51 protein-coding genes and 1 pseudogene are annotated in these 48,308 nt (G+C 40.1%); 8 read left to right on the top strand and 44 right to left on the bottom strand.

The window, feature by feature from the left end; genetic code table 11:
- Positions 1 to 26 precede the first annotated feature (26 nt).
- From P364_RS0131295 to P364_RS0131275, 6 genes are all read right to left on the bottom strand, one after another.
- Positions 27 to 278: a hypothetical protein gene (locus tag P364_RS0131295; RefSeq protein ID WP_024633944.1), complete on the bottom strand. Its 252-nt coding sequence runs from the start codon at positions 276 to 278 to the stop codon at positions 27 to 29.
- Positions 279 to 311: 33 nt separating this feature from the next.
- The gene (locus P364_RS37095; protein ID WP_081718240.1) at positions 312 to 527 is read right to left on the bottom strand and encodes a helix-turn-helix domain-containing protein; all 216 of its coding nucleotides are present in this window, start codon (positions 525 to 527) and stop codon (positions 312 to 314) included.
- Positions 479 to 817, bottom strand: coding sequence for a sigma factor-like helix-turn-helix DNA-binding protein (locus tag P364_RS0131290; protein WP_024633943.1), 339 nt, complete (start codon positions 815 to 817; stop codon positions 479 to 481). The genes P364_RS37095 and P364_RS0131290 overlap by 49 nt, the downstream gene beginning before the upstream one ends.
- Before the next feature lie 599 nt (positions 818 to 1,416).
- The gene (locus tag P364_RS0131285) at positions 1,417 to 1,611 is read right to left on the bottom strand and encodes a hypothetical protein (RefSeq protein WP_024633942.1); all 195 of its coding nucleotides are present in this window, start codon (positions 1,609 to 1,611) and stop codon (positions 1,417 to 1,419) included.
- Positions 1,612 to 1,633: 22 nt separating this feature from the next.
- Positions 1,634 to 3,052 carry a DNA cytosine methyltransferase gene (locus P364_RS0131280; RefSeq protein ID WP_081718248.1) on the bottom strand — a complete coding sequence of 473 codons (1,419 nt, stop codon included), beginning with the start codon at positions 3,050 to 3,052 and terminating at the stop codon, positions 1,634 to 1,636.
- A gap of 125 nt (positions 3,053 to 3,177) precedes the next feature.
- Complete coding sequence (locus tag P364_RS0131275; protein ID WP_024633940.1) at positions 3,178 to 4,248, bottom strand: hypothetical protein; 1,071 nt, start codon at positions 4,246 to 4,248, stop codon at positions 3,178 to 3,180.
- Between the two features lie 737 nt (positions 4,249 to 4,985).
- Between P364_RS0131275 and P364_RS38360 the strand changes: the two are divergent.
- Positions 4,986 to 5,140, top strand: a pseudogene (locus P364_RS38360) (sugar O-acetyltransferase); the annotation flags it as partial.
- 181 nt (positions 5,141 to 5,321) lie between these two features.
- On the opposite strand, the gene P364_RS0131265 reads toward P364_RS38360, so the two are convergent.
- A complete protein-coding gene (locus P364_RS0131265) occupies positions 5,322 to 6,635 on the bottom strand; it encodes an erythromycin esterase family protein (protein ID WP_024633938.1) in 1,314 nt (437 codons plus the stop codon).
- A gap of 448 nt (positions 6,636 to 7,083) precedes the next feature.
- On the opposite strand from P364_RS0131265, the gene P364_RS0131260 reads away from it, so the two are divergent.
- Entirely contained in the window at positions 7,084 to 7,410 is a 327-nt protein-coding gene (locus P364_RS0131260; protein WP_152532774.1) for a hypothetical protein, read from the top strand.
- 189 nt (positions 7,411 to 7,599) lie between these two features.
- Complete coding sequence (locus P364_RS35775) at positions 7,600 to 8,121, top strand: globin domain-containing protein (RefSeq protein ID WP_052016837.1); 522 nt, start codon at positions 7,600 to 7,602, stop codon at positions 8,119 to 8,121.
- Between the two features lie 85 nt (positions 8,122 to 8,206).
- Here P364_RS35775 and P364_RS0131250 read toward each other — a convergent pair whose 3' ends face one another.
- The 6 genes from P364_RS0131250 to P364_RS0131225 form a co-directional block, all read right to left on the bottom strand.
- Positions 8,207 to 8,500, bottom strand: a complete 294-nt coding sequence (locus P364_RS0131250) for a hypothetical protein (protein WP_024633936.1) — start codon at positions 8,498 to 8,500, stop codon at positions 8,207 to 8,209.
- Between the two features lie 60 nt (positions 8,501 to 8,560).
- Positions 8,561 to 8,896, bottom strand: a complete 336-nt coding sequence (locus P364_RS0131245) for a hypothetical protein (RefSeq protein ID WP_024633935.1) — start codon at positions 8,894 to 8,896, stop codon at positions 8,561 to 8,563.
- Positions 8,897 to 8,923: 27 nt separating this feature from the next.
- Positions 8,924 to 9,754: a DNA adenine methylase gene (locus P364_RS0131240; protein WP_024633934.1), complete on the bottom strand. Its 831-nt coding sequence runs from the start codon at positions 9,752 to 9,754 to the stop codon at positions 8,924 to 8,926.
- A 236-nt stretch (positions 9,755 to 9,990) separates the two neighbouring features.
- The gene (locus P364_RS0131235; RefSeq protein WP_024633933.1) at positions 9,991 to 10,878 is read right to left on the bottom strand and encodes a DUF6884 domain-containing protein; all 888 of its coding nucleotides are present in this window, start codon (positions 10,876 to 10,878) and stop codon (positions 9,991 to 9,993) included.
- Positions 10,879 to 11,138: 260 nt separating this feature from the next.
- The gene (locus P364_RS0131230; RefSeq protein WP_024633932.1) at positions 11,139 to 12,245 is read right to left on the bottom strand and encodes an AlbA family DNA-binding domain-containing protein; all 1,107 of its coding nucleotides are present in this window, start codon (positions 12,243 to 12,245) and stop codon (positions 11,139 to 11,141) included.
- Between the two features lie 80 nt (positions 12,246 to 12,325).
- A complete protein-coding gene (locus P364_RS0131225; RefSeq protein WP_024633931.1) occupies positions 12,326 to 12,544 on the bottom strand; it encodes a hypothetical protein in 219 nt (72 codons plus the stop codon).
- A 131-nt stretch (positions 12,545 to 12,675) separates the two neighbouring features.
- On the opposite strand from P364_RS0131225, the gene P364_RS0131220 reads away from it, so the two are divergent.
- Positions 12,676 to 13,791, top strand: a complete 1,116-nt coding sequence (locus tag P364_RS0131220) for a hypothetical protein (protein ID WP_024633930.1) — start codon at positions 12,676 to 12,678, stop codon at positions 13,789 to 13,791.
- Between the two features lie 135 nt (positions 13,792 to 13,926).
- Here P364_RS0131220 and P364_RS0131215 read toward each other — a convergent pair whose 3' ends face one another.
- From P364_RS0131215 to P364_RS0131050, 30 genes are all read right to left on the bottom strand, one after another.
- Positions 13,927 to 14,604 (bottom strand): hypothetical protein, encoded by a 678-nt coding sequence (locus tag P364_RS0131215; protein ID WP_024633929.1) that lies wholly within the window; start codon positions 14,602 to 14,604, stop codon positions 13,927 to 13,929.
- A 129-nt stretch (positions 14,605 to 14,733) separates the two neighbouring features.
- Positions 14,734 to 14,865: a hypothetical protein gene (locus P364_RS38545; RefSeq protein ID WP_256984597.1), complete on the bottom strand. Its 132-nt coding sequence runs from the start codon at positions 14,863 to 14,865 to the stop codon at positions 14,734 to 14,736.
- A gap of 310 nt (positions 14,866 to 15,175) precedes the next feature.
- Positions 15,176 to 15,994, bottom strand: a complete 819-nt coding sequence (locus P364_RS0131200) for a type II toxin-antitoxin system SpoIISA family toxin (protein ID WP_024633928.1) — start codon at positions 15,992 to 15,994, stop codon at positions 15,176 to 15,178.
- Positions 15,995 to 16,034: 40 nt separating this feature from the next.
- Positions 16,035 to 17,036 (bottom strand): HNH endonuclease, encoded by a 1,002-nt coding sequence (locus P364_RS0131195; RefSeq protein WP_024633927.1) that lies wholly within the window; start codon positions 17,034 to 17,036, stop codon positions 16,035 to 16,037.
- 72 nt (positions 17,037 to 17,108) lie between these two features.
- Positions 17,109 to 18,248: a hypothetical protein gene (locus P364_RS0131190; protein WP_024633926.1), complete on the bottom strand. Its 1,140-nt coding sequence runs from the start codon at positions 18,246 to 18,248 to the stop codon at positions 17,109 to 17,111.
- Positions 18,249 to 18,400: 152 nt separating this feature from the next.
- The gene (locus P364_RS0131185) at positions 18,401 to 18,868 is read right to left on the bottom strand and encodes a BC1872 family protein (RefSeq protein ID WP_024633925.1); all 468 of its coding nucleotides are present in this window, start codon (positions 18,866 to 18,868) and stop codon (positions 18,401 to 18,403) included.
- Between the two features lie 161 nt (positions 18,869 to 19,029).
- Positions 19,030 to 19,506, bottom strand: coding sequence for a hypothetical protein (locus tag P364_RS0131175; RefSeq protein WP_024633924.1), 477 nt, complete (start codon positions 19,504 to 19,506; stop codon positions 19,030 to 19,032).
- Complete coding sequence (locus tag P364_RS0131170) at positions 19,493 to 20,032, bottom strand: hypothetical protein (protein WP_024633923.1); 540 nt, start codon at positions 20,030 to 20,032, stop codon at positions 19,493 to 19,495. The genes P364_RS0131175 and P364_RS0131170 overlap by 14 nt, the downstream gene beginning before the upstream one ends.
- A gap of 63 nt (positions 20,033 to 20,095) precedes the next feature.
- Complete coding sequence (locus P364_RS0131165; RefSeq protein ID WP_024633922.1) at positions 20,096 to 21,571, bottom strand: hypothetical protein; 1,476 nt, start codon at positions 21,569 to 21,571, stop codon at positions 20,096 to 20,098.
- A gap of 539 nt (positions 21,572 to 22,110) precedes the next feature.
- The gene (locus P364_RS0131160) at positions 22,111 to 22,296 is read right to left on the bottom strand and encodes a hypothetical protein (protein WP_024633921.1); all 186 of its coding nucleotides are present in this window, start codon (positions 22,294 to 22,296) and stop codon (positions 22,111 to 22,113) included.
- Positions 22,297 to 22,343: 47 nt separating this feature from the next.
- Positions 22,344 to 22,595 carry a hypothetical protein gene (locus tag P364_RS0131155; protein WP_024633920.1) on the bottom strand — a complete coding sequence of 84 codons (252 nt, stop codon included), beginning with the start codon at positions 22,593 to 22,595 and terminating at the stop codon, positions 22,344 to 22,346.
- A gap of 34 nt (positions 22,596 to 22,629) precedes the next feature.
- Entirely contained in the window at positions 22,630 to 23,190 is a 561-nt protein-coding gene (locus P364_RS0131150; protein WP_024633919.1) for a hypothetical protein, read from the bottom strand.
- 5 nt (positions 23,191 to 23,195) lie between these two features.
- Complete coding sequence (locus tag P364_RS0131145) at positions 23,196 to 23,534, bottom strand: hypothetical protein (RefSeq protein WP_024633918.1); 339 nt, start codon at positions 23,532 to 23,534, stop codon at positions 23,196 to 23,198.
- Positions 23,535 to 23,562: 28 nt separating this feature from the next.
- Entirely contained in the window at positions 23,563 to 23,823 is a 261-nt protein-coding gene (locus tag P364_RS0131140) for a hypothetical protein (RefSeq protein ID WP_024633917.1), read from the bottom strand.
- 85 nt (positions 23,824 to 23,908) lie between these two features.
- Entirely contained in the window at positions 23,909 to 24,184 is a 276-nt protein-coding gene (locus P364_RS0131135) for a hypothetical protein (RefSeq protein ID WP_024633916.1), read from the bottom strand.
- A gap of 170 nt (positions 24,185 to 24,354) precedes the next feature.
- Positions 24,355 to 24,732 (bottom strand): DUF4258 domain-containing protein, encoded by a 378-nt coding sequence (locus P364_RS0131125; RefSeq protein WP_024633915.1) that lies wholly within the window; start codon positions 24,730 to 24,732, stop codon positions 24,355 to 24,357.
- Positions 24,733 to 25,052: 320 nt separating this feature from the next.
- Positions 25,053 to 25,418 (bottom strand): hypothetical protein, encoded by a 366-nt coding sequence (locus P364_RS0131120; protein WP_024633914.1) that lies wholly within the window; start codon positions 25,416 to 25,418, stop codon positions 25,053 to 25,055.
- On the bottom strand, positions 25,402 to 25,767 hold the full coding sequence (locus tag P364_RS0131115) for a YolD-like family protein (protein WP_024633913.1): 366 nt from the start codon (positions 25,765 to 25,767) through the stop codon (positions 25,402 to 25,404). The genes P364_RS0131120 and P364_RS0131115 overlap by 17 nt, the downstream gene beginning before the upstream one ends.
- Positions 25,764 to 27,005, bottom strand: coding sequence for a DNA polymerase IV (locus P364_RS0131110; RefSeq protein ID WP_029881442.1), 1,242 nt, complete (start codon positions 27,003 to 27,005; stop codon positions 25,764 to 25,766). The genes P364_RS0131115 and P364_RS0131110 overlap by 4 nt, the downstream gene beginning before the upstream one ends.
- Before the next feature lie 269 nt (positions 27,006 to 27,274).
- Positions 27,275 to 28,015 (bottom strand): hypothetical protein, encoded by a 741-nt coding sequence (locus P364_RS0131105; RefSeq protein ID WP_024633911.1) that lies wholly within the window; start codon positions 28,013 to 28,015, stop codon positions 27,275 to 27,277.
- 44 nt (positions 28,016 to 28,059) lie between these two features.
- The gene (locus P364_RS0131100) at positions 28,060 to 28,674 is read right to left on the bottom strand and encodes an SH3 domain-containing protein (RefSeq protein ID WP_024633910.1); all 615 of its coding nucleotides are present in this window, start codon (positions 28,672 to 28,674) and stop codon (positions 28,060 to 28,062) included.
- A gap of 390 nt (positions 28,675 to 29,064) precedes the next feature.
- Positions 29,065 to 29,478 (bottom strand): hypothetical protein, encoded by a 414-nt coding sequence (locus P364_RS0131095; RefSeq protein ID WP_024633909.1) that lies wholly within the window; start codon positions 29,476 to 29,478, stop codon positions 29,065 to 29,067.
- Entirely contained in the window at positions 29,478 to 31,265 is a 1,788-nt protein-coding gene (locus P364_RS36425) for a glucosaminidase domain-containing protein (protein WP_024633908.1), read from the bottom strand. The genes P364_RS0131095 and P364_RS36425 overlap by 1 nt, the downstream gene beginning before the upstream one ends.
- 18 nt (positions 31,266 to 31,283) lie before the next feature.
- The gene (locus tag P364_RS0131085; protein ID WP_024633907.1) at positions 31,284 to 33,989 is read right to left on the bottom strand and encodes a CD3337/EF1877 family mobilome membrane protein; all 2,706 of its coding nucleotides are present in this window, start codon (positions 33,987 to 33,989) and stop codon (positions 31,284 to 31,286) included.
- Positions 33,958 to 36,621, bottom strand: a complete 2,664-nt coding sequence (locus P364_RS0131080) for an ATP-binding protein (RefSeq protein ID WP_024633906.1) — start codon at positions 36,619 to 36,621, stop codon at positions 33,958 to 33,960. The genes P364_RS0131085 and P364_RS0131080 overlap by 32 nt, the downstream gene beginning before the upstream one ends.
- Positions 36,622 to 36,654: 33 nt before the next feature.
- A complete protein-coding gene (locus P364_RS36420) occupies positions 36,655 to 37,056 on the bottom strand; it encodes a TcpE family conjugal transfer membrane protein (protein WP_024633905.1) in 402 nt (133 codons plus the stop codon).
- Between the two features lie 110 nt (positions 37,057 to 37,166).
- Entirely contained in the window at positions 37,167 to 37,358 is a 192-nt protein-coding gene (locus tag P364_RS0131065; RefSeq protein WP_024633904.1) for a hypothetical protein, read from the bottom strand.
- A gap of 18 nt (positions 37,359 to 37,376) precedes the next feature.
- A complete protein-coding gene (locus P364_RS0131060) occupies positions 37,377 to 38,480 on the bottom strand; it encodes a conjugal transfer protein (protein WP_024633903.1) in 1,104 nt (367 codons plus the stop codon).
- A 22-nt stretch (positions 38,481 to 38,502) separates the two neighbouring features.
- On the bottom strand, positions 38,503 to 38,892 hold the full coding sequence (locus P364_RS0131055) for a hypothetical protein (RefSeq protein WP_024633902.1): 390 nt from the start codon (positions 38,890 to 38,892) through the stop codon (positions 38,503 to 38,505).
- 343 nt (positions 38,893 to 39,235) lie between these two features.
- A complete protein-coding gene (locus tag P364_RS0131050; protein ID WP_024633901.1) occupies positions 39,236 to 40,216 on the bottom strand; it encodes a replication-relaxation family protein in 981 nt (326 codons plus the stop codon).
- A gap of 541 nt (positions 40,217 to 40,757) precedes the next feature.
- Between P364_RS0131050 and P364_RS0131045 the strand changes: the two genes are divergently transcribed.
- The 4 genes from P364_RS0131045 to P364_RS0131030 all read left to right on the top strand — a co-directional run bounded on the left by P364_RS0131045 (position 40,758) and on the right by P364_RS0131030 (position 47,900).
- Positions 40,758 to 42,107 (top strand): hypothetical protein, encoded by a 1,350-nt coding sequence (locus P364_RS0131045; protein WP_024633900.1) that lies wholly within the window; start codon positions 40,758 to 40,760, stop codon positions 42,105 to 42,107.
- 41 nt (positions 42,108 to 42,148) lie between these two features.
- Complete coding sequence (locus tag P364_RS35765; protein ID WP_024633899.1) at positions 42,149 to 42,700, top strand: hypothetical protein; 552 nt, start codon at positions 42,149 to 42,151, stop codon at positions 42,698 to 42,700.
- A 1,618-nt stretch (positions 42,701 to 44,318) separates the two neighbouring features.
- The gene (locus P364_RS0131035) at positions 44,319 to 45,323 is read left to right on the top strand and encodes a hypothetical protein (protein WP_024633898.1); all 1,005 of its coding nucleotides are present in this window, start codon (positions 44,319 to 44,321) and stop codon (positions 45,321 to 45,323) included.
- Positions 45,324 to 45,461: 138 nt separating this feature from the next.
- Positions 45,462 to 47,900 (top strand): type IV secretory system conjugative DNA transfer family protein, encoded by a 2,439-nt coding sequence (locus P364_RS0131030; RefSeq protein WP_024633897.1) that lies wholly within the window; start codon positions 45,462 to 45,464, stop codon positions 47,898 to 47,900.
- Between the two features lie 12 nt (positions 47,901 to 47,912).
- Here the strand turns inward: P364_RS0131030 and P364_RS0131025 are convergent, their stop codons facing one another.
- Positions 47,913 to 48,236 (bottom strand): hypothetical protein, encoded by a 324-nt coding sequence (locus tag P364_RS0131025; RefSeq protein ID WP_024633896.1) that lies wholly within the window; start codon positions 48,234 to 48,236, stop codon positions 47,913 to 47,915.
- Positions 48,237 to 48,308: the final 72 nt, after the last annotated feature.

Raw genomic sequence — 48,308 nt, 5'->3', positions numbered from 1 at the left:
TTTATGTTCTTCTTTTTATTAAAAATTCATTTTTTTTGAGTATCCGAAGAATTTGTTTCAATTTCTCTCACCACCGATAGATCATTTTTAGTTAGCTTATTTAAGGTTTTATCTACCAGTAAAATAGACTTATTAAGTTGTATTAATCTTTTATCTAAATCGTCTAACCTTTGATTAAAATTACCAAGGACACTTCTTAATAAAATAATAGCAATTAAGCTTGGAAACCCAACCGTCCCAATCAAAGCACCTAAATTCTCAAGAGAAATTGTATCCACAAGATCTTCCCTCCTTTCTTGATTAAAAATTAGCTAGCTTTCATTTTTAATAAACTCAAGAAATTCAGTAATAATTTCTGAAGCAGCATCTTCTGGTGGTAGATATATATATCTACTTAATTTTTGTATATCAGGATTAAATAAATTCAAGAGTTCCAAAATTGCTTTGGGATCATTGTTTTTTGCAGCAGTCAACAATTCTAAGAACTGATTTTCTGAGATAATAGGTTCAACATTTTTCTCTTCCATTTATTCACCGCCTGCTGACTAATGTTTAGTTTAAGAGCAACTTCAGATTCTGTGTAACCCTCTAGATAAATCTTACTTAGTACATTCTTCCCTATATCTGGTAGCGAGCTAATAAGTTGTTCTGCCATAATTTTGTTTTCAGAGAAGGATGTAAAATCCCCCTTTATTGCCTCATCTTCAAAAATTGGTAACTCACGATATTTAATTTTTTTTGCTCTATATTGCACTCTCCAACCAATTCGATAAATCTCTTTCCTATATCGCTCGTATACTGTTTGCTGATTTTCCAACTTGAAAACCACTCCTTTCGAAATAAACTTTCTACATATGTAGGGAAAACCAAGAAATATTTTACAACCAAAATAGGAACATTTGTTCTATTTTATTATAGCATTTTTATCGTTTTTTGGCTTCCATTTATAATGAAGCTATTTAAATTCAGACCTGTATTTGAAACTCTGATCCGTTTCTTCAAAATTGAACAGAAATGAAGATAAGTTTCAATAAGAACAAAACCCGAGAATTGGAGCGCTATATTCCATGCAATCGGTTGGTTGAATATACCCTTAAATTTGTTATCATTTAGTTATAAATACCTCGCCATCAGGCGCCAACCTATGATTATGGTGATTGCGTTATGAAGAGCATTTACCGCGTCAACGGTCATGTAGAAAGGCTGTGGACTGCCACGGCGTGCATGAGCTGAATAATGCTATTTATGCGAAACCCACCGTCAGGCGATCAACCTTATGAGGTGGGTTTTCTCTTGCCATGAATTCTTGAGGTAATTATATTGATTTTTAGTTGTCCTTCATGAATATGCGATAGTTTTCACCTCAAAAAAACAACCATCTTAATCAAGATGGTTGTTTCTGTAGAAATTTTAAAGTCAGGTTACAGCAGCAATGGGTGCATAAACAATGGCTACAATTCCAAATGTGATCATAGGATAGGTCCATAAACGATCGGTATTAGGATTCCTTCTTCCGATCAGATAGTAAATTGAAATCATAATTGCAGTCACAAGTATGCCTGGGATAAAGAAACTTAAAAATAGTGACACATCAAACTCCGTTTTACTCAAAATTTCACCTCGTATCTTACTGTTAAAACGCAAATCCTATTTGACCGTGCTGGTCCCTTATCACACCTATATTGTCATTGTTCTTATGCTTCACTCCCGCAAATCTGCGGAAGAACAACGAACTAATTTCATTGGCAAAGGCACGAATTACACGACCACATACACTCTGTCCAATCATCTCGTATATTCGAGACATTGGCGTGTGCTCAGGGAATTTAAACCATGCTGGGATCTGGAAAATACGCCGTAATTCATTGATAGTCAAGAAACGCCATTGATCGCCCTGTTCGTTTAGAACATAGGAGTTACTGGCACTATGACTTCGATATCTTGCCGGTATGCATTGTAGTTCAGTACACTCTTCTGGTTTGACGAAGGTTTTATCCGTATTGCGATCTGCCCACGAGTTATTCTTCGCTTTCTTTCCTAGAAAACTATCCCACCAAGTCTTGACCGATTTCCATTCATGATCTGTTGCAGTATCCAGGTACTCTTTTAATTTGTGTCGTCGGAATACTGGAGCTTTTGGTTCACGGAACAGATCGAAGTCCTCTTTATCCTTAACAAAGAGTGTATAGGAACGCTTCCGATGCGCTATAGAACCAAAGTTATAACTATCAATCGTGATAGGCCCAATCATATAAGGATAATCAGGAGTCAAAAGTTCCTGAAGATTATGAAACACAGTAGATTGATAGAATGCCGGGACGTTCTCAGAAAAAATAACACGGGGATCCGCGGCTTTCAATATTTTATAAGTTCCTAGGACAATGTTATCGAAATAACCTTGTCCGCCGTCTCCTATACTACTGTGTTCGGAACAATCCAAGGAGATGAAAGCTACATCAGCCTTAGCGACCGTGTTGCAATCTCTTAGATCACCATTGAATAAGTAGGAATAAGGAAAGTTCTCTTTGATAACCTCCGCGCAATCTTCTTCAATTTCAACTTCTTGTACCGCCGTGTAGTATTGGCTATCTACAAACATGGATGCTCCTATCCCAGAACCCGAACAAACCGTTAGAAGGCGAATACGTTCGTCTGAAGACTCAAATGTTTCAGTGTCGAATAAGCGGAATCGGAGTGGACTCACAACAATTTCTGCATGTGGGCCATTGCGATAGACACTTATTTCAATTTTCTCCTGAATGCAAAGGATAGACGAAAATTTCGATCCAGATGTGTCTACCAGAGGACGTGGTTTGCCGCTAGTACGGTTCATTCTAGACGAAACACTGACCTCGTACACATCTTGTGTTTCATCGAATGGACTATTCCGGATCGTAATTTGCTTATTCATTTCATCGACTTGAACGAATAGTTCTGATCCAGGTATCAGACCTGCAGCTTCACATACCATGTGTTGAAGCCACAAGCGTGGAGCATTATTCTTTTTACTTACCGTGTAGACCTTTTTTAAAGTCAATTTGCGATTATTCATATTGTGAGTTTCCCCATAGGTGAGGGGGAATCCCCTCAACCTCATGGGGATTCCCTCCTTCCTATTCGTTAATTATGTTAACAACCAAACTGTGAGCCAGAATCTCTATTGGTTAGTTACTGACTTCAACCAGCACTTTTCTTGTAAGCGGGACTAGTTCTGCCCCATTTCTCGCTAATATAGCACATCCACTCATCATGCCACATGGCAAAATCCTTTTTATAGGTACTCCGTAGCAGCTCGTATACAGGGAACACGTCTCGTAAAGGCCGCCGGCTATAATGAAGGAAGGGAATACTCCTCATAATTTTTGATCCAGTCGCCTGAACTTCGCGCAGTTGCTCATCAAACCAGCAGGACTTTAGAAAGGATAATGGCTCTTCTCGGATGATCTCGTCCCAATCCATACCGATTTCTCTGTCTGCAGAGCAATTGAATGGGCATAGATAGCAGCGGGATCTCCGCGTAGGGAAGTCATTATCAATCAGGAACCTTATGCTATCATCTGTCGTTACGTTTTCCTCAACTAGCGGGTAAGCTAATCGCATGTAATCGTATTGAGGCGACTGATACGTTTTAATTCGGCGGATTTCATCAACACTAAATCCAATGTCGATGATGAATCCCACGTGGTCTGGCATTTGCTGCCTTGGGCCTAGACCGTACAACTGTAGCACAAGCTGCCGGGCTTTTTGTTTAACTGGTACAATCTTAAAATCAACTGTACACTGTCTCGGCATCAAACCACCCCGAATCATCTCTCCTGTCTCCGGATCTACCCGGTTGCAGTATACAGGAAGCTGGAAACGTTGATAGTCCGTATAAATGTAACGCATCAACATTTCCTCCAACCCGCGCTCCATCGTATTATGTTGCGTTGTAATGAAGGGGGTTGTGTTTCCAACTTCCTGTTGCCTTTGACGCCACCAGGCTACTTGCTGGTGAATAAATGCCGGCTCAGCCCCCGTATTCGCGAATATGATAAAGTCGTAATGAACCAGCCCTCTAAAGTGCTGTTCAAGTAAATGCGTAGACTGAGTCCCAGCTCCAAAAGATAAGACATGAAATATCGTATCTCTTCCTTCTTCCTGGAATTGTCTAATTAGCTCCTCTTTTGATTTAAATACACCATCCAGGTACTTCCTGTGGTCCGTAAAATCGGTTTGAAATAGGTCAAGTTGCTTTTCTGTAGTCATGATGACTTCACCCCTCTTTCGAGACAAAAAAATGGAGACAAAAAAAGGCATACGGGTCCCGTATACCTATTTGTCTCCATTGTGATTGACTCTATATTTATTGCTTGTTAAGCGTCTCCCTCATTGACTGCAACAACTGTGCTTCAATGAAAATAATTCATTCATTCGTAATAGTATTACTTTATCAGATTTATCATCATTTGAACACGAGAAGCCTATTGATTTCCTGTTCTAAATTATCCAAGAGTGGCAAGGCGTTGCAAACATAAATCATTACATGCATTTGCTGGTTTTCATATGTACTGCCTATGATTGTTACCGTGTCACTCGAATATGCGTATTGCTGTTTATTTCACAGCAAGATATGCTAATTGTATATTTTAGGAAGGCGAGTCTCTCATATGTCCATCACCCATGATCTTCAGCAATCAGTATCTACTTTTCTAACTCCGCTTTTTGAAAAAATGTATTCTCATGATGTAACTCACAGTGGTTCCTCGGATGTGAAGGAATTGCTGGAAGTTGAGGTGCAAGAAACTGATAACAAACCTTACGCGTACTCTTGTCCTGAAGTTACGGATTTACCACACCGACAAACAAATTCATCTGTCTAATATCTATATTCCCCTTGTCCATCACAATAAGGGTTACGGTTTAGGTTTGCTTCATGAGATTCGAACTGTAGCTACCGCTACTCAAGAAGATCGACCGTTTCAAATCCCATTGTTATTAAAAAAAGAGCCTGGATTGGGATTGCAGCAACCATCAGCCGGGTGTAACAGACGGTGAGAATTCAATTATATCGGCAGGAGCGATAGTAACAAAGGATGTGCCTGCCAACACTATTGTTGCTGGTGTACCTGCAAAAGTAATCAAAACAATAGAAGAATAACCAGTGAACCCAGAAGGTTCTCAACTTGATCCAACAACAAACGATAAGGAAAACCAGGCAACCTTTCAAACTGACCGGTTGCCTTGGTCTTTAGATGACAGAAGAAGGACTCTAAACAGGCATTGTTGTCCAGTCAATTTCCACACCTCGAGTGGCCTGCTGCTGTTTTTATATGGAACCGTTATTTTGAAAATAAAGCTTCCGTTGCAACCGGCTGAAGGATAGGCAGTGGCAGAAGAGAGGTGGTCCGATCGATATGAACAAACGCATCATAACGGTCCGCCATGCTGGAAGGCACGTAATTGCCGAATCGCTCATGTTCAGGATCATATACCACACCGATGGCACGGTGGCCAATGACCGTATTTAGCATGGATGATGCATCGGATAGCATTACCATGCCATTCCGGCCGCCTCCCGCCCGGTGCATGTAATCCTCCCAGCTTCCTGGCTGTCCGGGCGGCACGGTCATTTTCTCCACCGGAGCTCCCCAGGCTCTTCCAGCCAGTACCTCGCCCTGATAGGTTCCGAAGCCAACGGCAAACACCCGATGTTCCGGATCCTCACGCAGCAGCTGACCCACATTAACCATGCCATCCTGCATCATATCCGTTGCCCGCGCGTCACCGATATGCGTATTATGCTCCCAGACAATGGCTTTGGCAGAGGACCCGTAATAGGACATGATTCGCTTCAGCGATTCAACCATATGTCTGTCCCGTACATTCCAAGACTGCGGGCCGCCTCGAACCATCGTACGATAGTAGGCCTCCGAGCTGGAAGTGACCAGCATGTTCACCTCCGCATTCAGCTCTTCCTCACTTCCCGGATGCGCCATGCGCCGGCTATGCATCTGCTTAAGCAGCTCAACCACTTCATTCTCACAACTCTCCGAGAGCAACCCTGCCGCAATGCCATAACTTTGATGGTCCTTACTGTATGGATCGAAACAGGCGTATGTCCGGCGGGCCTGTTCCAGCTGGGGAGACTTGGTCTCCTCCAGATAACTGATAATTGCCTCCATCGATTCCCATAACGAGTACATATCTATGCCATAAAATCCAACCTTCGGACGGTCACTGCCGCCGTAATTCGCTGCATTATGCTCCTTCAGCCACTCCGCAAAATCACGAATATCCGTATTCGCCCACATCCAGGTCGGCCAACGGGTAGAATCACCTAGTGCCTCGGCTGCTGAAGAATCGGCTCCCACCATCCCTTTAATATATCGGTTCAACCGATAAGCAGAGGGCCAGTCTCCTTCCACGCCTATAATGTTGAATCCCTTGCTTGCAATCAGTCTCTTCGAAAGATCGGCCCGAACTCGGTAAAAATCAGACGTCCCATGGCTCGCTTCGCCGAGCAGCACAATATCTGCATCTCCGATAGCCTCAACCATGCGGTCCAGATTCTCCATTCCATCCAAAGGGATAAATAAGGCATTCAGCTCTTTCAAATATGCGCTTTGCTCTGATTGATTATCACTGGAATTCATGAAGTTGTTCCCTCCTACAGACAGTATGAGTGAATTATTTCCGATTTGTCCATTTATTAACCCAAAACTGGCCTCCCTTAGGAAATAGGCCAAGGTAAGCCTGTTTGAAAAATTACTATATTTTTTCAAATGATAAGAAGGAGAAGAAAGTAATAGTTAACTTAAAGTGTATGAAGCATCCCGTCCTAAGCGGGCTGTTTTTATATGTACAACATTTATGGTTGAAATTACGTTAATGTAAGTAACGAATACGAAGGAGGGGATTATCATCAAAGTAAAGTCGTTGTATTTTCTACTCATTGCTTTAGTGGCTTTTCTCACATCAGCTTGCGCTAATGGTATTACTGGCTCTAATTCGCAGAATGAACTCGGCGAACCTTATAGTATAGCGCTAGACGAATTAATATCAACAGATGCAGCTCTCAATAATAAAATGGAGTACATTTCATTGGATTTCGGTAAAGGAATTCCATTAAAGGAATCAGATAAGCAAATCATTGAGAAGCATCTTCAAAGTAAATATAACGAGAAGATTTATTATTTCTCCTATGAACAATTACTTGAAGAAGAATTGGTTGATGACCAGGACGAAACCAGACTGAAAGGGATTTTACTAAGAATTGAAAAGCAGGCGCAATCGGATAAAAAGAATAACATCACGATCGAGGTCAGTAAGTATCGTTCGAATGAGGGGGCGCTCTCTGCACAAATGACTTTAACCTATCAGGATGGTCAATGGGAAGTCACTAAGCATACGCCTACAAGAGAAAGCTAAGGGGAGCATTTCTGGATATATATTCCCTCACAAAAAATAAATCGACAGTATCTATGAATAGCCTTCAAGCATTCTTCCTCCTGTCAGTGTTGGAGATTGCGCAGGTAGTTTACCTTAATTTGAGGAATAAGGCGGAATCTTCAAAGCAATACATTGGGAAAACTATAAATAAGGGAGTTGCCAATCTACATGCTCAATGCCGAAACAACAGCAATTATAAAATCGACAGCACCCGTACTTAAGGAACATAGTCATCAAATCGGAAAACGGTTTTATGAGTTGCTTTTCCGCAGTGCACCTGAGTTAATGAGCATCTTTAATCAAACGAATCAGAAGAGGGGCATTCAACAGGAGGCATTGGGTTATGTCGTTTATGCTGCAGGAGAAAATATTGCCAATCTTGAGGCACTTACCCCAGTTATTCGAAGAATCAACGAGAAGCATCGCGCGATCGGTATTCGGGCGGACGAGTATCCAATCGTAGGCGAAACCTTGCTTCAAGCGGTGAAAGATGTGCTTGGTGATAGTGCAACCGAAGAAATTATAGATGCATGGGGGCAAGCATACGGATATATTGCAGACATTTTTATAAGGATGGAAAAGGAACTGTATGAGAAAACGGAGAATCAGGCCGGTGGATGGTCTGATTATCGGCGTTTTATCGTAGGTTTTTATTTGTCCATCGTATGTGCCATAAGAGTATTCTCATGAAAAAAGCACGTACCGATTGAATACCGGCACGCGCTAGTAAGATATATTTCTTATATGCTTTTGGCTGACAGGTTTACACTTTGACTTATACTGCTTTATTAACCTGTCTCATGTGTTTTCTAAGTTGTTCCCCCAAATACTTCTCATCGAAGCCAGTATCGTACCAGTCTTCAGACTCAGCTGGACGGTACCAAATTTCTCCTTGGATACCTATCTCTGTAGAACCATCATGTATGCTCTTATATTCATACTCGACGCCATCTACATCAATATTATTGAAATATCTAGCATGACAATCTTCAACATCAAAACTGGTTTTTCCACCGAATGCTAATGAGATCGCCTTTTCTAATTCTTGTACTTCAAGGATATTTTCCATTGTATATCTCTCCCTAAACTCATTTTATTTACTCCAGTGACTCATAGAATCACAAGCTGCTTATAACACAGGGATATTAACGTAATTAATTGTGGAATCAAGCAGCATGGCCCCGTTCTCCAGGTTTAATGTAACGAGTTTAGCTCGTACATTGTAATGGTTTATTGGATCGACAAGAACGAAAAATTTGCCCATCCAGTTCCAGGAGACATTCATTTTATTTAATCTAACTTCAATTTCTTCTTTAGTTAACTTCCACTCTTTGAAATAAAGATTCACGATGTTGTGTATGACACAGTTCTCGTTTACACACACCTCTGCAGAAGTAAATCCACTTTCCGTTTCTAAATACTCCATTGGTTCCATTTCTTCTCTACAGTAAATACATTTTGGCATATTGTTCCTCCTGTTGTGACTTCTATTTTAAAAAAGTGGGATTTGAGTATTCTGCTCCGGTAAATAGTTCATGAAGACATACTCGGTTTCATTCCGTCGTGTTTGTCCTAACTCAGCTTTTGCTACCGTCCCCACTTTTGAATTAAAGGTTAGACAATGCCAGTCCTTATACAGGTCCAATATTAGCGGATCACCATAATAAGTCACCATGGCCTTTCCCTTAATGTTTTTCAACATATCTGCAAGCTGAACATGTTCTTTAAAAGCTCCCTTATAATAGTGCTCCCGGTTTTTGTAGGGCGGATCGATGAAGAAAAAAGTCCTTTCAGAGTCATACCGTTTGATAATTTCCTTATAGTCCAGACATTCGATCATGACTCTGCTGAATCTTTTCTCAAACTCATGCAACTTACTTACCGCGTTTTGATAATCATTTGCTGTGTTTTTGATCTTTCCAGATCGCCAGCCACTCTTTATACCATTAGCTGGAATGATGCATTGCCGGAGTAAATAAAACCACCGGACTGCTCGCTCGAATGAGTCTGTAGGTAGCTGCTCATACTGCCATCGTTCAAATAAGCTGCGGCTTGTTGGGAGTGAGCTAAGGTTTTCAATTAGTTCTGCTTTATGAGTACGGAGTACCATCAGGAAATTAATCAATTCTTCATCCGTATCGTTAAAGACTTCGACGGTGCTTCTTTTTTTCCCAACAGTCATATGGGCACCCCCACCAAATACATCAGCCCAGCAATGATGTTCTGGAATTAAAGGAATCAAATCACGCGATAAAAAGTGCTTACCTCCAAACCATCGAATAACACTATCAATTCTATTTACATCAACATAAGATTTTGTCATTTCCATCTCTCCCGTTTCCGTATCATGTGTTATCGATCCGGAAATAGGCAGGACTCTCTTTGTCCTCTTACGCTTTCTCGAAGGCCGCGTAAGTGCTACTTATCCCTCTATGGGGAGCTCGCCTGAAGGGGGCTACAATGAACCTCTAAATGAACTAAATCGTTCATTCCTTCATCACACCTGTTAGTAGAGAGGATGGGGTATTTTCATAATCCTATTATTCATATAGTCCACCTTTATTTTATGAGTGCGATTTGGGTACGAAACAAGGCTTCGCTAATTTTGTTCTCAATTAATCGGACATAGCCCTTCTTGATCAAGTAACATGTGAACTTAGCAATGCTCTTTCCATACTTATTTTTATATAATTCGAACTGTTTGTTTTTATGAAGATCAGATAGCGTCTCTTGATACTGAAGAAAATGCTGAAGTTCCCCTCTGGGATCTTCCTCTTTCATTGCATACTCAAAATCTCGATAAGCTCTGGCTTCATCTTTCTTTTTTTGCCGCAGTCCTCCTAGAAGCTTCTTCAGTTCCTCTACATTGGGCTCAACACCATACAACTGAGCTGAACTGCCGTATGTGTTGATAATTTTGCTGGCTTCCGAAGGAGACAATTCACTAATTAAAGAAGAGATATTCCACTTTTCTCGTTGAACTTCTTTAAATCGCCTTTGCTCCAGCTCATCACTTATTAGCATTTCATAGTAAGTAGGCTTTGTTCCTAAAGGAACGCCATCTGCATACAGTCGATAAGGAATATTATTCTCATCTAACAACTGTCTCAGAGGATCTGCCAACGTTCTACCTGCGTGAATCTCTACGAACACACCTTCTCCCATGGAATGAACATGCGCTAAGATTTCCTTTGCGAACACATTGGCATCACTAGCCCTGGGGTGATTTTTCTGCTTAGGGTACGGTTCAATCACTTCTTGGTAAGGGATGATTCGATTTTTATAGAAGCTTAAGAAGAATATATCTTCTGTTGGAAAGCTTCTTGTCTCCATATACTGAATCACCGTATTGATCCACCGACTCATCTTCCCTTGGTAAAAACGGTGGGCAGGCATAGCCGTATCCGGGCGAGCCGAGGATTCAGTAATCAAGGCAATCCTTCTCATGTCTACATCGTCTCCTTTTTTTGACACAAAAAAATGGACACAAAAAAAGGCATACGGGTCCCGTATACCTATCTGTCTCCATTTTTTTGAATCAGTATCTTTTAGCTGTTAAGCGACTCAATCATTGCATGCTCAGTTTGGGGCAGCAAGGAAAACTAATAAAATAATCGTAATATTTTAATTTTAGCAAACAGAAAGCAATTTGAAAAGTTTTTCGAATGATCAGATTTAGATTACATGAAAAGTTATCTATGATATGGTTAGCCTTTAAATCTTAACTGGGCCTCGGCCATCCCAAATGCATTCCATAGTCCATCAAATACAGGCTTGAGGGCAAGCCCGATTTCCTCGGGACTTCTAGTTGAGAAGTTTTTTGGATCAATTAGAACTTCCGGTAGAGTAATCTTATCTTCACTCAAAGGCCATGTATCCATAAAGGATTCTGGACTAGAAATAAAAACAAGATCTTGTACACCATAGAATGAGCAAATAAGGTAAAATGGTTCGCTGATCTCCATGATGTCATAGTTGAAAAGCTGTCGATGTAGAGCTTGAATGAGCTGTCTTTCAAATGCATATGCAGCAATCGTTAAATTGTCTGTCATGCGTACAGTCGACAATTCAATCACTCCATTTCTGAAGATTTGCATTCGTGCTTCGCCCTTATTTGATTCGGAATATAAGCCGTGTATATTGATTCGAGGGTCGCCACCCGCTGAAGCAATAGGGGTCAGACTTACTTTGCTAATTAGATTTACGTCCAGAGTATACTGATTTTCGAAGCAAGATAAAGGAAGTAAGTGAGCAAGGAAGAATGGAACATCCCTGTATGAATTAAATGTGTTTAAAAGCCTTTCCTCCTTGAAGAGCTCGTACTTCTTGGAAAATTCCGTTGTTCCTAAGAACATTTCACGTAGTTCGTGTACATCTAAAGGGAACTTCCCATTCGACTTTCTAGAATAAAATTGATTATTTTGTTTTACCCTGTGAGGGCGGGACCAACTGCGATAAGCCCGGATTAAAATGACGTAACGTTTGGGGGATACTTCAAAAGGTTTGATATCATATCGTGCAAGTCGTGGCTCAAGACCATTGTGTAGAATTTGATTAAGGTTTAACATATATGCATCAATATCGTCCACCTCGATACCTGGAGTAGCAGTAGGATCTCCTTCCGCCTCTTCGATCCCTAAGTAAAAATCTCCTCCGAACGCATTTGCAAAAGAAGAAATTGCTGCACAAAATTGCTCAGGTCGAATCATCCGGGATTTGTATTCGATAGTTCCCCCTTCTTTTACCTTATTAGTAATTAGAGCTTCAATATCATTTAACTCAATAAGATCGAATTTTTTCGTAAAAGTAGTCATTACATTTCCTCCCTTAAAGTAAGTGTTTGATTATAAAAAATTTGCAATCTTTCAATTTAACATGTTGGCAGACAGCCATTCTAACTGTCTTTTCTTATGGAGTTCTCATATTCGGACAAATTTCTTTCTAATTGCTCTTGTTTCTCAAACTTAACAATTAGCCCCTCTCTTACAATCTCCCATAATGCTGCATTCCAAGATGGAGATCCACTCCGTTCTTTAAACAATTGAACAGACTTATCAATAAAATCGGGTATGATCATGGTGGTTCTTCTGCCTGGACCAGTGTCGTTTTTCATGCGCAATCCCCTCTCGTCATATTCATATTAATATATTAATTAATTGATGTATACACTTATTTGGTGTATAATTAGTGCATGATGAAATGAGAGAAATTAACTAGTTCTTGTACATATCAAGGAGTGAAAACATGATCAATCGTGAGAGATATCCAAGTCTGAATGTCATTAGTCTCGAGGAATTTATTGGCCAAACTACGGATGAAGATATGGATTATGAAGTAGAAGGCTGGCAATTCGGCGTAGAGTTCTCAAAAGAAGATTGGACACTAGCAACTTTCATGGAACGTCCTTCCGTTTTTAGGTTTGATGATCCGGCTCAACGTTCTGCAGAAGCCTGGACTCTACGTAAAAAATCAGAAGGTATTGCTTCAATCTTAATGAACATCGAGCTTGGACCAGTAAAGGCACAGCGTAAATCAATTAGCAAAAAGAGAATTCGAAATGTGATTGATGGAGGAAATCGGTTGAACATGCTAAAGGATTTTGTGAAAAATCTTTGGGCAACGGGAGATGAAACATATATTTTTGGCTACAAGGATGATGAGAAATTACTGATTGATATCTCCGCGTGTTACTTCAAAGACCTACCAAAAGTATTTCGTAACACCATTATGAGCTATCCTTTCCAGGTCCACGTTTATGAAATGGACGATGAGATGAAGAATGAAATGTCCTACAGATGGAATAACTACGAGCCTCATACTAACGCAGAGCTTATGAAGTCTCAGATGTCAACAGTAATGCAGGTTACGGTGAACAAAATGCTCTCCATGGAGTTTGCTAAAGTAGGATATCATGAAAAAACGGCTAACCGTGCAAAGCATATGGAACCACTACTGCAGGGCTTTGCGTTAATTGAAACTGGAAATGATACAAAACTCAAAGCAAATGTGATCAAAGAAATGTTGGAAAGAAATCGCTTTTCAGCGGAGACTGTATACGTTGTTGACCAAGTTGCGGATTACCTAGAGGAAGTATTTCATCATTTTGAAGATCCTAAGCTTATCAAACAGATATTTAACCGGAAACATCAAGCTACACTAATGTATGTTGGAGCCAACGCGATTTCGTTAAAGCATGACCCTTCTCATTTTGCTAACTGGGCCAAGAAATTTTTCGTTGAAAATATTGAGCTGAATGGTTACCTTGATCACAGTGGTGATGCCAATGCTCAAAAAGTACAAAGCAGAAATGAGATTGCACTTTCGGATTTTCAATCCACACATAGCTTGGTAAACAATTAATATACAATACAGAAACAAAGAACCATTCTGAGGAGTGATCAGAATGGTTCTTAGTTTTGAAAATACTACTTAAAAATTCTCAAAAGAGGAGTGAGCCCATAATATATGTGATGTGCGGTCATCCTCATGCGTTAGTCAATGATCACAATGATGCATACATTCAGTATGACCACCACCGTTATGCATCAGATCCCAATAGGTTTTTGATCTATTGTTTCCAATCATTTCACTTTCTTTTATTGCTTTTATTGATAACCACCGAATTTCTTTCTTGTCATCAGATTCTAGCTCGGTCTTGTCATCCCTCTCTAACAAAATTTCACCAGGTTTTAATTTAATCAGATGGTATGGAAGAAAGGCTAAACCAAAGACTTCATTAATTTCATTTAATTGAAGGTAGTTCTTAAATTCAACAATGAACTCCTCTTGGTTTAAAAGTTCTTTGTAGTGATTTTTGTATAGTTCAGCTTCCCCGTCAGCGACGATAAATTCAATTGGATAAAGCTCAAGTTCTGAATCTATAGCAGTTTTTGAATAAGCAAAGGCATAAGGTATAATATTTGTATCGTCAGTAGTAAATGGCCCGATCTTAAATTCACTTGCACTATATTTACGAACCAATTTCTCTCCCTCATACAAATTAAAGTGTTTATGAAGCAGCGTTATCCCAACAAGATTTTCTAGTTTATATTTTTTAATTAGCCCGCCTAACTGATCCAAGTGTTTTTCATTTTTTGTCACCTTTTTTTTTGCAATTTCAAATTCATGAAGATTGGCAAAAACGAGAGAACTATAATTTTTTATTACCGACATTTTACATCTTCCTTTCTGTATTATTAAATTTATATCCATTTATAACAATTAAATACATATATTTTGAAACTAATTATCTGACCAGCGGTAATCTACTTTTCTTACTGATACATAAAGAATGGATTTTTACTATTCTTTTCTTTTTTCTAAGATATCCAACGCTTTTTTGTTCTGGTCCAATATTTTTTTTATCCCCCAGTCGGGTACTGTGGTGTTAGGTTTATTATTAGCTGCAGGGTTTATAATTGGTTTTTTTCTCACGTAAGCCATCTCCCCTATCGTTTTGTTAACAAGGGTTGGCATAATAGTAGACTTTTAAACTATCAGAAGAAGAAATAAAAAAGATGCTCTATGAAATTTCATAGAGCATCTTAGAGCACATAAAAGTAATTATCTATTTTTAAGGATATTCAACACGTTATCGTTTGCTTTCAAAATTTTTTCTAGGCCCATATTCTTCTCAATCGTGGTCTTAGGTCTCCGAACAACAACCTTATCCGGGGTTGCATCAATTTTTTTAGACTGTTTAAAAAGTGTCATAAATATCACCTCGTATACTTAATATACCACACTACCCATCTATGAACCAATCAAATATCTGGACTAGATTAACAATATTATTAGCATCAATCCCATTCAATATGGCTCCAGATTCCGCTGCTTGGATAGTGATAATGAAACTATTGGTAGATCCGAAGAAAGGTACACAAATCGTATTTCCTTCCTCTACCACGTAAACTGCTGCTTCTGCTAATTCTTTACTCATTTCCTCTTTGTTCTCTTCAGGGATCAGGATACTGTTGCTTCTTTCAATCTGAGAGAGAGAGTTCCTTATCTTTGTCATGCGTACTTCTGGGTCGCTATCGAATTGAATCGATGTAGTTGAGATCCGTAAGCCGAAAGTATCCGTGTAGTATCGAAGATATTCTTTTAACATAGACGAGTACAAATCCCACTCTGGCAACTGATCCTTTTGCTCATCTGTGAGCTCGCTTAGATGATGTTGTGAGTATTGAACAACTGCAGTAAACTGAGCTGTTTTCTGAAAACTAGAGAGAATGATCCGTTCGTTATCCCGTATCGTATTTTCGATAATTTGATCATTTTTTTTGAATTCAGTATTTCCGATCTTTTGGATACTTGGCGTTTCCAAAATAGCCAGGTCAATGAAGATAGCTATACTGGCGAATTGTACGGCTTGCACCCAATCATTTAATAGAATGTGACCGGCTAAAATCATCCCGAAATAAATAAGTGCCATAATGGCATAGGACGTTTTACGGATGTTCAACAAATTGCTTTCATACCAACCACGATTGTACCAGTGTGTTGCCGTTGCGAGTCCCGCTATGGCCATAAATCCAATGGCCATCCATCCGAAATAAAACATGAGGTTCCTCCAAATAGAAAGATATAAGGATTCTAGGGGGTTAAGTTTCCCTATTGGCCATGAACTTCTTAAAGTCTTCTTCAAATCCTTGTTCTAGCAGTAATTCACTAAAATCATACCCCTCTTCTTCTGTTATCTGACCTGGCCGTGAAACAAGGGTAAGCTGCAAAGGCTCGTTATAAATCTTCTCCGTTCCAGACCAGTCTAATCTGTCTGAAGCACCTTCTCTGAGTAATTCTGGATGAGGAATAAACCTCCAGGTATTTTCTTGTTCCAGGTAGTTTTTGAATCCCTCATCTTTATCACTGTAAGGAATCATTATTTGAATCACTTGGTTTCCTGTACAAAGAACCATCCAAGCATATGGTAAAAAAGATGGGGCATCTGAACGTCTAAATAGTAAGTAGACTTCAGGCGAGGGAAATACATGTAGTCCTTCAACGAATTTAGTATAGGCATACAACTTTACCTTGGGCCGCTTCAACACATGGTTAGTCTCTTTAATCCACACTAACGTCATGGGGAAATCTTTGAAGTCAGATTCATTCATCATTGTGAGGGCCATTTTTACATATGCTTTATAGACAGCCATAGGTATGTAAGGTTCTTTTACTAAGGTTGGTGTGATCTTTCCAGCATCTTCATCGTATTCAATAAGCGAGGAATCTGGATCAACTTTAATTTGTACCATGAGCTCTTTTGCTCTTATATCGATACCTTTTTTGTTATATGCAGGAATTCCTTTTTTTCCTCTTATTAGTGAGAGTGTTCTTAATGGAGCACTGTAGTTTCCGAGATTGTTCTCTAGATTATCACCAAAGAATTGATTACAAATATCACACTCGTAATAGGTCAATACATGTTTGTTGCCTAATAACTCAGGTACGGCATGTGCGTCCTTCTTAAATTTCACTTGTGTGCTAGGTAAACCACAAAACCGACAGACTCGATTATCTTTATCCCCTAGAATCATCTTGTGATCAAGTAAAAAATATTCTGTACGGTAGTGCTTGGAATAGAACGTGGCTTCGTCATCCTTCATCTAATCACCTCTATTTAATTATAACCCACGACTGTAATAAAACGAAGAACCCCCGTAAGGAGGTTCTTCGTTTTATACAAACATGTCTATCGTTGTCTGAAGATCATAGTACCTCTCCTCCAGAGAGACGAGCAGGTTTACATTAAACCCGAGTGCTGCCTCGCTTGACATATAAGGGGGCACGACAGATTGTCCAGTCAACGTCTGTAACTTCCCGAATATACGTGCATTAAGCCAGGAGCTGGCATCAGCAGAGAACCAACTATACTTGAGCAGCAAGTTCAATGATCCAAGGCCTAAAGCATGGAAATTAACAGAGTCTCCATACTTTCTAAATATCTCGTCAAACGCTCTTTCTCTCCGCTGAATGCTCACGGATCTCAGTGCACTGCCACCAATTGCAATAAGTTCATGTTCTTCATCAACTAACTCTTGCAGAGCTGCCATATCGCTTTGGATATGATATACCGGCACCGGCTTACGGCCGACCTTCAGGGCCAGATAATTCGTGTTACGTTGGGTAGCGGCTGAATCGCCGATAATATCCAGTGTAAGGTACTGGTATATGATATCACTATGCTGCCTGACAAATGCAGCATAATCATCAATGTCGATAGGCTTAACGGGCAGCCCTTTTTTGGCAGCGTCATGTAGTGTCTTCTCCCCAGGGTCTATAATGACGCACTTATAGTCGAACCCTAACTCTATAATGGTCTGCTTCCATTGGTTTGTATGGTCATTCCGGATCGTGAAATAATTGAGCAGAATAAAGCGCCCCCCATACTCTTTCACAATTTCTATATCCCTTCTCGATTTACTTAATCCACTAAAAATATATCGCAACCCGCGAAGTGTTAATCGAACGGCACCGGACTTCGTCTTCACCACTTTGCATATGTCCACCATTATAGCTTTGATGATGGCTGCCATCGCACTTGAATAGGCGTTAATCTTAATAAGAGCCTTGAGAGTAGTCACACGTCTATAAAATAATAGAGCCAGTGCTCGACGGATACTTTCCCGAGGGATACGATTGTCGGCGCGTCCGTTCTCTGATCGGATATAGACATATTTCTCAGTCACTTTTTGAATCGTATTGATCCGTCCTGTCTTGATAGTGTAGACAGCAGAACCGGCTCTCCCTCTTTTAGAGAAAAATGAACGTTCCTTCTCTCTGGCTTTCCGGTAATAAAATGTATCTTTCGGATTCATATATGTGCTCCAGCGACAATTACGGCAATAAAGCCGAAATGTAACGATTGGAGCTTTCCCCCCTTTATAGAATTTCTTCCGGACAAGATGAAAAAACCTCTTTAGTTGCAGACTCCATATGGAGTACCTGCAGCAGAAAGAGGCATATTACATCAAACCGTATTTAGCTTCATGACTACAGCATCATTGATAACGATTGATGCCTTACAAATAGCCATTTCTGCTGTTTCTCCAGCACCAATGAACGTATCTTCATAGTAGACAGCCCAGAATCGGCCCTTACCGGACCCGCATGCAACCAGCGATGTTTTATCTTCAACCAGTACATAATTAAAGACAAGGAACGCTGACCCTATTTCCTGAGCAGGTTGAAAGGAATCTACTTTAAGATAATCTTTCTGGGTAATGTAAAATGGTGGTTCTACCGTATTACGGGACCAATTCATTACTTCCAGAGCGATATATTCATTTCGTTTCTCCATATCCATGCTATCGAACTGTTGAAGTTGCTTTTCACAGTGAATGCGCGATCGCCGGATCTCATCTTTCGTAAGGGTTTGAAGGTATTCTGCTCGCATAATCTCGTAACAATCCTTCTGAAAGTGATTTTCTATAATCATAATAGAGCTCCTCCATTTCTATGAAGCCTTACTTCGGTACGTTCTTACTTTCCCGCTGCCTTTGCACATAAAACAAACACCATTTTGAATATGCTTATAGCGAGTTTTTCCGGTACCATTGCATCGGAGACAACGCTTCATTTGTTTGGATGAGGTTTGTTTTAAAGCTTGGTTTTAGGAGAAGAAGAGTTGGGCCAGAAAGAAGGTCTCTTTTTTCTATAAGCCTTGGGTGCAGGCTTCATCTCCTGTGCTGCTTTCTGTTGCTCCAGCGCCTCCAACTTCGCTCGATCAGGCTGCTCTACGATATACTGGGGGTCATAAGGCGGACGAGATACATACTCTTTGCCGGCCTTACGTTGTTCAATAAGAACGATAATCTCTTGTCCATCCGTTTCAGATGAGAGAATTCCCCAGGCTAACCCTTCGAATTTCCGTTGTAACTGACACTGAAGTGCATCAGCAGCCCATCGCCAAGTTTGTTTACTCTGCTCACATTTATATTTCCGGTAATACCACCCGCCAGCTTCTGCTCCACCATAAGCACGGCTCACCGTGTAGACGTTAACCCAGGGGACCAATCCAAAAAGAGTTTCCAACGGACGGGTTACTCTATTAACCAACGATTTAAATGGATTCATGGTGGATGGTTCCTTCCGGATTCTTTGTTATCCAGTATTTGCGTGGGGGTGTCTCTCTGACCCGCCGAATCAAGTGTATCCATTGCCACTCATGGGTACCCGGGCGTTTCTGATAGTTTGCCAGATTTCTCAAAATCACAAAATAATTGATTTGTCTCCCAACGAAACGTTTCCATGCATTTTCCTCTACTGCAATACCTTCTATGCCATCTTTAGCGTACTTACCTTGTAAAGTGGATGTAATCGCAAAAAGACTGGTGTCCGGATACTTGGATTCAAAAATGTTAACCGCAGCACGTCTCAATTCAAAGTACGTGCTTGGTTTGGCATAGTAGAAACCAAAAAGAGGATTGAAATGCAGCTCGTATACGCCATTCCCCTTATAACTGACAATATAATACCGGTTTAAATATCTCCCCGTCAGTTTATTTTTAGCTGTCACCAAGAGGGAACCCAGGATGATCGCTACAATAAACAGAACTACAAAATACAGACTAATCAGTACACCTACAATGAACATTTGCATTTATATTACCTCCTTTAAAATAAATAGGGACAGTTGCTGGATCAGCACTGTCTCCTATCCTATTCACGCCACAATGATTTCATAAGAAAGCTCGGCCTGGGGGATCACGGACGTCACAAAGATTTGTCCTTGTTCTTCTCCAAAATTCTGTACAGGTTCTCCGTGTTCGATAAAAACGGGAACTGAACGGCCGTTTACTTCTTCCTCCAAACGAGACAGATCAAGAGAAACCTGCGCTTGCTCTGAGCTGGTGAAACCAAACTCTTTTCCTTGATAGAGCAATTTGTGTTGCAGTCGGATTACGCCCTTCACAGTTCGCCGTTCCAGCAAAATTTCAGATGAGGTCATCTGCAGGTTGGCTTTACTTACCTGCAGCTGCGCATATTGCATTAGAAAATGCTGAACAGCCTGAATATGAAGAGAAATCTCTCTTTGCTCTTTCTGTCCTTCCAACAACTTCTGTTGCAGATGTGGCAGTTTCTCGGAATCTACACTGGTTTTGGCCAACATTGTTTGTTTGACCTGCAGACGCTGAATATCCGATTGCAAAAACTGCATTTCCTGCTCCTTCTGCTGTTTAAAGTCCTCTGTCTCTTTCTCGTGCTGTGTATACATACGAGAAATATTCTCTTTTATTTGCACACCCTCATCTAGCAGGGCTTGGCACTCCGTTTTCTTTACTTGTATCAGAAGGGCGCGTTTCTTCTTCCCTTCTGTATCCTCCGGCTTCCAATCGTAATAAATGGCACGCCATTCATCGTGCGTTTCTCTATATCGCTTCCCGAGTAGTATAAGATCCGATTCCCATTCAGTAACATAATCAGGGATAGGTGGACCTTGGACCGCTGAAAGTTCATTCAGTTCTGCCGTTTTTTCTTCTAGTTCTCGAATAATCTCAGAATTTGTATCAGCATCACCATTGAAATTACTGGCAATACGTATTTTCTGGATTCTGGTTTCGATATCTCCGATGTATTCGTTCCATTCATTCATTTCGTCATTAAGTTCATTGAGAAGGTCCACAGGATCCGTCATCGTTTTTAGACGTTCTTGATCCTCGATAGAGAGACATGCGATTGCTGCTGAATACTCAATCTTCGGCATGAGGGATAGGAGTACATTCCGTTTACGCACCTGGGTAAGAGAATCAAAATAGCCAGGAACAAAAATGCAAAGGAATGTATCGGTTTGGCCCACAATAGCGTCTATGTCCTTCTGAGTGGCTTCAACTTCATCTATGGAGAGATGAACGGTTTTCCCCTTTATCTCTCTGCATATGGATACTGGCTGGTCATAACCTGCAATCTCCCATACAGTGAGGACTCGGGTATACTTGGTGTTCCAGCTTTGCACATATTTTTTGATCCCTTTGGTGTGGCCTTGAAGATCACAACCTAAGACTGACCATACAATAGCTTCACAGAGCGCGGTTTTTCCTCTATCCCGATCACCAACAATGTGGTTAATCCTGCCAAAAGATATAGAAGCGTACTCTGCATAATTTTTAAAGCCGGTCATTTCTATCGCTTTCAGTTTCAACGTATTACCTCCTCATTGTCAGAAAAATAGAAAGAACCCCTTATTAGTTCAGGGGTTCTTTCTTAAATGTCTCAGTTATCTATAGTCAATCCAGTCCTCTAACTTCTGGATAGAATCTTCCCAATGACAGTGTAGGTTAACAGCTTCTTACGGCGTGCAGCCTGGTACTGTAATTTCATCATCTGAATATTATTCATGTTCATCGTTATGCGCCCATACCGGAGAAGGGGCACTGCCCCAACTGCGGAAGAGGGACTCCCTCCTCAATGTATGTTGTTATCTATTGCCTCCAGCTTCTTGCAGAACTCAGAACTTAACTACGAGAAAGAATCTTCCCGATCACAGTGTAGGTTAACAACTTTTTACGGCGTGCAGCCTGGTACTGTAATTTCATCATCTGAATGTTATTCATGTTCATCGTTATACGCCCATACCGAAGAAGGGGCTCTGCCCCAAACTGCGGCAGAGGGACTCCCTCCTCAACGTATGTTATTATCTATTGCCTCCAGCTTCTTGCATGTGTTGCTTCAATAGTGAATTTAAGCGATAACTTTAATCGTAGTGTTCTCATGAACGGTCACAGATACTTCATGTCCGGATTCCTGTAGAACAAAAATCATGTTACAACCAGCCGTATCAATGACCCTACCTTTTGCAAGAACATCACCTGTTAAATTAAAGATGGCCACGATTAATTTTCCTTTATAATCAGCTACATTTTTCATCTGTAACCCTCCAATAATGATTTTTATATGTTCACCAGATTGAGCGTTTAGACTGCTTGGCCTAAATGCATCTTTAAGATCTGTAAATCCAGACACTGCTGATCTGTTAGAATCGGCTGGCGGCTGTGCATGGCTTGAACATTACTACATACCTGCACCGGGTGGGGGTACCCGTAAGCCTGCTCTCCGTTCACCCATTTTTCAACGCACAACAAGATATTTTGGCCAATATCTCCAGGCAATGCCGCTACATAAGTTAGGATGTTGCCATGTTGTGCATCAGATAGTTCGGTTGTCATTACAGAATCCTCCTCGAAACTTTTGTTTAAATAACTATCCAACCAGTTCGAATCCTATTTGATCGTCTGGCTGCTCTTTCCCCGTTAAGTTATATGTAATTTCATCGATCCATACGGCGTATTGCTGATGTTTTATCGTTTGCCGAATATCCAGGTTTTTGACTTCAAATAGATAGTAATTATGAATGGGATACACGGTAAAACCGAGTTGCTTATCAACAGTTTTGGTCCATATGTTTGATGTTTTTTCTGTATAACCTAAAACGGAGCGTATCTTATCCCTATCAAAGGCTACTTGCAGCCAATTTACATATGTTTTGAAATGACCATTCATTGCGAAAAAACATTCTGACAGCGCGCGGGTTAGTGCGGTCTTATCTGTATTGCCAGAAGGATGGGAAAACCGTATCCAAAAATAGGACCGTTCCTGATCGCTCATTCGAACACGATGTTCAATTTCCAACGTATGTTCGTTAATCTTCCTAACCCAGTTATTCTGTCCTTTTGGGCGGAAGGTGAGCTGCTCAATTACAGGTTTAACTGCATCAATCCTGGCATCCACATGCCATTTGAAGGCGATGTAACGAATATTCATGTGGCTCACGCTCCAATCCGAAAGCCTTGACCGATGGTAGTGCCAACGGGGAGTATTCCGCGATAGCTTCGGCCGGCAGCGAATAAAACCATATCTTCACGATGAAAGCCACTGTCCTGTAACTGTTCGTTGATCAATGAAGACCAAATGAACAATTCCGCGGTTGATAGCTCCATCACGTTGACTGGTACAAGCGGAACAACATCAACATCAACAAGTCCATCTCCAGTTAAGGCATAAACGGTATAACCAAGTGCTTTTGCCATCTGCAGGTTTTCGCTCATTCGTCTTTCAAACCCACCCAGATTCACGAGAAGACATACTTTCTTTTTCTTGGAATCCATATCTATAGAACCTCCCCTGTTTGACTTTTTATGCGGAAATGAGATAGTCGCCGATTCGTTGCAGCACGTTATGTTTGTTAATGAGCTCTAGGAGCTCTTCTTCAAAATGAGCGGCAACAGACTCTTCAACTTTATTTGCTTTTCCACGTCCACCCACAAGCACAATCAATTCAGGACCACCTGTGGCTACATCAAAGTCAATACAGATTTCTTCGCCAGCAACATCGACAATGGCTAACCCGCCAAAAATAAAGCTTTGGCAAAGGCGAATCGAAACTTTTTTGATCATATCTATTTCCTCCCTGTTTTTAGGAACAAAAATAGGGATGCTGCATATAGCAGCATCCCTATTTCATCCTATAAAAATTGACTAATTACAAAGTGGCGCTTTTCGGAAAGAAGTCCTCCATAGAGAAGTTCTTTTCTAGATCCATTAATGAGACGGTGACGTTGCCAACAATCTTGTGTGAAGTCAGCAATCGTGCATAGCCTGCCATTAACGCGCCATCCGCGAGGTGAATCTCTTCCTCGCATCCACATTTCTGTACGGGGATATCCGTAACAATCAAAGTACCCCCGTCAAAACGCCGTTGATTTGAAGTCGTCATTTCTATAATCTCCTTTTTACACCGGTCACATTGAGAGCTCATTCAGCATCCCTCCTATGACCTTATTTTATCATGAGTTTAGAAAATCACCAAAAGATTCCGTCCGTTTTAGCCAAAAACCAAATGATCGATCACCAGGATGATCCCGATGATATAAGCTAGCAGCATGAGTGCTTGCTGGCGATCTTTTGTAGGCATATCCTCACATCCCGTTATCCATTATTAGGTATGTACTTCGTGTATCTGGGATTGTTATTCACCGGAAAAACAGTCTTTACGATAAATCGCTTATCTGTCTTCAGGAGAACAATTGCTACAATCCAGTCACCAGACATAGCTGGCCCAACAATAGTGCGTTCAGGCTCAGGATTCCGTCCCTTATCTCCACTATCAAACCCTTCGACAATTTGTCCATGAGCGATAGCCCAGACGATATCAAGTTCATCGAATACACGATCAGGATAATTCGCATTGTGCAGACGATCATTGATATAGTGGGGGGAAATTGTAGTGATGTACCCATCCTGTTTATTAACACCTTTTAATATGCGTTCCATTTCATCTAACCAATAATTTTGCATGTGGTCCATCTCTATAGCCCCCTTTAATGTCATTTGTTTTTAGACACAAAAAAAGCCCTGAAAGTTAAAATAGGCATGACCAAATAGGCCATACACTAATTTACCTCAAGGCAATCTTATACGTTGTCTGATTGACAACTGCTCCATCTACAGCTGAATTATATCAGCCGAGAAAATTAATAGTTATTCGTAATATGGTGATTATAACCTAATTAGGGAAGATGGACAATAGGAAGGCTATAGCATTTCGCGGAGGGGAGCAGTCATAGGGCCTAGCTAACAGTTGAACGTTGTTGAAATTTAAATCTAAAGTGTGGATGGACTCCACTCTAACGTGAAGCTGTGATGTCTACATGCATGTACTCTGTAAGAATCAATGTGATATCCACCATCACTTTGCTCCATATTAGTGTCATTTTATGTTCATATCCGCGAGTGGAATAATCTATAGTTAAACTTTCCGTAGATCTGTACTGCTGGATTATTTTAATATCATTTTGCTTGAGCGTTTTCTTCAGATCAACCATTTCGACAGTGATCCTTCTCTGAATCGTGGACAGATGATCCACATAAGCTGCCTTCATTTTTAACGTTGAAGAGGATATTCTTTTTTTATCCTCCTCGATCGTATCCATTAAGAAGGGGATTTCTACGTGTCTCTTTACTAAAGCTAATTCTTCAGAAGTCTGTTTCAAAGTCAGGCCCTCCTTCATTAAGTCGAACGGAAAGCAGCTTATCAAAATCTATCCAATCATAACCCTGTTCTAATTCAATCTTAATTCGTTTTCCAGTGTTACTTACAGACGTAACTATCCCTTGTATAAATGTACTGCCAGTTTTGTTAAACACTTCGAGGGTAGCCTCCAACGTATAATTAAGAGACATCCGTAAGTTCTGTCCAATGATCTCTCGTTCATCTTCGTGTAATAGAGGTTTATCTACATATTGTTTTTCGGCAAGGTGTTCATTGATTCGCTCTTTATGCTGCGGCAACATCATCCGATTAGATTCCCATAATCCGTTAGCTACCAGTTTTTTGCTCATTTGTAGTGGCCTCCAATTTTATTTGATCTATCGATTGCCTGCCCAGCTGCAGTAATAGAACTTGCTCGTAGTATGGCAATGTCGCCAAATCTATCTTTGATGTCATCCATAACTCGATCAATCGCCCTTTTCTGCTCTTGATCGTCGAATAAAGATAACTGGTATGTGTCCGCATTAGATAAGTCAGAGAGTGATACGCTGACACGACGAACGGGCTGTCCGTCCCAGTGATGATGAAATAGCTTCTTAGCAACCTCACACACATCCACGGTTATGTTTGTGGGGTCAGGTAACTTAATCTGTCTGTGAAACCCCGTTGGCCGATCGAAGTCTGCTCCAGTGGAGCTCACAGCAACTACGCTACCCATCAGCCCTTTTTTGCGAGCTCTTCTGCATACTTCTGTACAAATATCTTGAATGACCACGTCAATCTCCCATGCTTCCTTATAATCTCTTGGAAGAGTCATGCCATTCCCGATATCCTTTTGGACGCTATGTGTTGAGACAGATACCGGACTTTCGTCTAAACCGTTGGCTACCCGCCAAATGACCTCCCCATTAACCCCCCACTTGCTTCTTAGCTTGGATAATGGTGTAGTGGCAAGATCTTCTATTGTCCGGATACCCATTTTCCAAAGATGTTTTTCCATCCTCGATCCAATTCCCCACATTTCACGTATAGGTTTATGCCCAATATGTTTATGTAGTTCTTCTTTGCTTAAATAGAATACGCCACCATCAATTTTTTTGGCGATCATATCACAACAAAGCTTACTCATCACTTTGTTGGTAGAAATACCTGCTCTGGCATATACGCCGGTCTCATTAAGGATTTTGGCTTGAATTTGTTTGGCCAGGTCTATGGGGTCGTTACCAAACAGATGCAGTGATCCAGTCACGTCCGTAAATAATTCATCTATGCTGTAGGGTTCCACCAGGTCAGTAAACTCCTCAATAATGGACATAATTTGAGTTGAAACCTCGATATACTCCTGCATATGGGGTCGCACGACAATCAATTCCGGGCATTTTTGAAATGCCTGCCATAGTGGTTCAGCTGTAGATACCCCTTTTGCTTTAGCCAGTGGACATGCAGCAAGTATAATACCAGAACGTCTTGCCGGATCACCAGCTACGGCTAAGGGTTTGTTTTTATATTGGGGCATCTTTGCCTTTTCAACTGAAGCATAGAAGCTTTGCATGTCAATAAGCATGATTGTTCGCTGTTTAGCCACCATTGATATCACTCCCGTACATTTAAGAACTTATGTTTCTATATATTATAAACCGAACATACGTTCCTTATGCAAGAGGTAAATTTTTATATTGGATAATTGGGCTAAGGGAGTGGGATCAATATACATGACTCATGCACTCACATAGAATGTTTAAGCAAATGAGTTTTTATATATCTTTTGAATATGGTCCCAGGGAAAATGACATAAGAAAGAACCAGCTCTAAGGAATACGGAGCTGGTTATCTTTCATAGATATTCTCGGAGGAGTCTTAGGACCCTTCAAGTACTTTATCTTCAATGACAGGGGCAGGGATTTCTTTAATCTCGACAGATTCTTCCGGAGCAAGGCTTTGGATCTTCACGGGCATGGAATCCAAATATTTGTACTCCTCTTGTTTGGTAGAACTACCGACTACATTACCGCTTTTGTCTTTCACGTAAATTACTCGTTTCGAGGGTAGACCGGTACTTTCATCAATAGTCACAATTTCTTTGTGATAGTCGTCTTCTGAAACAGCTATCTGTTCGTTACTTCCTGCAGCAGACAGGGACTGTGTACCAGCGTTCTCAAGTACTGTCCAATCTTGACTTTGTAATTCTTCTTTTGCATTCTCCAGTAGGGAGATTTGAAGTAATTTTTCATTCTCAGCAGCTAAGTTCTCCGGCATGGTCCACGTATTCCCAACCAATTTACCGGTCTCGAAATCACGCCCATAAGAAGTGATTTTTTTCCCGCCGTCTTCAATAATGAGTTTGTTATGAAGCTGATTATCTCGGTATTCTTCAGTGATTTCAATCAGGTTTTCGCGATCACGGATACGAACGATGTAAGATCCGTCCTCGAGCGTTTCTTTAATATATTCCACTTTGCTTTGAGTCGCTTTGTTTGCTGCGCTTACAACATCACTTTGAGCGCTGACTACAGTTGGTTTGTTTAAGTACATATAGCCACTTACTGTTACAGCTACCAGTGGTAATGTAAGTATAGAAACCATTGTCTTTTTCTTCACAGGTTGAGTCCTCCTCTTGGTTATCCTTTTATATCCATGACGCATTATTCGGCTTTTAAGTTCCAACCATTTACAAATCCATTATCAAAATATCCTGATGAATTAGAACCGCCTTGGAAATCTTGTACTCTCCACGCATTCGGATTACAGGTAGATGCCATCAGTTCAGCATCAAAGGATTGTAAATAATAATCCGAAGTAAATCCTTTAGTAACCCCGCTCAGATTACTGCAGTCAGATGAGAACATTTGAGTCGATCTACTCGTTTTTGCTACAGCAGTGTAATGATAGTTGAAAACTGTTGGCCCTGTTGTATTGTAATATGCAGCCCATCCTAACGCCGCGTTAGCGTAATATCCAATACTGGAATCAGGGTAATAATTACGCATCCATTCAAAACTATCTGCTGTTGTCGAACCACAAGCACCAGAAGGACAATAACTCACAAGATCTGTTCCTTTACTCACCTGGCCAATAATTGGATAGGAAGTACCAGCACCACTTCGGATGTTCAATCCAGAGGATTTCACATCATACACGTAAGTCTTTTTGTCGTATGAAGCTAAGGCATCAATGGTACTAGTTGGAACATAAAATGATACGATTGCGAAAACGAATAAGACGAGATACTTTGTACAAACGCTACTCCATTTTACCACAAATAATAACCTCCTCCAATTTTTATACAATTATATGTTACCATATCCAACCAAAATAAATGTTACAATTTGTAATTATTTATATATAATTGTATGAAGAGTTGGGAAGTTCAATTGAGATGTGAATCATAACTTAGAATCGGATTGCCTAATGAGAGTTGAAGCTTTAAACAGACTCTAAAACGATCGATTACTTAGAGAGAAATACGTTGAAGAAGGTTGGGGATCTGTCATGCATACCTCTATGTAGTGAGTGTTCATTTTATTATTGGGGGGACAATCGCAATATCCTGAAACAGTAAAAAAACCCTTCCGACTTCTTGTGGGAAGCGAAAGGGCTACTAGTTATCACTAAACAAATGCAGATTTCATAGGCTACAGCTTCCCGTACTACTCAAAGAAACAGTGCAGCGATGTATATTGTGGCGTACTACTCTGCTTATCCTTCTGCAGGATGAGGTACAGATCTAAGAGTGCATTATCCTCCCCAGCAATGATTCTCTGATTCATCATTTTTAATAGCAGTTGATGTATTGGTTCATGTACATCTGCTCGTATGTCAGACTCCTGTTCATTTAATGCTGTACGATTAGCCTGGAAGAAAACATCTTCGTACCGGTAAACAATCATCCGGAGTATTTCTGCTTGTTCTTGCAGATAATCTGATGAAAAGAGCAACCGGAATAGTTTAGAATCATCCATAGGATGTCCGGCCATGTCTAACCAGGCTTGTACCCCTTTAAAGGTGATCTCGAAATTCATCATGAAGAAAGAATCAGAGCGTTCCGCAATTTGAGCATTCATCAATATTTCCCCTTTATATAATCTATATTGGATACCAGGAGTGCATCCTTCCCAGTAGAGTCAATCGTAACCGTTACGGCATTTGGAATATCCTTCATAAAGATTCTCGGAGGGTTAAGATCTCCCCCATACCCTAAGTTTACCACACGATTATAGTTTTCCAAATTGACAATCGTTTTGCCGGTATCCGGATCTCTAAACGGGCTGCTGGAGTTCCCCATAGTCGAGGGGGTTCCGTAATATTGCCTTAAACCAAACGTAATAGTTATGGAGTCAATCAAGCCATTGTATACACCTCCATTGTCCCCACCAAAGCCCCCAAAACCAATATTCTCAAAGGGTAGCCCTGTTGCTGGATCAATTCCCCGGTTCATATCGAGAGCGACCAGGTTCTGAGAACGCATAATGGACTTGAGTTTATTCGCATACTGGCTATCCGTTGCATAGCCGGCACGCTGCAACTCATTGGCAAAAGCGAATGGATTCTCCATCTTCAATGCTTTTTTATATCGGCTGTTCTTCAGCAAGAATGCGGAGTGGTCCGCAAAGGAAGCTAATGGGCTACTATAGCTGCGGAACTTCGCTTGAATCTGTACGCTGATTCCGCCAATCTCTTCATGCGTGGTGGCTGTACAGGTAGGCCCCTTCCAGCTCTTATTTGCCTTTATTCCGAACATATTATTACAGATGGACCGTTTTCCGTACCCAGACTCTAACGCTGCCTGAGCAAGTGATATACTGGCAGGTACACCACTTCTACGTTCTTCCTCTTGTGCTGCTGAGGCATAAGCAATAAAGAACGGATTGGTGAGATTGCCAATCTCTGAAGGGATCTGAACGGGAGGGGCTTCTGGGGTAGGTTCAGATACTTCACTGCCATCCGGTAGAATGGCTTGAATCGTGTTGATCCCCCCATTCACCAGTTCCCGTATATAGATTGTCCCCTGATCTGTAAATGTTGGAGCTGCAGATTCCATAAACACATTATTAATGTATAAGATCTTATTCGATTCAAATGAGGCACCAGCTTCTGCATCCACGCCCGTCCATTTAATTTTCTTGGCCACATCGAATGCTTCTATACTTGCGGTTTCCGTCAGTTTTGACATCAACATGACAAAAGGTTTAGGATCAATAGCTTCTTGTCCTTCAGGTATCATCTCGAAATGGAGATGGGGACCGGTGGATCGACCCGTATTTCCTGATAGACCAATAACGTCTCCTACACTCACATATTGTCCTGGTGTAACAAGGGCTTCACTCAAATGCAAATACCGGCTGCTCATACCTATTTGAGGATTCGTACTTTGAACGGTAACGTAGATCCCTGCATTCTGTGTGCTGGCCGGATCAGTGCTCCGGGGATAACTTACTTTGGTAACTACCCCTTCAAATGAATTCGTGACCGGGGTACCTTCCGGGATACCGATATCTATACCTTTGTGAAAGGATTGAGCCTCCCCCGTAACGGGGTGTTTCCGAGTTCCATAGTCACTGGTGATGGATTGTTCAAAATTACGGACATAAATGGTTGGGGGGAGGATCCCCTCAAAGATCTGAGTCTCCCCCGCTACTTCTTCGGCAGATGATACGGCTGCGGCGATCAAGTAGAACATACCGAATACACCGATTAAACAAAGGCTGACAATCCAAAAGACGGGGGACTTGAGTATCCCCTTAGTTACCAAATCCTTCACTTTTTTCTGAACTTTCTGCTTAACCTTTCGCTTCAAGTGCTCTTTGAGCATGTCCGCTGTATTACCAGTACTGGGTAACAGTGTGATCACGTCCTCAAAATAACTAGATTAACTTGTAGAACCGGAGTTGTTCTGCTGGCTAATTGTCTGCTTCCTAGCAGTACGTGCCTTGTTTTGTACTTTCTTCGATAGACTCTCAGCAGCATTGCTGACTGTAGCAACCTGACGAGAACGCTGCATCGTTTTAAGATGTTTAAGTTCATCTTGCAATCCACTGCTGACTTCGGTGGATATTTTCTCTTTCATTTTGATCGCTACCTGTTGGTTGGTTTCCGTATTGATTTCTAACCGGAGATCATCTGCGTTCATGACGGTCTTCAGTTTTTGTTTGGAGTCATCCATTTGAGCTTTCAATGCTTTGTTATTAAAGTTGACTGACTTAGGACTCATCTTCGTATCCATGGTCGGTTTAACATTCAGTAATACGGCTGCCTTCTGATCCAGCGTTTGCGTTTGGCTCGCAATACGGCTATCCGGCATAGGTGGCATTTTAGATAAAACAGCTTTTGTGTTAACTGGGGCAGCTGTACGTACTTGAGGTCCGGGAGCTACGATGCCATCTTTAGGTGCGTTGATTTTACTGAACGCTTCGTTAGCTTTAAGCAGCTGCATTTTGTATTTTTTAAATTCATCCATACCTTCGAATTTAGAGGCAATGGAAATCCGTCCGGAACGGACGAGCATGGTGTCATTAATCATCTGATTCGTTTTCAAGCCGGATGCTTTAAATCGCGAATCCATTTCTTTTACGAAATCCGTATGTTGAACGGGCTGATCTGTCATATTGGCTGTATCTACTGCTTGTTTATAATCCACTTTATACCGGTCAAAGAGTTGGATCATTGTAAAGTCATCGACTGCTGTTTGCAGCTTCCGATTACGATTCAATGTCTTCGCTCTTTCCATCTGATCTACAGCACGTTTAGGACGTTGGACCATGAATGTAGATGCCTGACGAATGGCATTTTCGTTCCCATAAATCGTAGCAGCCACTTCCTGGTCATTCATGCCTTCATGCACACCTTGGGTTAAAATAGCCTGTTTGACATTGCCACCATCATCCTTGATGTCTTTAAGACGTCCCTTCTCTTCTTTCCATTCTTTGTCCATACCGCGGAAGGGACTTGTGGTGCCATTGCGTAAGTTGTCGTTAACCTTCTGAACAAACGGGGTGTACTGTGCAGGCTCGCCGTATTCAGTAGCAATCTCTTCAGAAGCCTGCTTTTCCCGTTGATAACGGAGCATCATACTTGCTGACGTTGCATCGTTTAGGTTGTTGTCTGCTTTCGTAATTGAGCTAGGGTTAAAGCTACGTGGAACCCCCTCGTGTTCTCTCCGGTTAAACAAACCGCTTACTTTATTGGTAGCGCCATTGTATAGGGAACGTGTGATATTTCGTTGTACACTATCCACGATCGTTGATTTAGGTTTTGGCATTGCGGGAATAACACCTGTTGCTTTGCTGAATACACTCGTAATTTCATCACGATATTTAAACACGAGGAATACCGCTATAGCTTCAAATATCATTCCAGTGAACCAACCCCTACCTCCCTTCACCGCCACAGCTTCATAGACCAAATGACCAAATACAAGCGAGAAATTGAAGAATATCATGGTCATCGTTGTCATCATGAGTAAACCAATGAGCTTGATGAACTGACTTCGTATTACGGAAAAGCCTGCTTCACGCCCTGGGAAGAGTGCACCAAGCAAGGTGATAGACATGAATGAAGAGTGAATCAATGTTTTAAATCTCATGAAAATCGTTGCAATGGCCCAAAAACAGAAGAAACCCAAAATAAACAATGAAAATGCGAGATTTACTAAGACAATAATCATTTGAGAAGCAGATCGCTCTTGTTCAACTTTTGGATACTTTGTAGCGGCTTCTTTCAGAGCGTCTTCCCGTTCATCCGAGAAGGAGTCAGTGGTGAGCACCTTGTCCAGGACTTGGGGGTCCTTCTCTGCAATTTGACTGTCATCGAATTGCAACATGGTATACGGACGAATCACCAGCTCCTGCCACACTTGCTCCGAGATGACCGTAACTCCTTCTTTTGAATCTGTTTTAAGTCCAGTCGTCTTGGCGAGAGAGATATAAATGGTATTTCCTATATCCCCTACAAGACTATTAGCAAACTTAAGGAAGGGGCCCGCATTAGCAAAAAACGCGAGGGAGATGACTAATGCCATAACAAACGTAAATGCCTGTGAGTAACCATCCAAGAAACGACCTCTCACCATCAATATGGCAACATAACACCCGGTGATTGTGGCAAGCATTCCTCCCAAGCTATCCCAAAAACTCCCTTTATTGATGCTGCCTCCGTTAATGCCGGTTACACTTTTAATAATGTCTGCTACGGCGTCAATGAGCTGGTCCATTAGACTGAAAGTAAAAGCTTCTCTGGCAATAAAGTTGAAGAATCTAGCGATTTGCACATTCGCAAGAAATAACATGGACAAGCCATGGTCAAAAGCGCGAACAATCCCGTCCTGAGCTTTGTCACCCACTTGCCAGAAGTGACGATCTTTAGCGACGGTTTGAAAAGAATAATGCGAAACACCGTATTTGTTATAGTTGGTATTGGCTGTATCGTCTTTGGGGATCATCTCATCGAGAGAGTCTGCATATGCTACGTGACTAGTAAGAATACTCCCCAAAAGCATAAATACAACTAAACATAGTGTCATCCATCTTCGACCTTGATTGGGCTGATTAAGCTGGTTCTTTATCCGTTGTATCATCATCCAAGGAGTCCCCCTCCTTGCTATATTGTTCTTCATAATAGTTTTGGAAATTTTGAAGAACTGAGAACTCGTTTTCCTCTTCTTCCTCATTCACAGCAGCATCCGACTCTGCAGGTGGCCGTGTATCGAAGCAATCAAATAGGTGCTGGAATACCACATCGATGTAAACAAGTCCGATACGACCATACAAATCTTGCATCAGACATTGACCGTTTTCCAAGTTCTTGATCATATCCATATTCTGCTGGGTATGCTCCAAGCCAAAATACGAAAGTGTATTTTTGATCTTTGTATTGTCCTGATCGCGGAAAGCGAACTTAATCCCGATGTTACCTGCCAAGTCTCCTGCCATATCCGTCGCATTTTGAGTGATGAAAACGGCACCACCGTTTAATGAACGACCTGTACGAACAATCATATCAGCGAGAGCTTTACCCGCTTGTGTGCCAAGTAAGGCCCAAGCTTCATCCATCAAGACAAATTTAAAGATTGAGATGTTGTGATAGATAAACTTATGGGCGAATCGTGCAATCGCAAACATGAGTGCAACGCTCATTTTTTCGTCCAATGAGTAGTTATCCGGAGACTTCTCGGGGGATGGCATCTTCAGGTTTTGAATTTGTAATATATTAATTGCATAATCCAATTTGATAGTTGCTTCTCCACCAGTACCGAATAACAACTTAGCGAAAGATAACGTTTCAAAACTTTCAAGAATTTCAGCTAGTACTTTTGCTGGCGGTCGCGTCAATCCCATTTCATAGAGTACGGGGATGGCCTTAGCTAAATAAGGATCTGAACCACTGGCCACCTTATTTACTGCTTGGGAGATGTAACTGTACTCCACGCTATTGGTTTTAGTAGATGATAAGTACGCAAGAATCTCAACAGATGCTTCTTTCGCAGTTTCAATATCATCTAGCATGACAAACGGGTCTAGTTTACCCATGTCTTCTTTGGCAGAAGACAATGTAGCTACTTGAATCTGTCCAGCCAGTTCAGGAAGAGCATCCGGCCAATTGGACCGCTCGCCTTTCGGATCAAAAATAAGCGTTTTACCACCAAGGACAGCCGCATTTTGATAGCCTAGTAGGTTTGCTGCCATCGATTTACCACCGCCAAGTGTTCCGGTAAGAGACATACTCGGACTGCGGTTCTCCTGACTGGCGTTCGCTGGATCAAGATAGACAGGACGGTCAAGTGGACCTGTAGTACCGATGTAAAGCCCTTTCCCATCTCCCAGTTCTTGCGTAGCACCCACCATACCGGATGCTAACATTTCTGGGGGGATCCGCTGAATGTAATCTGACACATACCGAGGAGATCCTGGTATAAAATCATTAAATAGGAGCCACTGATCTCCACTGGGTAGCTCAACATGAATGTTTCCAAAGTCTCTATAGTGATCTTGTAGGATGGATATATTACTTTTGAGTAGATCCAGGTTTGTGTGATAAAGCCCATAGGTTACATGAGTGATGAATGTTGGATTTTTCCGTTTCTTATACTCATCCTCTAGATACATGGCATTTTCTTGTTTCTCCTGCAGGTCCATGGGCACACTAGCGTTGGCTTCTTGAATGTTTTTGACCTGGTTATCTATATCCATTCGTTTACGTGCCAGTTTTTTGAGTGCGTCGCGTGCTTCCAGAACGTCGACCTTAATACTCATCGAGACAGGGAATGGAAGTGTAGCTGCACTATATAGCCATTCAGAACCCGGCATGTCCAAATTATCTGGTAACTCAGAGAGCGCTAAGTATGCATGATAAATTTGCTTATCTGTACCTTCATGTAATTGTGTAATCCCCACTCGTCGTGGATGAGATGTATCAATATCAGCTTCCGTGAGAGTCAGTACTTGCCTAGAATCGTAGAAGAATGAAGGTTTACCGGCTTTTTTGCCTTTGGTCTTTTTAGGAGACCAGTTTTCATTTTCCGTAGAACGTAGAGGTGGATCAGCAATACCCCACCAGAAGTTCCTCTTAATTAGCCACTCCGTTGTTTGTTCTGTTCCTCTTTTGACTTTCATCCTACGAGATAGGCGATCAAAGATCTGTCTCTCTTTTACCTGATAACTTTGAAATTCGTGTTCAAAGATCTCAGGTTCATTCAGTCCAGATAGGTTTTCGATGGCTCTTTTCGGGTGAAGTACTAATTTTTTCATCTCCGTTACCATGGAGCCAAGCTGGTCTACCAGATCTTTTGAGTCACTTTTGGGGAGATAAACAACCAGAAATGCTTTGTAATCGGCATTGTTCACCCCTTCAACAGAGTTGTAGTTGGAACTGAGATAATCTTCCATCTGATAAATAATGCCGATTGAATTCTTCTTAAGGGGGCCAGATACTCTTTTCTGCCGAAGTCTTTCATGGTGCTGATGTATGTCATGCGTTTTAGGAAGCCATAAGATATGAAACTTATCGGTTAACATACCGAGTGAAGCTGTTTGAGTGATAAGACGGTCAATTTTTTGCTGATCACTAAGATGGTCGTATATATACGGGTTGAGCTCATAGATGGCCCATACTTCTTTATTGTGATTGAATATTAGATTCTGCTCGAAGTAAGCAATAGGAAATTCAATTTTTACTTTGCTCGGTTTTTTCTGTACTTCCCCAAGTGTTGCCAAGCTTTTCCCTCCTTGTGAAAGAAAAGAGTGTGCCTAAGCACTCTCTCTTCTTTTTCTGTATGCGATTTTACTGGTATACACGTAGCGCTTGTTGTGCTCAACTTTACGGTACCTATGTAAATGCTTTGGACGTAACCAATAGAAGATCATGCCCAGCAGCCATTTATGTGGGGCCTTGCCGTCGAGTTTTTGTTTAGCAATTAACCAGGCAGAGATTCCGGGTAGAAAAGCATACGTATACACACCTGGTATAAAGAATAAGATTTTTCCTAACAGCGACCAAAAGATGAAGCATGCAACAAAAATCCCAACTAACCTTAAGTTTGCCGGTATGGGAAGTTTCTTCCCTTCAATCGCATATATGACCCAATCTAAATTCCATATCTTCGTGTAATTCGAGACAGTAATTCTGGGAGACTCTTTTTTATCACTCATTGTGGCTTAACCGAAAACAGCTTTCCAAAGTGTATTGGCTAGATTTTTCATTTCAGTCCAGTTCAGAATCATAGCTATTACTAGAATGATTCCAACGAAGCTAAGCAGTTTCATCCAATCTCTTGTGAAAAAAAGAACAAGGCACTTATTAGAATAAAACCTGGGATTAATGCTCCAAGGTTCGTTTGTAACCATGTATTGGCTTTAACACCTGGATCACTCGCAAACACGGGCAATGCAAACATCAGACTTGAAAAAATGATTAATGAAACACGTGTTAACAGTTTTTTATTTAAGCGCATGAAATTTGCTCCTCTCGACTATTCAGTTGATGTGGTTGGATCTGAAGTTGAGGTTCCATTAGTGGTATCCTCTTCAAAAATTTCGTTTACTGTAGTTTGTTTATCTTGTCGATCGTTCTGATCGCCAATTGAAATGACATACATACGGTTATCTTTTTCGATTACATTCAGGATCCATAAGTTTGTGAAAATTTCTCCGATATCGTTCTTCACGAGCACTGATGCTTCGATTCGTAAATAGGATGGTAAAGTCTCTGTACCTTTCATTTGGTACACTGACACATTCTCCACCTTATTCATCTCAAATTCAGATGCAGTTAGTTGTGAAGGTGCATTTTTGATATCGTCGTAGAAGTATTTGATTTGACTCACATTTCCTTCAAAGTACGAGCTAAGGAAACTGTTAGCCAATTCAGAGGCTCGTTCAATCTGTTCCGTATCTGAGATAAACACACCTTGCTCAGATGGTACGGATTCTCCTTTTTGCTGATTTGCTACAAAGCGCGGGTAGTTATCAATAACAAAACCTTTGGGGGTAGCAGATACAGGAACCACTATATAAGTCTGTTTGATCACCTTTCCTTTTTTATCCTTTGTTGCGACTGATTCAGAAGCGGAATCAAGGTCCACCTCACGACGAACATTTAATGTAATCTCAAATGAAGCTTCGTTAATTTGGCTTGTGTCATAAACCTCAACGGATTGTACATGGGATGTACCCTTAACCTCATAAGGTTTTAATCCAGCATCTGCATCGATCCCACTTATGAATTTTTTGAGTCTTTCGGTACGATTATTTACATCGTTAATTGACCATGTGAAATATTCAGTAGCAAAATCACTCGCAAACCCTTTTATCCCATCTGTGATCGCGGGCTCACTGGAACCCATGTTTGTAACCTTTTCGATTACCCTTGTACCTTGTGTGAATGAAACGACACCTTTAAAGATGATAAATAGAACAAACATCCAAAATACGAATCGAATGAAGGCTTTACCCGAAGTGCGTTTAGGTGAACTAGGTTTAATCGACTTATCTTTAGCCTTCTTCACCTTAGGGGAATCATTTTTTAAATCGTCATCATCAGATTCATGTGACTTCTTTTTTTTAAGAAAACCCAATGGAGTAGCACCTTCCTAACTATTAACGATTTTTGTTGCTCTTGTTGTTTCTGTTCCCTGTTGATAGAACACTGACTAGAAAAACACCGACCCCCAATAGTATGAGTGCATGTTTCGTATCAAATTCCATGAACCACTTTCCGGTACTCTTGAGTTTATCCATTATCCCAGGAACGGTACCCACGACCACCTCAGTAGCTTGATCAATCACCTTCTCCACTTTTTCATGTGATTCATCTCGATTGGATTCTTTCGGTGGGGTTGGTTCAGATTCTTCAACCTTCGCAGGTGGCGGGACTGCTTCCGGCACAGGTGTATTGTGAGTGCTCGGTGTGCGTATTAATAGCACTGCAGCTGTCAAAATGACGAGTAGGCTGATACTGATCAATACGATGTTCTTGTTTTTGTTCAATAGAATATCACCCCCATTCCATCTTATTAGTTAATCAATCAATATACTAACATAATAATTAATTGATTAATATACTAAAATAGCTTATGGTTTCATGCTTAATTCCATTGTGAGAAATACAAAAAGCTTCTGCATTGTGTTGGTGCTTCAGGTTATTGGGATGGGATGATTAAGGTGATGAAGTAAAAAGCAAATGGAATCTACTTTTTACATGTTTACGCGTGGATATTGTTTATGAGGGGATTTATGAAAAGTAAAAAATTAAAGGCCTCTCCCCTACTAGGGAAAGGCCAGACAGATATTTTTCAAATTTCATTACAAATGCGGGTTGGATTAACTAAGGCTATTGAGATGTTGAAAAAGTTGAATACGCAGATATGACATCTCCGATGTTTCTTCCAGTTAAAACTCTGCTGTTTAAACCGAATACGGTTTGAGCTGCATTTTCGATATTAGTAAGACGCTTGTTATAGATTGCATTGGGAACAATAAATGAGATGATGCCGTCACGGATGATTTTGTTAGATGTAAGTTTCATCACATCTCGATAACGTTCTAACTTTTTCTCGATAGAAACCTGATCCGTGTGAAATGGTGATCGTTGAATTGGCTCGGTGGAACGATCCAGTTCAACGAAAAACACTTGCTGTCCAATTCTCAACACAGCATCGGGTCGAATTGATATCGTATCATTGTCGCTATACACGGATAAAGACGGATACCAATCCCAGTCATGATATTGCTTTAAGTCTGAGTCTTGATTCATCCACTTGTAACGTAAATCTAAATATACCTTACCTAACTCCCAGAAGTGATCCTTTTTTGCACGTTCCATATCAAGATCATTTTTAGAAAGACGATTCTCCTCTAAGATCCCTTTTTTGATTTCGACTATTTTAAGACCACGGCTGCTTAGATAATACCATGTTTCTCCTAAGATCTTCGAAGTTCTCCTATGTGAAGGTTTATCAGATGAATTAGGGTCGTAAGTAGAGTACTCCAGTAATCCACGATCTTTGAAACGTTTTACTGTCCTTCTAAGCCTCGTTATAGCTCTGTTTTCATTTTTTTGTTCCAGTTCCTTTTTTTCTTGCTCTGATGCGCTGGCATATTCGGGATAATGATATTCAGGTGTATCTAAAAAATAGGTACTTAACAGGGTTTGCTGTGGCATACATCGACACATGTACAAATCAGTGAGCATCTCCCAATCTCTGTCGGTAAGAAGATCAATAGTCTCTCCAAGGGTATATTCGGATGAGTCTTTTTTCCTTTTTCTTTCGGCTGAACTATCTGATTTAATTTTACTCTTGCTAGTGGTCATTGCCTCTCCTTTCCTAAACCTTGAATCTGAGCCATGAGTGGTTTGGGTTGATTGGATTGTATTATACGGTGTTAGTCGCGATTTGTTCAAGTTATCAATTCCTGATACAGCAATACTTTGAGAGTTAAACTACCTAAGTTATTACTTCAGCTAATTTATTGACATAGAAACATTTGAATATCATTACGTACGATATTTTTAAAGTACGACATAAAGCATTACAAAATTCCTTACTATAATTGTGACATAAACAGACTGTAAAATGAATTAGTATGCTCTTCTCCTGATATGGATGGACAGGTTCAGGTATAGCTGTATATATCCGAATTAATACAGTTTTCAGGTCAGCGGATAAATCCGGATATCTACGGATTTATCCGTGTATTCAATTCGCTATTATAATTAAATTATAATTCAATGTATATAAAGTAATAATCCGGTTGCTACTCAATTACATACAAGGTTGACTCCGATTATAAAAGAATATAAACTGATGAAGTGATGTGATAACTACAAGAGGTTTATTAAGGAGGAATTTTATATGACGAAGAAATACACAATGTCTGTAGGGAATGATATAGGCAATAGTGAAGCAGATGTTTATATTGATGGTAAGTTGGTAAGACAACCAAATGTCTTTTCTTCAATTGGACAACTCCCTTGGAAAGACGATGATATCGATGTACAGAAAAATCTAAAAAACATATTTGATAATTTGGTTGTATCTATTATCTCTCCAGCTGTTCCTACAGGAATGTACACCATTGGAAATCATGCTCTAAAGACGAATGGGGAAAATGTAACCAGTCTATACGTTAAAGGAAACGGATCGAAGGCCGATCAACTTGTACCATACATAAATACCTTGGCACTAATTGCAGCAAGAGCCGTACAAAAAGCGTACAGTGAAGGTGACAACCTTAACGAGGCGATTGAAGTAGAAGCTGATATGGCAGCTGCATTACCAGTTAAACAATGTTCACCTACGAATAGCATGAAATTACGTCAAAAATTTATGTTGGGTTCTCATCTCGTAACTGTACATTTAGGTCTTACAAAGAGCGTTACTGTTAAGATTCAATTTCATTATGTACATGTTTTACAAGAGGGGACCGCTGTTGTTTTTGCTCTTCAAATGAACTCAAATGGCGACTGGAGAACAACTTCGTATAATACAGACGAAGTTGAAACTGAAGATACCAATCTTCCTGGTATGTTTGATGAGTTTGCAGAAATATATAAACTCGGAGACATTGATGGAGGTTACTTCGAAGGGAAAAACATAATGCACATCGATATGGGTGACGGTACTGCTGATACCCCTTTTACACGAGGCGATGCCGTTGACAACGATTTTGGAGATGGCATTAATAACGGGGTTGGACATGCAATTACTGCTGCGATTCCGGATCTTCTTACTTTGGCACCTCATGCTTTCAATTCAATTACACGTCAACAATATAGTGAAATCCTTAAGAGCCAACTTTCAAATAAAAAACATAAGTTTCTAAATGAAGCTTTACAGGCGTTTAATCCTCACTGTGATAATCAAGCTAATCAAATTTTACACCACTCAAACGATCAAATTCTAAAGATTGGAGCAAACGAGATTGATATTGTAGTAGCGTATGGTGGTGGTAGCATTCTAATGAAACCGATGATCTATGAAAAGTTGAAGGCTATTTGCGACAACACCAGAATACATCTTTTCTATGTTCCTGCGGAATATGCTGTCACTTTGAATGGTGAAGGACTTGATTATTTTGTGAAAAGCCCAATTTATGAGGCTCTAAAAATGAAATTCTTATCTTCTCCTGAGTATGTCTCAATGAAGAAAGTAGAAGAAAATAAGAAATCAACTGTAAAACAAGCTGCTAGTACAAAGGAATAACTAAATTCATATTATCCTGATTAGGAAGGAGGTATTTACTTGTGAGAAAAACTGATGCACAGAGAGGGAAAGCGGCGGTGCTAAAGTTAAAAGAAGACGAAGAGCAACTTGTGCTAGATTGGATAAATGCACAGTCCGTCTATGCAGATTCAATGAGGTATCTAATCCAAAAGGAAATCGCTGAGAATGGCATAAGGAATCTACAACTTTATATTCCCAGGATACGGGATATTGAAACTATAAAGACGTTGCTTCCTTCAGATAGCGTTAGACCAACAACCATGAGTGCACCGACTTCAGCTGTAAAATCTTACGAAGAGAAACCAACTGAAGTAATCGTGAAGAAGGAGACAAATAGTACTACTAGGGACCAGATTCCCCCTCTTTCTGTTCCGCTCCATCCAGGTGTAACCATTGGAGAGACTGAGAATAAATCTGATCTTGGCAGTAGACTTGTTTCAGATTCTAACGTTAGCATTGTGAAATCAGAATCAGTTACAGATACTCAATCAACAAGTAAGCCGGCTAATCCTTCCCCGGGAAGAAAAGCTAAGAAAACATTCGATCAGAGTACTATCAGCTCATATCAATAAACATAAAGTTAATAGCATTATTAACTGTCCTAAGGCGATCTACTCCAGATTATTATGCTGGAACGAGGTCGCCTGTTTTTTTTATTAATTTCATTTTTAGTGCCTGATTGATAAGTGAATAGACAAGCAGCTAATTCTTCAGCTTTATTGAGAGCAAAGTGAGTGTTCATACCAGTTCATCTAGATAGATTTATTCTGTCTAATGTCCTAGGGCTACTGGGAGGATAATTATATTGACTCAACTATTGGTCAACACTCATGCGATATTGACTGACTATAGCAGGCCCCCTACTCGGGTAATCTGTCCTACCTATTGGAATCCTCAGATTTGATGAAACTCAGCGCCAACATCTTCCCCATCTTTTGAATTCTGATAATCACATCACAATTTACCTCTATTAGTAATAGCAGCTCCTCCATAATTGATGTTGTATCCGCTGCACGAACTACGTTTATACCAACCTTATTAGGACGTCCTAGAAAATTCTCAAGATTGTGTTCCCCATCCCTATCTCAGATGAAACAACCGACAGGACTCCAGTGACATCTGCTAAACACTACATGATGTACAAAAACTCCTTGTCTGACTCATTTTTATTTGGCCAGAGATTTGTTCATCGCACTTCTCTCTTTAGCGAATCGGTTTACCTGATGGTGAGAAGAGAACTAACTTGATCTGTCCTCATGAAAAGCCAAATAAATCAAGAGGATATGCCCCTTCTTTATTTGATCTTCAGATCTCTGACTGGTTAGAAAAGGGCAGCATTATTAATTCGTTTTTTGAGGCATTGAAGGTCATTTAGTAATGTTCAGCTGTCTCCTCTCACCTCATTAAAAGTAAAATATTCTGGTGATGCTAAATTGGAGTTATCAAAAGTTCCTCATCTAACCCATATGTAATCTTTCATAAGATCAGTGTACGGTATTGCAGAATCGTCTGTGGGTATGCGTTATCTAATTACCATTATCAGTATATAGAGGATCAAATGAGCTTTTAAGTTGTCTTGACCGTACAAAAGTCGATTGGATATTTTCTTTCATGCTGATTCTAGTTGTTAGCTATCTTTGATTCCATTGTTTTGTGATCCTCAGCAAGGTGTTTTTTGTTCTGGCATTTGGTGACAATATGATTTCTTAATTCGCTGGTACTCTTCTCAAAAATCTCCAGGTCAAAATCTGTCTGCTAATAAAGTGAATGTTACATGGTACATTTGTGAATGAGTAATACATTAATTAGTATTCAATTTTAATAGAATACTAACTTAATTATAATTGAATACTGCCTTTGTTGTTATCCAGTCATGTAAATTCCTGAATGAATGATGTTTATTCAGCTTTATTCAGTCGATTTGATATTCGGATTAGTACGAATATATCCAGATTAATACGTGCTAATACGATTAAATACGTATTTCTGAGAGTTTGTTGCGAGTAAATGGTTATATTCAGGTTTACCCTCTCTTTGCCGGGACTGAATTAATACGAGTTAATCCGAATCTATACGTATGAATCAAGATTAATCCGAATTAAAATTAAGTGTGTAAAGCTGTATAAACGTTGCTTATTCAGTTATAATGAGTGTAATAGGGTTTCAATTTGATTGAAGCGGGTGGTAATAGTGAAGGATATCGATGAGGTGCTTACAAAAGAAGAGATTGAAGAAGCAAAAAGAGACGAAATGAGAGAATTACTTATAGAAGCCTTTGATGACAAGTCACTATTGTATGAGATTTATAAAAAAAGAGGTTGGTTAGATCGTTTGTTCACGGATAAGATTCTTTCTATGGATAGAGAAGCCTTATACACCTCGAACCAAGTTGCAGATTTGTGTGAGACACACAACTACGTAATAAAAAATAAAAGACGAGAGTTGCTAGAATATGTGAATCCAACTCAAATGGGCGAAGGAAACAGTAAAACATACAAACATAACTATATTTCTGTGTTTAAAATGAAAATGATCCATGGACTTACGGGAGAAGGGTCCGAGTACACTCTGCCACAGCTGAAAGAGATCATTACTGGTACTGTTGCTAGAACATCATCAACTCAACAAGGTGAAAACAACAATAATGAACTTTTACTTCAAATCTACAAAAAACTAGAAAGATTTGAGCAGTTCGAGGAGATGATAAAATCAAACGAATTTTTTGAGGACATTGAAAAAAAGGTGAGGTCATCTTCTGAAAAATACTTGTTGGCTGACGCAAACAAAGACCAGGAAGCAAAAGAAGCTGCTGTAGATATATACGAAAGAATAGTATCACCTAATACTTCAATAGCTGATAAAGAACTTATTTGGATTGAATACAATAGTTTAGAAAACAAGTATCCTAATCATGCTTATACAATTAGACTATATAAAACTGCTGCAGAGGAAAAAATTATAAGATTTAAACAAGATGAAAAAGAATTACAGATCCTTGATCTCAAGCAAAAGGTTAATAATCTATTTGAAGAATACGACACAGCTAGAAATGAATCTGAAAGAGAGACAGTCAGAGCTAAAATTCGTAATGTGGCCAGTGATCATCCGGAACTTAGTTTCGAAATTAGAATGTGGTTATCTACGGCTGGTCAACAAAAAAAAGGCTTTTTTAAACGCTTTTTTTCTTCAAACTAATGAAAAGCAGTTCTCTCAAAAGGGAGACTGCTTTTTTTGTGCCAAATTTACAAACATGATACCGTCAAAATAATCATGACACCTTAACCCTTATATAGTAATATATTAATCAATATATAAGTGAGTGGGGGAAATAGTTTGAAATACATTGGTTTGGTCTTTGGAGGTATCTTATCTGCAATCGGTCATATGATTGGCTTTGTTTTCAAAAACATATACATATCAGTCCGTAGATTTTCGATGGATCCTGCTAATAAAAATTCACTATGGAACGCGCAAGCGGTTCTATTTCTAGCAATATTACTATTATGTTTCTTTTGGCTGGTAGCTAAATACCAGGATCTCTGGTACGGATCATCTCCAGTTTTTTATAGAGCGATCCCATTGTTGTTGTCGTGTTTTCTCGGGCACATAATATATTCAAGTCCTTTGATGTTCAGAAACGCTTATGCTAAGCCAATTATTCAAACATTTCTTAATACCTTAAGTGCTCTCGCATTAGGTCATATACTAATTAAGTTTCTACCTAGTGGAATAGGAATATTAATTGCTTTCATTACAGTAATCACCGTAACCATATTTACGTTGTACTTTATGCTGAAAGTTAAGATTAATCGGACAATATTCACCAAGTTAACTTCACTAGTGGAAGGAGTAGAAGTACGGAAAGTTCCGGTTAAACAAGAAGGTTCATTGTTAAATATGATTCTAAGAAAAGATAAAGTTACTAAAGAAGAACTGTATGAATTCGATGGAATTGATCTAAATGCAAAGGGATGTTTATCGCATCTTCGATATTATTCTGAAGAATGTACTTTAGAATTGTTTTATACTCAGCCGACTAAAGAGAGACAAAGTCAGTTAGTCACTTTAACTCGAAAGGATAGGGCTCAACATGGTCAAACCTTAGGTGGTACCGGGTCTGGTAAAACATTACTAGCAACGACCCTGATCGTTCAAGACTTGCTCAACGACTACATAGGGACCACGATCATAGAACCTAAAGGTTCACTTATAAATAATTTAGCAAATTTCATGGATAGAATCGGTAGACCTTACCACAGATTAGATGCTGAATATGAATTCACAAGTTGTCTTAACCCTATGTATGTTCCAGAGGGATCCGACATAGAACCAATGATTGAAGCAAACGTATCTGCATATCATGGATATCTAGGTGCCGATGCAGTTCAATACTTTAAGAGTAGAACAACACAATTACTACGTGTTTGTATGAAAGCTTTAAAATTCGTTTATGGGAATGATTGTACTTATAATGAACTAGATCGGCTGGTACAGCCTATGAATGATGATTTTAGAGTTGAAGTACTATCAGAGATTAGCCGGTTAGGCCTTGAAAGCCAGGTACCATTATTAAGAGAATATACTCGTAATATGGCAGGTAGTCAGAAAATGCAGGAACACGCCCAGCAAACCTACTCGAACTTATATGACTACTTAACTGAACTTACGAGTAATAAGTATATTCAACGTATTTTTTGTGGACCATCAACCTTCAACTTAGATGAGGCATTAGAGCGCGGTGAAGTCATCCTAGTCAATGGAGCGTACGGTACTCTTCAAACACTGACTTACACAGTAGGACGGTTATTCTTGAACTTACTACGAGCTAGCACATTTAGAAGAAATCTAAAAGGAGAAATTAGAGCTCATCAACTAAGAGTAGATGAAATTGAGATGTTTGCGGATGAAGAATTTAGCACCTTTATGGAGATGGCTCGTGAATTTGAAGTTTTTGTTGATGTAATACATCAGGGAAATGAACAGCTGACAGATGTTAGTAAACGATTAGGTGCCATGGTCAAGCAGAACGCTGTGCAGAAGTTTATCTTAGCTGGTTTAGAGAATGAAGATGCAGACTACGTAGCAGATATGATAGGTGAGAAATTTGTAATCGGACAAAGTAGTGGGACAGATGAAATGTCCACAAGTGGTTTCAAAACCCAAATTAAAGAGGAGAAAAGGTACATCGTTGAACCAACAACGATTAAATCTTTGAGGGGTTTTAACACTGAAACAGGAGAAGCTGGCGAGGTATTATTTAGAGGAGTTCACAATAATGAACGCTTGGATCCGGTTATAGGGATACTATTACCGTTACCAAAAGTATTATTTAGTAAACTTTCAACTACGGAGAATTTAGTTGAAGAGGAAGAGGACAAAGATGTCAGTGAACCTGACTCCAATGCAATGGTTGTGATACAAGAAACTGATCACGATGCAAAAACTGATAAATTAACCAAAATTAAAGAAAAGGCCGCAGCACAAAAAGGGATTATGCAGCAGAATGAAAATATTGAGATAACAAGGGAGGGGCATATCTTAGAGGAAAATGAGAAACCATTAGTGGTAAGGAATACATTTTGGGACAGTCCTGCAGAAGAGCCAGTTCAAATAGAAGAAGAGATAATAAAAGAGCCAGAACAAATACACCCGCAATCAAAGGTGAAATTTGCTCCAGCTTCAATAGATGAAACAACTTTAAGATTAGCTGAAAGAATTAGACAAACTGCTGAGGATAAACGTTCGAACAAAGGGAGTAGTGAATCGGAGTAAAACTCCGATTCACTACTCCCATTTTTCTTCGTTAAGAGTTAAGAATATGTCGTTATACTCACTAAAGCAAACTTTACCTAATGGAGTTAAACTATAAAGTTTCTGACGTCCACTTGAGCTATAAGAAACTAAGCCTAGTGACTCAACCCAGACCAGGGCTGCGTTCAATTCACCTCTACGAACGCGAGCATTTAATGAAAGATCTTCTTTATTATAGTCTTGTTTTGATAGGGTTTGAATTATAAGCTTAGTAGCATTAGGGAGTTTCGAAATCATATCTTTAAGATAAACATGAAGTGGAGAATTTAAATCATAATTGTTTTCTGAGCCGGCCATAATAACAACCCTTTCTATTCATAAATATTATAACTCATATATTAACACATATTCTAATTAAACAATATATAT

The organism is Paenibacillus sp. MAEPY2 (assembly GCF_000499205.1).
Lineage (GTDB): Bacteria > Bacillota > Bacilli > Paenibacillales > Paenibacillaceae > Paenibacillus > Paenibacillus vandeheii.
This window is presented reverse-complemented; position numbering and strand designations above follow the sequence as displayed.

Bases quoted from the DNA above. Each gene is read 5' to 3' on its own strand.
- P364_RS0131240 (WP_024633934.1), bottom strand. From the start codon at position 9,754: ATGACAAAATCTTATGTTGATGTAAATAGAATTGATAGTGTTATTCGA.
- P364_RS0131265 (WP_024633938.1), bottom strand. From the start codon at position 6,635: ATGAATTCCAGTGATAATCAATCAGAGCAAAGCGCATATTTGAAAGAG.
- P364_RS0131115 (WP_024633913.1), bottom strand. From the start codon at position 25,767: ATGAGCAAAAAACTGGTAGCTAACGGATTATGGGAATCTAATCGGATG.
- P364_RS0131195 (WP_024633927.1), bottom strand. From the start codon at position 17,036: ATGAAGGATGACGAAGCCACGTTCTATTCCAAGCACTACCGTACAGAA.
- P364_RS0131150 (WP_024633919.1), bottom strand. From the start codon at position 23,190: ATGAATATTCGTTACATCGCCTTCAAATGGCATGTGGATGCCAGGATT.
- P364_RS0131085 (WP_024633907.1), bottom strand. From the start codon at position 33,989: ATGATGATACAACGGATAAAGAACCAGCTTAATCAGCCCAATCAAGGT.
- P364_RS0131045 (WP_024633900.1), top strand. From the start codon at position 40,758: ATGACGAAGAAATACACAATGTCTGTAGGGAATGATATAGGCAATAGT.
- P364_RS0131145 (WP_024633918.1), bottom strand. From the start codon at position 23,534: ATGGATTCCAAGAAAAAGAAAGTATGTCTTCTCGTGAATCTGGGTGGG.
- P364_RS0131190 (WP_024633926.1), bottom strand. From the start codon at position 18,248: ATGAATCCGAAAGATACATTTTATTACCGGAAAGCCAGAGAGAAGGAA.
- P364_RS0131050 (WP_024633901.1), bottom strand. From the start codon at position 40,216: ATGACCACTAGCAAGAGTAAAATTAAATCAGATAGTTCAGCCGAAAGA.
- P364_RS0131185 (WP_024633925.1), bottom strand. From the start codon at position 18,868: ATGATTATAGAAAATCACTTTCAGAAGGATTGTTACGAGATTATGCGA.
- P364_RS0131230 (WP_024633932.1), bottom strand. From the start codon at position 12,245: ATGACTACTTTTACGAAAAAATTCGATCTTATTGAGTTAAATGATATT.
- P364_RS0131135 (WP_024633916.1), bottom strand. From the start codon at position 24,184: ATGAGCTCTCAATGTGACCGGTGTAAAAAGGAGATTATAGAAATGACG.
- P364_RS0131235 (WP_024633933.1), bottom strand. From the start codon at position 10,878: ATGAGAAGGATTGCCTTGATTACTGAATCCTCGGCTCGCCCGGATACG.
- P364_RS35775 (WP_052016837.1), top strand. From the start codon at position 7,600: ATGCTCAATGCCGAAACAACAGCAATTATAAAATCGACAGCACCCGTA.
- P364_RS0131250 (WP_024633936.1), bottom strand. From the start codon at position 8,500: ATGGAAAATATCCTTGAAGTACAAGAATTAGAAAAGGCGATCTCATTA.
- P364_RS0131125 (WP_024633915.1), bottom strand. From the start codon at position 24,732: ATGGACCACATGCAAAATTATTGGTTAGATGAAATGGAACGCATATTA.
- P364_RS0131225 (WP_024633931.1), bottom strand. From the start codon at position 12,544: ATGAAAAACGACACTGGTCCAGGCAGAAGAACCACCATGATCATACCC.
- P364_RS0131275 (WP_024633940.1), bottom strand. From the start codon at position 4,248: ATGACTACAGAAAAGCAACTTGACCTATTTCAAACCGATTTTACGGAC.
- P364_RS0131065 (WP_024633904.1), bottom strand. From the start codon at position 37,358: ATGCGCTTAAATAAAAAACTGTTAACACGTGTTTCATTAATCATTTTT.
- P364_RS0131215 (WP_024633929.1), bottom strand. From the start codon at position 14,604: ATGTCGGTAATAAAAAATTATAGTTCTCTCGTTTTTGCCAATCTTCAT.
- P364_RS36420 (WP_024633905.1), bottom strand. From the start codon at position 37,056: ATGAGTGATAAAAAAGAGTCTCCCAGAATTACTGTCTCGAATTACACG.
- P364_RS0131280 (WP_081718248.1), bottom strand. From the start codon at position 3,052: ATGAATAATCGCAAATTGACTTTAAAAAAGGTCTACACGGTAAGTAAA.
- P364_RS0131200 (WP_024633928.1), bottom strand. From the start codon at position 15,994: ATGTTTTATTTCGGATGGATGGCCATTGGATTTATGGCCATAGCGGGA.
- P364_RS0131220 (WP_024633930.1), top strand. From the start codon at position 12,676: ATGATCAATCGTGAGAGATATCCAAGTCTGAATGTCATTAGTCTCGAG.
- P364_RS0131160 (WP_024633921.1), bottom strand. From the start codon at position 22,296: ATGAAAAATGTAGCTGATTATAAAGGAAAATTAATCGTGGCCATCTTT.
- P364_RS0131095 (WP_024633909.1), bottom strand. From the start codon at position 29,478: ATGAATGCTCAAATTGCGGAACGCTCTGATTCTTTCTTCATGATGAAT.
- P364_RS0131025 (WP_024633896.1), bottom strand. From the start codon at position 48,236: ATGGCCGGCTCAGAAAACAATTATGATTTAAATTCTCCACTTCATGTT.
- P364_RS0131170 (WP_024633923.1), bottom strand. From the start codon at position 20,032: ATGCAAATGTTCATTGTAGGTGTACTGATTAGTCTGTATTTTGTAGTT.
- P364_RS0131110 (WP_029881442.1), bottom strand. From the start codon at position 27,005: ATGGTGGCTAAACAGCGAACAATCATGCTTATTGACATGCAAAGCTTC.
- P364_RS37095 (WP_081718240.1), bottom strand. From the start codon at position 527: ATGGAAGAGAAAAATGTTGAACCTATTATCTCAGAAAATCAGTTCTTA.
- P364_RS0131140 (WP_024633917.1), bottom strand. From the start codon at position 23,823: ATGATCAAAAAAGTTTCGATTCGCCTTTGCCAAAGCTTTATTTTTGGC.
- P364_RS0131175 (WP_024633924.1), bottom strand. From the start codon at position 19,506: ATGAATCCATTTAAATCGTTGGTTAATAGAGTAACCCGTCCGTTGGAA.
- P364_RS0131245 (WP_024633935.1), bottom strand. From the start codon at position 8,896: ATGCCAAAATGTATTTACTGTAGAGAAGAAATGGAACCAATGGAGTAT.
- P364_RS0131155 (WP_024633920.1), bottom strand. From the start codon at position 22,595: ATGACAACCGAACTATCTGATGCACAACATGGCAACATCCTAACTTAT.